Origin of the sequence: Acinetobacter suaedae (assembly GCF_008630915.1) — a bacterium.
Lineage (GTDB): Bacteria > Pseudomonadota > Gammaproteobacteria > Pseudomonadales > Moraxellaceae > Acinetobacter > Acinetobacter suaedae.
In genome coordinates this window covers 576715-634385 of sequence record NZ_CP043909.1, presented here as the reverse complement: position 1 = coordinate 634385, position 57671 = coordinate 576715, and the positions used below count along the sequence as shown (strand labels likewise).

At 39.4% G+C, this 57671-nt stretch carries 51 protein-coding genes, 1 tRNA gene and 1 riboswitch (2 of these 53 only partly in view); of the genes, 27 read left to right on the top strand and 25 right to left on the bottom strand.

Translation table 11 applies throughout. The features are described 5' to 3' along the window. The 5 genes from F2A31_RS03050 to F2A31_RS03030 all read right to left on the bottom strand — a co-directional run. On the bottom strand, window positions 1-206 hold the 5' end (the start) of the coding sequence (locus F2A31_RS03050; protein WP_150025113.1) for an HET-C-related protein. The gene continues 1021 nt to the left of window position 1, outside the view; 206 of the gene's 1227 nt are visible here — the first part of the coding sequence; its start codon is at window positions 204-206; the stop codon falls past the left edge of the window. 279 nt (window positions 207-485) lie between these two features. Beyond that, window positions 486-1004: a hypothetical protein gene (locus F2A31_RS03045; RefSeq protein ID WP_228715644.1), complete on the bottom strand. Its 519-nt coding sequence runs from the start codon at window positions 1002-1004 to the stop codon at window positions 486-488. 1 nt (window position 1005) lies between these two features. Continuing rightward, entirely contained in the window at window positions 1006-1800 is a 795-nt protein-coding gene (locus F2A31_RS03040; RefSeq protein WP_150025111.1) for a hypothetical protein, read from the bottom strand. A gap of 1 nt (window position 1801) precedes the next feature. Continuing rightward, window positions 1802-4531 (bottom strand): type VI secretion system Vgr family protein, encoded by a 2730-nt coding sequence (locus F2A31_RS03035; protein WP_150025110.1) that lies wholly within the window; start codon window positions 4529-4531, stop codon window positions 1802-1804. A 129-nt stretch (window positions 4532-4660) separates the two neighbouring features. Further along, a complete protein-coding gene (locus F2A31_RS03030; protein WP_150025109.1) occupies window positions 4661-5656 on the bottom strand; it encodes a DUF2804 domain-containing protein in 996 nt (331 codons plus the stop codon). Window positions 5657-5884: 228 nt separating this feature from the next. Here F2A31_RS03030 and F2A31_RS03025 point away from each other — a divergent pair, with 228 nt between their 5' ends. After that, entirely contained in the window at window positions 5885-7660 is a 1776-nt protein-coding gene (locus tag F2A31_RS03025) for a bifunctional metallophosphatase/5'-nucleotidase (RefSeq protein WP_150025108.1), read from the top strand. Between the two features lie 49 nt (window positions 7661-7709). Here F2A31_RS03025 and trpB read toward each other — a convergent pair whose 3' ends face one another. Together trpB and F2A31_RS03015 are read right to left on the bottom strand one after the other, a co-directional pair. After that, entirely contained in the window at window positions 7710-8954 is a 1245-nt protein-coding gene (gene trpB, locus F2A31_RS03020) for a tryptophan synthase subunit beta (protein ID WP_004640735.1), read from the bottom strand. After that, a complete protein-coding gene (locus F2A31_RS03015; protein ID WP_150025107.1) occupies window positions 8935-9594 on the bottom strand; it encodes a phosphoribosylanthranilate isomerase in 660 nt (219 codons plus the stop codon). The genes trpB and F2A31_RS03015 overlap by 20 nt, the downstream gene beginning before the upstream one ends. Before the next feature lie 119 nt (window positions 9595-9713). Continuing rightward, window positions 9714-9926: riboswitch (cobalamin riboswitch) on the top strand. Between the two features lie 35 nt (window positions 9927-9961). On the opposite strand from F2A31_RS03015, the gene F2A31_RS03010 reads away from it, so the two are divergent. From F2A31_RS03010 to F2A31_RS03000, 3 genes are all read left to right on the top strand, one after another. Next, the gene (locus F2A31_RS03010; RefSeq protein WP_150025106.1) at window positions 9962-11818 is read left to right on the top strand and encodes a TonB-dependent receptor plug domain-containing protein; all 1857 of its coding nucleotides are present in this window, start codon (window positions 9962-9964) and stop codon (window positions 11816-11818) included. Window positions 11819-11921: 103 nt separating this feature from the next. Next, complete coding sequence (locus tag F2A31_RS03005; RefSeq protein WP_150025105.1) at window positions 11922-12509, top strand: cob(I)yrinic acid a,c-diamide adenosyltransferase; 588 nt, start codon at window positions 11922-11924, stop codon at window positions 12507-12509. Window positions 12510-12531: 22 nt separating this feature from the next. Continuing rightward, a complete protein-coding gene (locus tag F2A31_RS03000; protein WP_150025104.1) occupies window positions 12532-13248 on the top strand; it encodes a glycerophosphodiester phosphodiesterase in 717 nt (238 codons plus the stop codon). A gap of 33 nt (window positions 13249-13281) precedes the next feature. On the opposite strand, the gene F2A31_RS02995 is transcribed toward F2A31_RS03000, so the two are convergent. Beyond that, window positions 13282-13809 carry an META domain-containing protein gene (locus tag F2A31_RS02995; RefSeq protein ID WP_150025103.1) on the bottom strand — a complete coding sequence of 176 codons (528 nt, stop codon included), beginning with the start codon at window positions 13807-13809 and terminating at the stop codon, window positions 13282-13284. 211 nt (window positions 13810-14020) lie between these two features. Here F2A31_RS02995 and F2A31_RS02990 point away from each other — a divergent pair, with 211 nt between their 5' ends. From F2A31_RS02990 to F2A31_RS02980, 3 genes are all read left to right on the top strand, one after another. Further along, entirely contained in the window at window positions 14021-15190 is a 1170-nt protein-coding gene (locus F2A31_RS02990) for an acyl-CoA desaturase (protein WP_150025102.1), read from the top strand. A gap of 139 nt (window positions 15191-15329) precedes the next feature. Continuing rightward, on the top strand, window positions 15330-16772 hold the full coding sequence (locus F2A31_RS02985) for a protein adenylyltransferase SelO (RefSeq protein WP_150025101.1): 1443 nt from the start codon (window positions 15330-15332) through the stop codon (window positions 16770-16772). Window positions 16773-16801: 29 nt separating this feature from the next. After that, window positions 16802-17398 carry a L,D-transpeptidase family protein gene (locus tag F2A31_RS02980; protein WP_042874462.1) on the top strand — a complete coding sequence of 199 codons (597 nt, stop codon included), beginning with the start codon at window positions 16802-16804 and terminating at the stop codon, window positions 17396-17398. A gap of 107 nt (window positions 17399-17505) precedes the next feature. Here the strand turns inward: F2A31_RS02980 and F2A31_RS02975 are convergent, their stop codons facing one another. After that, on the bottom strand, window positions 17506-18192 hold the full coding sequence (locus tag F2A31_RS02975) for a response regulator (RefSeq protein ID WP_004652437.1): 687 nt from the start codon (window positions 18190-18192) through the stop codon (window positions 17506-17508). Window positions 18193-18236: 44 nt separating this feature from the next. After that, window positions 18237-19913 (bottom strand): sensor histidine kinase efflux regulator BaeS, encoded by a 1677-nt coding sequence (baeS, locus tag F2A31_RS02970; RefSeq protein ID WP_150025100.1) that lies wholly within the window; start codon window positions 19911-19913, stop codon window positions 18237-18239. A 131-nt stretch (window positions 19914-20044) separates the two neighbouring features. Here baeS and F2A31_RS02965 point away from each other — a divergent pair, with 131 nt between their 5' ends. From F2A31_RS02965 to F2A31_RS02955, 3 genes are all read left to right on the top strand, one after another. After that, window positions 20045-20416: a heavy-metal resistance gene (locus tag F2A31_RS02965; protein WP_150025099.1), complete on the top strand. Its 372-nt coding sequence runs from the start codon at window positions 20045-20047 to the stop codon at window positions 20414-20416. Between the two features lie 326 nt (window positions 20417-20742). Next, complete coding sequence (locus F2A31_RS02960) at window positions 20743-22545, top strand: acyl-CoA dehydrogenase C-terminal domain-containing protein (RefSeq protein ID WP_150025098.1); 1803 nt, start codon at window positions 20743-20745, stop codon at window positions 22543-22545. A 160-nt stretch (window positions 22546-22705) separates the two neighbouring features. Beyond that, window positions 22706-24487 (top strand): acyl-CoA dehydrogenase C-terminal domain-containing protein, encoded by a 1782-nt coding sequence (locus F2A31_RS02955; RefSeq protein ID WP_150025097.1) that lies wholly within the window; start codon window positions 22706-22708, stop codon window positions 24485-24487. Between the two features lie 60 nt (window positions 24488-24547). On the opposite strand, the gene F2A31_RS02950 is transcribed toward F2A31_RS02955, so the two are convergent. Then, entirely contained in the window at window positions 24548-25444 is an 897-nt protein-coding gene (locus tag F2A31_RS02950; protein WP_150025096.1) for a LysR substrate-binding domain-containing protein, read from the bottom strand. 105 nt (window positions 25445-25549) lie between these two features. Between F2A31_RS02950 and F2A31_RS02945 the strand changes: the two genes are divergently transcribed. Together F2A31_RS02945 and F2A31_RS02940 are read left to right on the top strand one after the other, a co-directional pair. Then, complete coding sequence (locus tag F2A31_RS02945; protein WP_150025095.1) at window positions 25550-26260, top strand: glutathione S-transferase family protein; 711 nt, start codon at window positions 25550-25552, stop codon at window positions 26258-26260. A gap of 121 nt (window positions 26261-26381) precedes the next feature. Beyond that, window positions 26382-26882: a phosphate-starvation-inducible protein PsiE gene (locus tag F2A31_RS02940; RefSeq protein WP_150025094.1), complete on the top strand. Its 501-nt coding sequence runs from the start codon at window positions 26382-26384 to the stop codon at window positions 26880-26882. Window positions 26883-26921: 39 nt separating this feature from the next. On the opposite strand, the gene F2A31_RS02935 is transcribed toward F2A31_RS02940, so the two are convergent. Both F2A31_RS02935 and F2A31_RS02930 read right to left on the bottom strand, forming a co-directional pair. Beyond that, complete coding sequence (locus tag F2A31_RS02935; protein ID WP_150025093.1) at window positions 26922-27296, bottom strand: RcnB family protein; 375 nt, start codon at window positions 27294-27296, stop codon at window positions 26922-26924. A gap of 154 nt (window positions 27297-27450) precedes the next feature. Then, window positions 27451-27942 carry an RcnB family protein gene (locus F2A31_RS02930; RefSeq protein ID WP_150025092.1) on the bottom strand — a complete coding sequence of 164 codons (492 nt, stop codon included), beginning with the start codon at window positions 27940-27942 and terminating at the stop codon, window positions 27451-27453. Window positions 27943-28110: 168 nt separating this feature from the next. On the opposite strand from F2A31_RS02930, the gene F2A31_RS02925 reads away from it, so the two are divergent. Beyond that, a complete protein-coding gene (locus tag F2A31_RS02925; RefSeq protein WP_171490549.1) occupies window positions 28111-28557 on the top strand; it encodes a hypothetical protein in 447 nt (148 codons plus the stop codon). Between the two features lie 40 nt (window positions 28558-28597). Here the strand turns inward: F2A31_RS02925 and F2A31_RS02920 are convergent, their stop codons facing one another. Beyond that, window positions 28598-30061, bottom strand: coding sequence for a phospholipase D family protein (locus F2A31_RS02920; RefSeq protein WP_171490548.1), 1464 nt, complete (start codon window positions 30059-30061; stop codon window positions 28598-28600). Window positions 30062-30140: 79 nt separating this feature from the next. Continuing rightward, window positions 30141-32225 carry a zinc piracy TonB-dependent receptor ZnuD gene (gene znuD, locus F2A31_RS02915; protein WP_150025089.1) on the bottom strand — a complete coding sequence of 695 codons (2085 nt, stop codon included), beginning with the start codon at window positions 32223-32225 and terminating at the stop codon, window positions 30141-30143. A 135-nt stretch (window positions 32226-32360) separates the two neighbouring features. Between znuD and F2A31_RS02910 the strand changes: the two genes are divergently transcribed. The 5 genes from F2A31_RS02910 (at window position 32361) to F2A31_RS02890 (ending at window position 37148) form a co-directional block, all read left to right on the top strand. After that, a complete protein-coding gene (locus F2A31_RS02910) occupies window positions 32361-33125 on the top strand; it encodes a DUF4184 family protein (RefSeq protein WP_150025088.1) in 765 nt (254 codons plus the stop codon). A 137-nt stretch (window positions 33126-33262) separates the two neighbouring features. Next, the gene (aspS, locus tag F2A31_RS02905) at window positions 33263-35044 is read left to right on the top strand and encodes an aspartate--tRNA ligase (protein WP_150025087.1); all 1782 of its coding nucleotides are present in this window, start codon (window positions 33263-33265) and stop codon (window positions 35042-35044) included. A gap of 161 nt (window positions 35045-35205) precedes the next feature. Continuing rightward, window positions 35206-35427, top strand: a complete 222-nt coding sequence (locus F2A31_RS02900) for a hypothetical protein (protein WP_150025086.1) — start codon at window positions 35206-35208, stop codon at window positions 35425-35427. Window positions 35428-35432: 5 nt separating this feature from the next. Next, complete coding sequence (locus tag F2A31_RS02895) at window positions 35433-36299, top strand: lysophospholipid acyltransferase family protein (protein ID WP_150025085.1); 867 nt, start codon at window positions 35433-35435, stop codon at window positions 36297-36299. Between the two features lie 75 nt (window positions 36300-36374). Beyond that, entirely contained in the window at window positions 36375-37148 is a 774-nt protein-coding gene (locus F2A31_RS02890) for a glycosyltransferase family 32 protein (RefSeq protein WP_150025084.1), read from the top strand. Between the two features lie 54 nt (window positions 37149-37202). On the opposite strand, the gene F2A31_RS02885 is transcribed toward F2A31_RS02890, so the two are convergent. Further along, complete coding sequence (locus F2A31_RS02885; RefSeq protein WP_150025083.1) at window positions 37203-37922, bottom strand: putative nucleotide-diphospho-sugar transferase; 720 nt, start codon at window positions 37920-37922, stop codon at window positions 37203-37205. 101 nt (window positions 37923-38023) lie between these two features. After that, window positions 38024-38818 (bottom strand): glycosyltransferase family 25 protein, encoded by a 795-nt coding sequence (locus tag F2A31_RS02880; protein ID WP_150025082.1) that lies wholly within the window; start codon window positions 38816-38818, stop codon window positions 38024-38026. A gap of 373 nt (window positions 38819-39191) precedes the next feature. Here F2A31_RS02880 and F2A31_RS02875 point away from each other — a divergent pair, with 373 nt between their 5' ends. Next, window positions 39192-40097 carry a glycosyltransferase family protein gene (locus F2A31_RS02875; RefSeq protein ID WP_150025081.1) on the top strand — a complete coding sequence of 302 codons (906 nt, stop codon included), beginning with the start codon at window positions 39192-39194 and terminating at the stop codon, window positions 40095-40097. 96 nt (window positions 40098-40193) lie between these two features. Then, complete coding sequence (locus F2A31_RS02870) at window positions 40194-41087, top strand: lipopolysaccharide biosynthesis protein (protein ID WP_150025080.1); 894 nt, start codon at window positions 40194-40196, stop codon at window positions 41085-41087. 20 nt (window positions 41088-41107) lie between these two features. Here F2A31_RS02870 and F2A31_RS02865 read toward each other — a convergent pair whose 3' ends face one another. From F2A31_RS02865 to F2A31_RS02830, 8 genes are all read right to left on the bottom strand, one after another. Continuing rightward, entirely contained in the window at window positions 41108-42019 is a 912-nt protein-coding gene (locus F2A31_RS02865; RefSeq protein WP_150025079.1) for a glycosyltransferase family 32 protein, read from the bottom strand. A gap of 60 nt (window positions 42020-42079) precedes the next feature. Next, window positions 42080-42838, bottom strand: coding sequence for a glycosyltransferase family 25 protein (locus tag F2A31_RS02860; protein ID WP_150025078.1), 759 nt, complete (start codon window positions 42836-42838; stop codon window positions 42080-42082). Between the two features lie 15 nt (window positions 42839-42853). Continuing rightward, a complete protein-coding gene (locus F2A31_RS02855; protein WP_150025077.1) occupies window positions 42854-43849 on the bottom strand; it encodes a Stealth CR1 domain-containing protein in 996 nt (331 codons plus the stop codon). 31 nt (window positions 43850-43880) lie between these two features. Then, window positions 43881-44636, bottom strand: a complete 756-nt coding sequence (locus tag F2A31_RS02850; protein ID WP_042874730.1) for a hypothetical protein — start codon at window positions 44634-44636, stop codon at window positions 43881-43883. 162 nt (window positions 44637-44798) lie between these two features. Beyond that, window positions 44799-45959, bottom strand: coding sequence for a nucleotide sugar dehydrogenase (locus F2A31_RS02845; protein WP_005083356.1), 1161 nt, complete (start codon window positions 45957-45959; stop codon window positions 44799-44801). Window positions 45960-46100: 141 nt separating this feature from the next. Then, complete coding sequence (locus tag F2A31_RS02840) at window positions 46101-47027, bottom strand: branched-chain amino acid transaminase (protein ID WP_150025076.1); 927 nt, start codon at window positions 47025-47027, stop codon at window positions 46101-46103. Between the two features lie 28 nt (window positions 47028-47055). Further along, on the bottom strand, window positions 47056-49803 hold the full coding sequence (glnE, locus tag F2A31_RS02835; RefSeq protein ID WP_150025075.1) for a bifunctional [glutamate--ammonia ligase]-adenylyl-L-tyrosine phosphorylase/[glutamate--ammonia-ligase] adenylyltransferase: 2748 nt from the start codon (window positions 49801-49803) through the stop codon (window positions 47056-47058). An 87-nt stretch (window positions 49804-49890) separates the two neighbouring features. Next, window positions 49891-51162: a sensor histidine kinase gene (locus F2A31_RS02830; protein ID WP_150025074.1), complete on the bottom strand. Its 1272-nt coding sequence runs from the start codon at window positions 51160-51162 to the stop codon at window positions 49891-49893. Window positions 51163-51469: 307 nt separating this feature from the next. On the opposite strand from F2A31_RS02830, the gene F2A31_RS02825 reads away from it, so the two are divergent. The 7 genes from F2A31_RS02825 to secD form a co-directional block, all read left to right on the top strand. Beyond that, window positions 51470-51556, top strand: a tRNA-Leu gene (locus tag F2A31_RS02825). A gap of 64 nt (window positions 51557-51620) precedes the next feature. After that, complete coding sequence (gene queA, locus F2A31_RS02820; protein WP_150027639.1) at window positions 51621-52655, top strand: tRNA preQ1(34) S-adenosylmethionine ribosyltransferase-isomerase QueA; 1035 nt, start codon at window positions 51621-51623, stop codon at window positions 52653-52655. A gap of 160 nt (window positions 52656-52815) precedes the next feature. Continuing rightward, a complete protein-coding gene (locus tag F2A31_RS02815) occupies window positions 52816-53844 on the top strand; it encodes a hypothetical protein (protein WP_150025073.1) in 1029 nt (342 codons plus the stop codon). Between the two features lie 62 nt (window positions 53845-53906). Further along, entirely contained in the window at window positions 53907-54476 is a 570-nt protein-coding gene (locus F2A31_RS02810; protein WP_005089127.1) for a LemA family protein, read from the top strand. Window positions 54477-54572: 96 nt separating this feature from the next. Beyond that, entirely contained in the window at window positions 54573-55700 is a 1128-nt protein-coding gene (tgt, locus tag F2A31_RS02805) for a tRNA guanosine(34) transglycosylase Tgt (RefSeq protein WP_150025072.1), read from the top strand. Between the two features lie 99 nt (window positions 55701-55799). Next, the gene (gene yajC / locus F2A31_RS02800) at window positions 55800-56129 is read left to right on the top strand and encodes a preprotein translocase subunit YajC (RefSeq protein ID WP_004640804.1); all 330 of its coding nucleotides are present in this window, start codon (window positions 55800-55802) and stop codon (window positions 56127-56129) included. A gap of 51 nt (window positions 56130-56180) precedes the next feature. Then, window positions 56181-57671: the 5' portion of a protein translocase subunit SecD gene (gene secD, locus F2A31_RS02795; RefSeq protein ID WP_150025071.1), read on the top strand. It continues 411 nt past the right edge of the window; 1491 of the gene's 1902 nt are visible here — the first part of the coding sequence; it begins with the start codon at window positions 56181-56183; its stop codon lies off the right edge, out of view.

Sequence of the window (57671 nt, the reverse complement as noted above, 5' to 3'; positions counted from 1 at the left end):
CGGGGATCACCTACAGGACGACGCTCATCCTTTTCCATTTGAGGATTATCAATATGTTCTTGAGGACGATAAACTCCTACGATATGTTTTCCCTTATGGGGTTCAATCAACCACAAATCCGAAAACAACTGTAACGGCATCGCCGCATTAGATTTATATACGGCTAGAGCAATCGCTTTATAACAACATTGTTTGTCTTTAGGCAAGTTCTCAAAACGTTAGGCTGCCAACACTTCAGCTTTAAGCCAAACCATCATTGGTTGTAAGCGTCCCAAACTAATCCGTAAATTATTTCTGTCTTTTAACAATTCATGTGCAAAGTAGTCATCAAAAAATGGTCATAATCTAAAACAACCAAAATACGAGCAAGGAAATCTCGATTTGGATAAACCTCAGTCACTTTGCCATTAAAACGGATACAAATGAAACCATGATTTGAGAATTTCTAACACTAAACCTACAGGATTCGATTGCTCATCAGTAAATTAAAACTGATCTAAATACTTAAACATTCTCATATCATGCTGATCATCTTTAAATGTTTCTATATCTTGAAAAGAACTTTGGGTAATATTTTCAATGCTAGGAACTATCTCACTTGAAGATAGATATATAAACTCCTTAAACTGGTTTATAAAGATTTTTATATTTGTTGTATTCTGCCCCAATACTAAAGTATTGGTGTAAGTCATTTTTGCATACTTATCTTTATACCTCGCATAAATATAATAATCGCTATATTTATTTATTTTAGTTTTTTTGTAATTTTGCAAAGCACCATTCTTATATATTGGAAAAAATATATTTGTTTTTCCAATATATTTATCTGGTTCATACCCATCAAGTAAGTAGCCATGTGTATTGATTATGATTTTCAAATCTCCTTTATTAATTTTATCATTCAGTATAACATCTACCTCTGTATCATAAGTTTTCATGAACTTAGCAACTAACATAATAATTAAACCTATAAAAATAATACTAATCAGGATTTTATTTTTCAAATCAATTTTCCCTATGATCATTAAACTGACTTTGAAAGGCTCTCTCTAATAATATGCCATTCATAAATTTTTTCATTGGTAAAGCTGGAGGAGAAACCATTGGAATCCCCCGTGTCGCGGCTAAACCATCACCTCTTTTTGATGCAACCATATATGTGTGATTTACAGACCAACCAGTCCCCATATTTCTTAATACACTACTATCTCTTCTATCTGGATAAAATGAGGGTTTGGCAGGACCAGCTTGCCCCCAAACCTCTACACCTTTAAAATTCTCACACTCAGAAATATCTTTAGCAAAAACTCTAGCTCCTTTATTATCGGAAGCTGTATTACAACCAAACATTACAAAACGAGCTTTAGGAGCCCATTTTGCATCAATATTAGACCATCCATATAATCCCATTTGCTTTTCACTGACCGGATCAACAGTACAAGGAGCTGAGCCCGTTGGACCATCATACCAAGCATGAGAAAAAATACTAATTTCCTTTATTTCAACTTTCCCTACCCCACCTCTTCTGTGAATCGAGCTTGTGACTGTAGCAATAATTTCAGCCATATCTTGAATAGGTATATTAAAAACTAAATGTTCATCTTTCTTATACCATGAGGAATTCTGAATATTAAACCTCCTAGTCTTTGCAGAGAAATACATTAAATCATCGCCTCTGTGATTATCTGTAGTATAGAATAAAAGAAATAACTGTTTTTTTCTTGTAATCCGAATATGGTGTGTATTGTTTTCTTCAGAGGAAGTTCTAGCATTTGATATCTGTCTTGGTGGAATCCCCATTTTATTTTAGCTCCAAATGAATTTTCACATCTTTTTCTTCACTCGAAAAAAATGTAGATGAGTATCCTTGATCATCTGTCATACCTTTGATTTCAGCTCCATTAGGATAGATAGCAATATAAGGTGTATTTTTATAAGGCATTCCTTCATCATCCGTAAATAAATATCTTAAATTATATGTCGTCCCTTCTGGAAGGAATGGAATTTTTGTTTTTATCTTAGCCCCTCCCATAAATAAATGCTGCCCCGCCTTGACCTCAAACTTTCCACCTGTAGTCGGGAAAATACCTGAACCATTCAGCCTGACTTCAGAGGTATCTGCTTTCATGACGATTTCTTTCGGGCTGGTAATATAAATCGCATCCTCTGTCGAGATAATTTGTATTCCCGCTTTCGCCAATATATCTAAACCATCCCCTTGTGCCTGTATCTCAACCTTACCTTTGCCTGCAACTTGTTTGATTCCATTTTGTGCGGCAAATAAGCTGATCTTTTGACTGGCTTGGGCAATCAGGTTCTTCTGTGTGGTCAGGTTAATACTGTCCCCTGCAAATTGGTTTAGTTGTCCATCTGCGGATAGATGGATGTCCTCTGATGTACTGAGTCCAATCCCATTGGGTGAGCTGAGTAAAAGTACAGCCTCCTCAAAGCGAGCAATGTCTTGTTGTATCTGTTCAAAGAACCCTTTTAATTGCTCTACTGATTCCAACTCATCCGTTTGTTGGTTCTTTGCCACTTCACTCAGGGCTTTGGCATTGTTTTGGTTGCCTTCCAGTTGTTGTTTGGCTGTTTGTGCTTCGAGATGTTCACCTTCGGCTTGCGCTTGTGCATGGGTGGTGATCAGTAAGCCTTCCCCTGCTCGGATCGCACCCCATTGGTCTGTGCGTAGTTCAAAGCCTTCGCCTCGGTCTTCGCTTTCTGCTTGGGCTTTGGGATGGCTCAGCTTACCGAGATTGAGTTGGCTGGCTGCATGGCTGCTTTGTAGTTGTGCACTGATCTGTCCAGTAGTGTCATCAAAGCGCAGTTGGTTGTAGCCTGAACCTTGATATTCTTTGGATTTGATCCCTGCTAGTTTTTTGGTATCAGGTAATTTGCCTTGGTCATCGAATTTTGTTGGACTGCGTTGTGCTTCGTGGAGTCGTCCTGTGACAAAGGGACGGTCGATGTTGCCATCAAAGAAGTCGATGACGACGATTTCACCAATGCGGGGTAGGAAGCGTGCGCCATAGCCTTCGCCTGCCCACGGGGTTAGTACGTCCACCCAAGCTGAATCGGTATCGTTGTTGTTGCTGCCTGCGCCACCATCGTGGCTATGGTCGTCATTGCGGGTAAATAGGAAGCGAACTTTGATTCGTCCCCATTCATCCACATGGATTTCTTCGCCTTCGGGTCCCACTACTCTTGCACGTTGTGGGTGAGCAGTTGGACGGTGTTGCAGTGGGTGGTATTCGGGTACGGTTTTGATGTTACGGCGTTGTAGCGTCAGTTGGTTGGCTTGGCGTTCTTCACTCTTGCTTGAATGCTGCCATTGGCTTTGTTCTACTAATTGGTTGATTTGATCATTCAAATCTTTAGGAAGGTTGTTTTGATTAAACCAATCCTTTTTCGTGATTAAGAACTCCTGATCTGAAGATGAATGTTGATCAACTTCAGGGTGTTCGTTGAGTTTAAACCAATAACCCACTTGGGTGTCTCGTACGGTAGTATTGGCGATAAATTGTTTGGCTTGGGCATCGTGGTAGTGACTGAGGTGTTGGTTCAGTTTTTCGATTTGGGTGTTGCCTGAAGCGGTTGCACCATCTTCACCATTCAGGTCTTGCATCCATGCTGGAGTGAAGTGCCATACATCTTCGAGTCCTAGACTAGCGTTGTCGTATTGTTGGCTATGTTGGTGTTTGCTTTGGACGCTACCTGCCCCATCTTCTTGTTCTAAGGCATCAGCTTGCCAGCGTTGGATATGGACTGCGGTCGGTTGTAGCGAACGTTCTGCAATGAGGCTGGTCATGCTGTCGTATTGTTCGGTAGCACTGCTACGATGGTAGCGAATTGTTCTTCGTTCTAGGGCTTGGTATTGGCTGTTGTCATCGATCAAGCGCAGTTTTTGGGCTTGGATTGGACTGTTGCTGTTGGCAACAGTGAGCTGTGCTTCGTCGATCAGCCAGTTGATGCCTTCGCTTCGGAGCAGTCGGGTAATGAAGTCATAGTCGCTTTCATTGGCTTGCATCACAAAGGGACGGATGTCGTAGTCCTGGGTTAAACCACTTAAATCTAAAGTTAAACTCGATGCAAACAACTGGCTGCGTTGCTGCCATTCCTTAAACAATACTTGAAGGATGTCCACCACGGTTTTATTCATAAACACACGAGAATTTCGACGTTTATGCCACAGGGCGGTTGTATCTTGGAGTTTGAGTTTATAGAGTGTGAGACTACCGTCAGACTGTCCTTGTACGGCTTCTGTGATGATCCCTGTGGTTCTAAATAGAGCACCTGTGTCTGTTACGGAATCAACAGCCGCTTGAGAACCAATAAACTGTTTTAAGGGGATCGTTGCGTCCGTTGATAGGCAGATGAGTTCTGAGCTAACTCCGTCATTCAGACGATGCGTACCTTCAATACGCTGTAAAAACACCTGATTGGCTAAAGCAGGATTTGAAAATTGAATATGAATTGCACGTTTTTGTGCGGTTAGTCCTATTTTTTCTAATAAATTTAAAATATTAAAAATCATAATATTATATCAAATCATCCCTAATCAGCACTATATTTTATACGATCCAGAACATTCTGTATACAAAACATACTGTTGTGGAAAAAGAGGTAGTAAGTCAAATCATTACCATTAAAAAAACTGTTGTATTCACCACTTCGCATAATGCTGTTCTAACAAGCCATATTGCTGATCCAACTGCACCAATTCAATTTGTTCACGTTCTATCGTACCACTGACTTTGGCTTGCCATTGATTAAACTGACTGCCGATTAAACGTAGATTAATATTTTCAAAACGACACCAACCTGTTTCGACAACTAAGTTTAAACAGCCCCCCAAAGAACGAATTGACCATGTTTTTTCATTCTGCTGTTCAAACAAAACATCTGTGAGTGGATACAAACGCCCATCCACCCATAAGGCATTTTCATTGCCAAAACTTTCATTGACACCTGATGCAAGATTAAGCCCAATCCGGCGCCCCTGCGCATCACGAAATTGACAGGATAACCAAAACCAAGCCGTTTCTGGCCGTAAAAAACCACAGGTATCATCTAATGCAGCCAGACTTTGAGCATCGAACTCTATCCGTTGCTGATCAGGACTGATAAAAAATCCCTCAACCGCCAGCGTTGTTTGCTTTTGGGTATACGTCCAACCATTTATTCCTGTCGGGCTACACAAGCTTAGTGCATCTGTTCCAGCACAAAAAATACGCGCTTTCAGTTGTATCTCACCGTATTTCGTGACCTGAATATAGCGCACGCCATTGGCATGTTGTATGTCAAATTGATAGGCTGATTTTTTAAAATGACTTTGGCTAAATAAGGGTTGTTCATCAAGTTGTGTATTGATCGCCAAAGGTTGAATTGCATTCCACTCAATGACTTTGCCTGATAGATGATCATAAACATAGAAAAAGCCGTGTCCAGCCCACGATAAATCAACGATCGCAATTCCAATACTAAAATGCGCATGTTGCAAACCACAGAATTTGAATTTTTTATACTTAAGGTGCTTACGCCACCCTTTCAGCACCTGACCATAAGGTGTTTTATAAATATAGTCGTCGATATTAATTCGTGATGGTACTTGATCGAAACGCCCATAACGCGGCTGACCATTGGCTTGTATCAAATCCATTTTTCGTTCCTTGATTTTGCAGCTTCGTGTTGCTTAATCACATCCACGCCAATAATAGACGGTAAATTGTACAATTGACTATCATTTTTGCATCAATATTAATTCCTTGGATGTAACCCCCAATCGATGTACTACCTACGCACAGCTATCATCGCTCACTATTTCATCAAAGGTTCATACTGATCTTTTATCTTTAAAAACAATCTTATACCACTTGATCAAAAAATCATGAAAACACGTACTATTTTTAAGGTAAATGCATTGTGCGTCATGTTATTGGCACTCACTGCTTGTAATGACAATGATGATAAACAGTCACCGAAAGTTGAACGTAAAAATCAAACGATTAACGTGCTTGCTTTCAACGACTTCCATGGAAATTTAGAGCCACCGAAGCGGTTTATTGAAGCTGAAGATCCACATGATCATAGTCAAACAGTACGCATTCCCGTTGGTGGTGTCAGTTATTTTGCCGATGCAATTAAGAAACTTCGTGCCCAATATCCAAATAATGCGGTCGTTTCTGCTGGCGATTTGATTAGTGCCTCACCATTAATTTCATCACTATTTTTAGATGAACCTACCATTGAAGCAATGAATGATATTCAAATTGATTTCAATGCGGTTGGAAACCATGAGTTTGATCGTGGGACAGATGAACTTCGCCGCTTACAAAATGGTGGTTGCCAGCAATACACCACCACAAAACCTTGTCAAATTAATCCAAACTTCTCTGGGGCAAAGTTTGAATTTTTGGCAGCGAATGTTTCGATGAAAGCTGATCCCCAAAAGACCTTGTTCCCTGCCTATAAAGTCAAAACTTATGGTGGTATTCCAGTCGCCTTCATTGGTTTAACACTCGAAGCGACACCAAGTATTGTTTCTGCGGCAGGTATTACCGATGTAAATTTCCATGACGAAGCAGATACCGTCAATGCGTTGATTCCAGAATTAAAAAAACAAGGTATTGAAGCAATTGTGATGGTGGTACACGAAGGGGTGGCTCCTAGTACCAAGTTTAATCAAAAAACATGTGAAGGTCTGAGTGGGCCACTGATCGACGTGCTTGAACGTCTCGATCCAGCCGTAGATGTCGTTGTTTCTGGTCACACCCATCAATCCTATATATGTGATTATGCAACCAAAAATCCAGCCAAACCTTTTCTACTCACCTCAGCAGGTCAATACGGCACGATCATTACCAATATCCAACTTGAACTCGATGGAAAAACTGGTGATGTCATCAAAAAAGATGCTTCTCAAGTTCCTGTACAAAGTGAAAGCTATACCTCTGGTACAACGACAGTCAACCTCACAGATCTTTATCAAAAATTTAGCAAAACACCGAGCATTGAAGCAATTTTAGATAAATATCGCCCTGCGGTAGCGACCATTTCTTCACGTGTGGTCGGCTCAGCAACCAGTGTCATTGATCGCAATCGTACTGAAAGTGGTGAAACTGCGTTGGGTAATTTGATCGCAGATGCGCAACAAGCAGCTGCACTTGCAGCCAGCAACCAAGGGTCAGATTTTACCTTGATGAATTCAGGTGGCGTTCGCGCAGATTTATTGATTAATAACAACAATGAAATTACCTTCGGAGATGTATTCAGTGTCCAACCCTTTGGAAATTCGTTGGTCACGCTCAGCTTAACAGGCAAACAAATCCGTGAACTATTAGAACAACAATGGTCTGGGGCAAATGCAGGCACTCCTCGAATACTACAACCATCGAAAGAATTGAGTTATTCCTATAAACAAGATGCTTCAGTATCACCTCGTGCTAGCAATATTATGATTGCTGGACAAGCATTGGTCGATACCCAGACTTATCGCGTTACTGTGAACAGCTTTATTGCCGATGGTGGTGATAACTTCACGGTTTTAAAACAGGGTAAAAATCCTATTGGGGGAGGTCAAGATATTGACGTGTTAGAGCGTTATATCAGCCAGAACTCTCCACTGACCGCACCAAAGACAGATCGAATCAAACTAATCCCATAGCTCTACAAAAAATAGGGAGGCAAATGCCTCCCTATTTTTTCAGTGAGATTTACATCTCAACCATTTCAACACCATCAATACGTGCAACCGTCATCAAGTCTTTATCACCACGGCCTGAAACCGTTGCAATAATGATCTGATCCTTTGACATGGTTGGCGCAAGTTTGGTGACATAAGCCATCGCATGTGAGCTTTCTAGTGCAGGAATAATCCCTTCAATCTTAGTCAAATCACGGAAACCTTGTAAGGCCTCATCATCATTGATCGGTACATATTCCACACGGTTCATGTCTTTGAGGAAACTATGCTCCGGACCAACGCCCGGATAGTCCAGACCCGCAGAAATACTGTGTGTTTCAATGATCTGACCTTGCGCATCTGACATCAAATAAGTACGGTTACCGTGTAATACACCCACATGTCCTGCATTCAACGGCGCAGAGTGTTTACCCGTTTCAATGCCATAACCTGCGGCTTCAACACCATACATTTTCACATCTTGATCATTCAAGAATGGATAGAACAAGCCCATCGCATTTGAACCACCGCCTACACAAGCGACCAAAGCATCTGGCAAACGCCCTGCCTGTTCCTGGATTTGACGACGTGCTTCACGACCAATAATCGACTGGAAATCGCGAACAAGTTGCGGATATGGATGTGGCCCTGCAACCGTTCCAATCACATAATAGGTGCTATCAACATTGGTTACCCAGTCACGCATCGCTTCATTCATGGCATCTTTCAATGTTTTTGAACCACTTTGCACTGGAACTACGGTCGCACCCAACAAACGCATACGGTATACATTCATGGCTTGACGTTTTACGTCTTCAGCGCCCATATATACCACACATTCCATGCCCAACCGTGCGGCGATTGTAGCTGTCGCCACACCGTGTTGACCTGCACCTGTTTCCGCGATGATACGCTTCTTACCTGACAACTTTGCCAATAACGCTTGACCAATGGTGTTATTCACTTTGTGCGAACCTGTATGATTCAGGTCTTCACGTTTCAGGTAAATTTGCGCACCGCCGAGGTGCTGAGACCATCGCTCAGCATAATAAAGAGGACTAGGACGACCAACATAAAACGCAAGATCACGATCAAACTCTGCTAGAAACTGAGCATCATTTTTCATACGACCATAAAGACTTTCTAAGTCTTCAAGTGCAGCCATAAGCGTTTCTGACACAAAACGCCCACCATGAATACCAAAATGCCCTTGGGCATCTGGAAACTGGGTGTAGTCAATCGCCTGATTTTGTTGACTAAGGTTTTGCTGATCCACGTTGGACTCCTTGCATAAATTTTTCAATGAGTTGTTGGTCTTTTATACCTTTTGCGGACTCGACGCCTCCGCTGACATCTACAGCAAAAGCCGCTGTAGTATCAATAGCTTCACTCACATTTTCAGGGGTTAAGCCCCCTGCCAAGATTAGTGGAATTTCAATTTGAGGGAATTTATTCCAATCAAAGCAATGACCAGTGCCACCTTTTAATTCAGGATGCCATGCATCCAAGAGAACAGCACTAGCTCCGACAGCTTGATAACGTTGAATTTCGGTCAAAATATCTAAATCAGGTTTAACCTGAATCGCTTTGTACCAACGACGTTTACATTGCTGAGCAATCTGTTGGCACAGTTCAGGAGTTTCATCTCCATGCAGTTGTAATACATCCAAAGGAACTGAATCAAGCACTGTTTGTATTTCTTCTACGCTTGCATTTACAAATAAACCAACCAACTGAACATAAGCGGGTACTGCATTTGCCAATACTTTTGCTTGTTCGATGCTGACATGACGAGGGCTTGGCGGAAAAAATACAAAACCGATTGCATCCGCCCCTGCTTGTACTACAGCTTGAACATCTTGTAGTCGAGTAATACCACAAATTTTGGCGCGAGTTCGCAGTTGATGTTGGCGCATGCTCTATCCAATTTTAATTTGAATATTTTAAAACTTTCGCATTGTAAAGCAATTTGACCTGATTGGGGAAAAGTTGATTTCGAAATGCAATTGTTTAAAAAACGTTAACACTTTATACTTTGCGTAATCTTGCAACAAGTCTAAAGCAAATTCTTTTGCTTATAGGGAAGTTGGTGGAATTCTAACACTGCCCTCGCAACGGTAACACCGTATTATTAATCTTAGCTCTACGCCAAATCACTGCATCAGAATGATGTGGGAAGATGATTAATAGCATCATTCTTGTGATGATATAGTGAAGTCCGGAGACCTGCTTGTTGTTTATTTCCACATTATCATTCACGACGGGTGAATGTCTGGAGCATGCATGTCTACTGTCTTTCAACCAACTCGCCTCGTTGGTGCTATCGCTATTGCGATGGGGTTTTCCTCTACTACCTTTGCTCAAGATCAATCAACAAATAAAGTAACAACGCTTGATACGATTGTTGTCACGGCATCTCGTAGTGAACAAAAAATTAGTGAGGTTCCTGCACGTATCAATATTATTGAACCTAAAATTCTTGAACAATCTCCTATTGCTTCTTTACCGCAGCTACTTCAGACCGATGCTTCAATCAATATGGTACAGACTGGCGGTTACGGCCAAGCAGCATCAATTTTTACACGTGGTACAAACTCAACCCATACACTAATTCTACGTGACGGCGTCCGCTTAAATACAGGCTCTTCAGGAGCTGCTTCACTGCCATTTGTTGATACAACAGATATTAAACAGATTGAAGTATTAAAAGGCCCAGCCTCTGTTTTATATGGAACCGATGCAATTGGTGGTGTGGTACAACTAATTTCAAAAACACCTGAAAAAACTTCAGCATTTGTAACAGGTGAAATTGGTGAGAACAAAACGTATAAATCAGTCATTGGCGCAGATCTTGCTGAAAATGGTTTTTATGCTCAAATTCGTGGGCAACGCTTAGAAACTGATGGCACTCCAGTGACTGATGCAAAAGACAATAAAAAAGCGAGCTTTGATCAAAAAGGCTATAGTGCAAAATTTGGTGTTGAAAAAGAGCAATTTGCAGCGTCTGTCGACTATAGTGAAAACGAAGGCTATAGTGACTATGACAACTATGGCAACTTAGTTTCTCAAGACTTCAAAAATGAAGTGATTAACATAAAAGGTCGTGTAAATATTCTTGATAATGTAGCTATTCACGCTCGCTTATCTCAGTTCAAAGATGATTTGAACCAAAATAACTCACCAGACTACGTTTACAGCACTACACAAGAAGCTGAACTTTATACGAAATGGCAAATGACCCCTACTCAAAATATTTTAGTGGGTTCAACATACAAAGATATTAAAGGTGATGTGTACTCAAAAAATCTTTGGGGGGGAGAAGACGTTAAATACAAAGAATCTGTAGATACCGTCGGTTATTTTCTCCAGCATCAATATCAACAAAATGGTATAGAAACTCAAGTTGGTGTTCGTGTTGAAGATAACGAAAAGTTTGGCTCACATACCGTAGGTCAAGGTGCGATCAGATACCAAATATTACCACTTACAAGTGTTTATGCGAATATTGGTTCTGCATTCCGTGCTCCAACCACAAATGATTTATATGCAATGTCTTGGGGTGCTAATCCTGACCTAAAACCAGAAGAAAGTTTTTCTTATGAAATTGGTGTGGATCAAAAACTAAACTACGGTATTGATTTAGGTTTATCTGTTTACCGTAATAAAGTTGATAATTTAATTAGCCTCCAAGCAGGTAAGCTAATCAATATTAACAAGGCAACGTTCACAGGTGGCGAAGCGTCATTTAAATGGCAACAGGATGAATTGTTTTTAAATACAACATATGCCTACGTTCAAGCCAAAGATGACGAAACAAATAAAGAGTTAAATCGTCGCCCGAAACAAAGTTTGACTTTAACCACTGGTTGGGATGATGGAATCTACGGTATTTCAGCATCTATCGTTGCTAAATCTAAATCTAAAGATTTTGCAGACTGGCCTTCCACAACACCAACCACAACACCAGGTTATGTTACGACTAACGTAAATGCATATTGGCAGCCGACACCAATGATAAAAATCTTTACTAATATCGAAAATATCGGTGATGTAAACTACAAAACTGCTTATAACGGTAGTGATGTTTACTACATCAACGGTGGTCGTTTAGCTTCTGCCGGTGTCACATTCCGTTATTAATCGTGCTCTAAAATAATAAAAACATTTTCTTCACTCCAGTTTCGGGGTAATGTTCTGACCGACATTATCCCCTTTTTATTTTCAGGATCAGAGAAACAAAACTATGGGACATCGTTTAAGTAAAATCTATACACGTACAGGTGACTCAGGTACCACAGGTCTGGGAGATGGTTCCCGCGTTGCCAAAGATGATTTACGCATTGCTGCGCTCGGTGATGTCGATGAACTCAATGCAACCATTGGTGTACTTCGCGCACAAATCAGTGCCAGCCAAATTGAAAATAAAGCGGATTGGGATAAAAGTTTAAGCTTGATTCAACATTGGTTATTTGATTTAGGTGGTGAAGTTTGCATTCCAAACTATCATTTACTTCAACCTGTATGCATCGACTTTCTGGAACAAGAAATTGATCACATGAATGAGTCTTTACCGATGTTAAAAGACTTCATTTTGCCATCAGGAAGTTTGGCATGTAGCTATGCCCATCAAGCCCGTGCGGTATGTCGTCGTGCTGAACGTGCTTTATTGTCGGTACACAATCGTGACAAAAATATCCAAGCAACAGCCTTACAATTACTGAATCGTTTATCCGACTGGTTGTTTGTTGCCTCACGTGCCTTGCAACGTGCTGAAGGTGGTAGCGAAGTGTTGTGGCAAAAAAATATTAATGACAGTATCGATCCAGCATAACCATTGCCAAGGTGAATAAAAGATGCGAATTATTGGTCATCGTGGTGCGCGTGGTGAAGCACCTGAAAATACCTTAGGTGGATTCCACTATCTGCATGGGCTTGGCATTCGTGCAGTCGAGTTTGACGTTCGTCAGCTTAAAGATGACCAACTCATCGTAATTCATGATGATGATTTTGTTCGTACTGCTGGTCGCTTACAACATGTAGAAAGTTGTAATCTGCTAGAAGCCCAACAATTTGATCATCGCCATCAGTGGCAAGACTGGAAAACTGAGGAATTTACGCCGAGTTTAAAACAGGTTATGGATTGTTTAATCGACTTTGAGCATATCGAAGTTGAAGTAAAATCAGTCGTTGATGAGGCTGCGGCTGAACGGCTGATTATAAAACTACAGCAAGAACTACAAGGTTTTGAAAAAACAGCAACCATTACCAGCTTTGATATAAAAATTTTAGATGCATTACAACAACATCAAAGTCTTTTTAAACGAGGACTCTTGGTCGAAGCTCCGATCGGTGAATACGCAATCGAACTTGCACATCAATATCAATGTCATCAAATCGGTTGGAAAGATCAGCTCGCAACAGATGAAATCATTCAACTCACCCAACAAGCACGATTAGATATTAGTGTTTGGACAGTAAATGATGTTGAACGTGCAATTCATTTACAACAACTTGATATTCAAGGTTTGATTACGGATATTCCCCAAACAATGTTGCAGCATTTATCATAATAAAAAAGGTGGAGACCACTCCACCTTCTAACATTATTTCTTACGTTGTGCTTGTATTAAGCGTTGTCCTCTAGCATCCAATAGATAGAGGTTTGTTCCATCATATTGAAAACGCTCAACACGTTGAAGCGCATCCATCAAATCTGCTTCTTGTGCCAAGGCCTTATTACAACTGTAATGCCCCGCTCTTACATCAAAATCAAGTTTACGCTGAGCGAAATCATAGCGATAACGCCCATAGATATTATTACATCCCGTATGCCCAGATACACTTTTGCTCACAGAGTTTAAAGTAAAACTTGGATATTGGTTAAAGAATAACGCCCGCTTGTTTTGGATGGTGGTAATTTGCCAGTCTACATCTTGAACTCCATCACTACTCTTACGAACCTGCATCGGTGGAAGTGTATTAGCCGGTTTAGGTTGTAAGGTATTTTTTTGCACTTTTTGTGGTTGACTCTGACAAGCAGCCACCATCAAAACAGTAGAAAATATTAAAGTTTTGTGAACAAATGCCTTTATAGAGAAAATAGGATTTTTCACGATAATTTGCTCAGACATTGATTTATTTCACCTTTTAATAAATTAGCCAGTTCGGCAAACGAATTCTGTTACTGTTCTTTCGATACAACTGTAGAATAATACTAGTGCTTATTGATTTGAGCATGCTAATATCGGGGCTAAAATAGCAATATATCGTGAAGATTGGTCTTGCTATCTCGTTTAGTTTTATTATCTTGTGCAAACAAGGTCGTTAGGAGCGCTGCCGGATATGAATTCCGCCCCACTCAAAAAAGCACCCATTAACTGGACTGCTAGCATTACCTTAATTGGAACCCCAATTCTTGCTGCTATTTTAATTCCTTTATACGCTTATTTTTATGATTTTAGTGTAAGCGCATGGGTAAGTTTATTCTTTCTCTTAGCATTAAGTAGTCTAGGCATTACTGCGGGTTATCATCGCTTATGGGCACACCGTGCTTATGAGGCATCTTTACCCTTAAAAATTCTGTTGATGATTGGTGGAACTTTTGCCGTTCAAAATAGTATTTTGTTCTGGGCTTCTGGACACCGTACCCATCACCGTCATGTCGATGATGTAGATCAAGACCCATACTCGATCAAACGTGGTTTTTGGTACGCACATTTAGGTTGGATGATCCGCGATCATTCACCGTCTCAACCTGATTTCAAAAATGCACCAGATTTGCTCAATGACAAACTCGTGATGTTCCAACACAAGTACTATGTCCCGATGGTCATTGCGGTCCATGTTGGTTTATTGGGTGGTATTGGCTGGGCTGTTGGTGATGTTTGGGGCGTAGTTCTACTAGGTGGTCTGCTGCGCTTGATTATCAGTCATCATGTTACCTTCTTTATTAACTCCCTCTGTCATATGTGGGGCAAACGTCCTTATACTGATGAAAATACGGCACGAGACAACTTCGTCTTAGCGATTTTCACTTGGGGTGAGGGTTATCACAACTACCATCATATCTTCCAATACGACTATCGCAATGGTGTGAAATGGTGGCAATATGACCCAACAAAATGGTTAATTTGGACCAGCTCTAAATTAGGTCTAGCTAAAAATTTACGTCGTATTCCTAGCTTTAATATTCAAAAAGCTGAGTTGGCGATGAAGTTTAAATATGCTGAACAAGACTTGGCCATTTATGGGCATGATGTAAACACAGATATCGTGCAAATGAAGCAACGTATTGCTCAAGAATACGAAGCATTTACCCATACATTAAATGATTGGGCAAAGCTTAAAGAGCAAGAGCTACAAGCTAAGAAAGCAGCGATGGCAGAAAAGATTCATCAAATCGACCATAAATTAAAAGTTGATTTCCAATTACTTGAGCATCGTCTTACTCATCATCGTGAATGCTTAGAAACTTTGATGCGTAATATCAAAAAAGCACCTGTTTCTGAGTAAACATAAATGATAAAAAATGGTCTCTTTAAAGAGGCCATTTTTTATATCTATCGGGTGCAAATCCGCCCCTGCTTCTCATCGCTGCCGAGCTGAAAATTTGCTATAGTCATTCTTCGCTCATACTTTTAATGCTTCTCTTATGCAGTTTAATCCACGCTACTCCTCTCTCGATACAAAGCTTTTTCATCAACAGCAACCAAGCCCATTACGCGGTGCTAAAGCAGGTCATTTCAATGAAGCCTTAGCCGATGAATTACAATGGAGTGCAGAGGATAAAGCTAACTGGGTTGAGATTTGTAGTGGACAAAAAACCTTTGCTGAGTTTCCTCCTTTAGCTATGGTTTATGCAGGGCATCAATTCGGACAGTGGGCAGGTCAATTGGGTGATGGACGAGGATTGCTGATCGGACAAATCCTAGATCAGCATGGACAAACCATAGACCTACATCTAAAAGGAGCTGGCTCTACCCCCTACTCTCGTATGGGTGATGGAAGAGCTGTATTACGTTCCGTGATTCGTGAATATCTTGCAGGACATGCCTTAAATGCACTCGGTGTCGCATCGAGTCATGCTGTGGGTTTCACCACCTCATCCCAAGGCGTACAACGTGAAACATTAGAACTCGGTGCAATGCTATTGCGTACATCTGACTGCCATATTCGTTTCGGTCATTTCGAGTGGATTAACCAATACGCACCAGCACTTTTAGCTGATTTCACGCAGAAGTGTATCGAATGGCACTATCCAGAATGCTTAGATGCAGATAATCCAATTCTTGCTTTTGCCCAAAAAGTGATTGAGCGTACCGCTATCATGATCGCAAAATGGCAACTGGTTGGTTTTGCGCATGGGGTGATGAATACCGATAATTTAAATATTACAGGTTCAACTTTAGATTTTGGTCCTTATGGATTTATGGAACGCTTCCGTCCAAACTGGATCAATAACCATTCAGACTATCAAGGTCGATACACCTACCAAAATCAGCCAAGCATTGGCCATTGGAATCTTTGGACTTGGTTAAATAATCTGATCCCTCTCGCAACACCTGAAAATAAAGAACAGTTCAAACTAGATTTAGCAAAATGTCTGGAACAATTTGAGCCTATTTTCTTGGAGCATTACGGCCAAGGTTTATGTCAAAAGATGGGATTGCCTCATTTCCACAAAGATAGTCTGGATTGTAGTTTTGCATTCTTGAGAATTCTTCAAACAGAACAACTCGACTACACTCAAAGTTTTATTCGCTTACAAAATCAGGAATATAAAATACTACGCGATGATTGTTTGGATTTACGTCAATTTGATGCCTTCCTCCAACAATATCAAGAAATACGTAAACATCAGGATATCGACGCATTAGATCACGCTATGCAACAAGCAAATCCACACTATGTATTACGCAATCATATGGCGCAAAAAGCCATCGAGCTTGCAGAGCGTGGAGATTTTAGCGAAGTTGATCGTTTGTTTAAGCTACTGAATCTACCTTATAGCAAACAACCTGATCTAGAAACGGCTGAAGATATTGCTCCTTTGCCGAGTGACGTCCCTGAGATTTCTGTCAGTTGTTCATCCTAAAGGATCAAGATACAAAAGGAATAAAAACAATGAAACCTTGGATAGCAATATGTGCCAGTATCATTATTTTGCTGATTGGGATAGGGCTATATGTTTACAGAGCCTATATTCCAAGCACAATGATGCCGACAGGCTCTGTCATGCCACAATCATTATCCGACGAGGAAATCATATACATTAGAGACAACACCCCGATTACCAAGATTGAAGTGTTTAAGCATCAACGGATCTTACAACTCAAGCATCACAACGAGATTATTCGTGAGTATCCAATGCGCTTAGGGTTTAATCCTTTGGGTCATAAACAATTCGAGGGGGATGGAAAAACACCTGAAGGGACATATAGCATCGACTGGCGCAATCCCAATAGCGCCTATTATAAATCGTTGCATATTTCCTATCCAAATGAACAAGATGCCGCTTATGCTAAACAACAAGGACGATCAGCAGGTGGAGATATTATGATTCATGGTAGTGTGCCAAAGGAATATCTTAATTTACCAACCAGTATGACTTATTTTCCTCAGGGAGATTGGACACTCGGTTGTATTGCGGTTAGAAATATTGATATGGATGAAATCTGGCAATTGGTGGATAACAATACTCAAATCGTAATCCACCCTTAGTACGCTAAAAAATCTAGACCAACTGTAGATATAAGCAACATAAAATTAAAAAAATATCCACATTTTCTGTGGATAAACTTGTGGTTATCCACAGGATAAACATTTATTTATTCATCAGGATATTCAAAACGATAACCCACACCATAAACCGCTTGAATCCATTCATGGCGATTACCTGTATCCGCCGCTTCTGAGATCTTACGACGTAGGTTTTTAATATGACTATCAATCACTCGATCTGCCACATCAAAACTATCAGGATTAATATGATCTAATAATTGTGCACGTGAGTATACTTGCCCTAAGTGCTCTAAGAACAACTCCAGTAAACGAAACTCGGTTGGTGTCAAAGTCAGCGCTTTTTGTTGATACCAAATACGTTGCTGAGCCTTATCGATACGGAATAAGTCATTTTGCTCTGGTTCCGCCTTACGCTCTAAACGGCGTAGTACTGCTTGTACTCGTGCAACTAATTCTTTCGGACTAAATGGTTTACAAATATAGTCATCAGCACCCATGTTCAAACCTAAAACACGATCAATTTCTTCAGTTCGTGCTGTTACCATAATAATCGGTAAATCTGACTGCTCACGCACTTTACGGCAAATGGTCAAACCATCCATACGTGGCACCATTAAATCTAAAATCATGAGGCTTGGTTTGCGTTGTTGAAATTGAGTATATGCATCTTGACCATCATGAAACATACTGACTTCAAAACCAGCCGCTTCTAAGTAGTCCCGAACTAACTGAGCTAGTTCAACTTCATCTTCCACCAACATAATATGTTTCATGGTTTTCATCCTATTTTACGATCCTCAAATTGAGGACTACGACGTTATTTAATTTGTTTTGGGAAAGTCAGTACACAGCGTAATCCCCCTAAAGGAGAATGTTCAAACGTTAGTGCACCGCCTAATGCTTGTGCTAATTTTCTTGAGAGGGCTAAACCAAGACCAGTCCCCCCTGTACTTCGTGTACGAGAATCATCAACACGATAAAATCTCTCACCTAGGCGTGCCAACTGTTCATCACTTACCCCTAATGGGCTGTCATCTACATACAATATCCATTGTTGCTGATCTTGTTGAGTATGAATCTGTATTTTTCCACCTTTTTCGGTATAGCGAACACAGTTTCCAAGTAAGTTAACAATAATCTGTTTAAAGCGATCTCGATCCAGAGATAACAAAGCCTCTTCACCAGATAATTCAACCTCTAACTGATGTTGTTCAAAAGTCGATTTAAAATTATCGACCTCTTGTAACACAACATCCCAAGGATTAACTTCAGCAAAATAACATTTCAGTTGTTGTGCTTCCGCCTGTGCTAAATCAGCCAAATCCTGAGTCAATTTCTTTAAACTCGATACTTGACGCATCATCGCATCCAAATGTTCTGGTGTGGCTTTACGAATTCCGTCTTGCATCGCCTCAATTTGTGCCTGCAATACCGCTAATGGTGTTTTCAACTCATGTGAAGTATCTGCTACCCACTGACGGCGTGATTGCTCATGCTGATGTAAAATATCGGCTAAATGATTCAATTGATTTGATAGATCACCGAGTTCGTCGTTTCGCTTGATCATCACCTGATGTTGATAATTACCACGCGTTAACTCCAAAGTTGCTTGCAGCAAACGTTGAATTGGCTTTTTAAAATAAGTTGCCATTAACAAAGCAGCAACAAGGCTCGATAATAGTGTAAGTGCATAAACTAAAAGTAAATAGCGCTTTTGATTACTAAAGAAGTTGATACTCGATGCATCATCCTGATCTAGGACAGGCTTCAATCCCAGATAACCGACCACTTTGTCTCCCACAATAATTGGACGATAGGACAACTGATCAGAAGATGGTTCACCTACAATAAACTGATGATTTTCATTATATAGAGATAAACGAGAACTTAATCCTAAACGGTCAGGTATCGACACGAAACGTTTTTTGACTTGTTGATTTGCATTTGAAGTATTTAATTTATTTTCTCGCTCATCCTCTGCTCCTTCTTTTTTCAAACGAAATTGGCTTGGACTGAGTGGAAAACGTAACCCTTCAAAAGGTTGATATTCTGATGGTAAATTCTGTTTTAATACCTGTAATTCTTCTTCATTAAAGATCTGACGACTTCTGATCTCCGCATTATTTTGCGTCAATGTTGGTGATAAATTTAACAAAGTATGTTCATTAAAATATCGTTGCTGTAAGGCGATGTCATATTGTCTACGTAACCACCACTGTGAAAGACGATCATAATCATCTGGTGCAGCAGTACCTTCAATTTGCAGAATTTGAGCCTGAATCGCATTGCCCCAGTCATGATATATTCTGTACACATTTCCGAGGTTGGCAATCAAACGATCTAATTTCTGCATTTCAACATCTGCAACATAACGTGCAAAGTTTTTTTGCATCGTCCAATGCAGCACGCCTAAGCTAATCGTTGCGATTAGCAAAGTCGTTAGCAACACAGTGAGAAATAAGCGTAAAGCGATCGGAACACGACGAACATTCAAAATTTAAGTCTCAATATTGTTCTACTTATGAATTGTACCCAACATGCTTGAAAAAAACTCTCCATTGTTTCTTCATCTTTATTATCTAATCTTTATTCATCAAATCACAATCGATGATACTGGATAAAACAATGAACAAAACCAAACTTGTATTGATGACGGCACTCCTTGGGGCTGCAATGGGTTTAACAGCTTGCCAATCAACACCAACACAAAAACCATCGATGGAAGCGGATCAACATCATACACATCATAAACGCGAACTGACACCAGAACAACGCGCCGAATGGCAAGCCAAACGAGCACAACGCCTAGAACACCGTGAGCAAATGCGAGAAAAGCATAAAGCTGAACGGGCTAAAATAGAACAGGCTTGTCAAGGAAAACAGATTGGTGAGCGTGCCAATGTTCAGTTGAATAATCGTATAATTGAGGGAACATGTGAAATTCGCTTCACCCCTGATAAATCACAATTTAAACGACAAAGTAATGCAACAACTTAATTCAAATCACCGTTGATACAGGCGCATTAATGCGCCTTTTTTAGTGGTGGAATTTAGTATAAAAATCACATTTTTGCAGCTTTACACAGCTGCTTACGATTTTACCTATCGAATTTGAGTAAAAACTAAAAAAAACACATACAATCTCAGTGCTTAAACAGGCTGCATAACAATCTTTGACTTCACAGTCACTAAGAAATGACCTGTAACAGCTTGTACCGAACTATAACTTGTTGCACGATTAGCGGTACAAAATGGTGCCATTGGGCACATTTATCATTGACTAAGATTATAACTCTGGTTTCACCAGTATTGAGGAACCCGCTATGCCACAATACAAAGCACCCTTACGTGACATGCAGTTCGTATTGCACGAATTATTAAACGCTGAAGCACATTATGCGAAACTTCCTGCATTTCAAGGCACCGTAAGCCGTGAATTGGTTGATCAATATTTAGAAGCAGCGGCTGATTTCTGCGAGAATGAACTTTCTCCATTAAACCAAGTAGGCGACCGCGAAGGTTGTACTTGGAATGACGGTGTTGTTACTACGCCAACAGGCTTTAAAGAAGCATATCAAAAGTATATCGAACTCGGTTTTCCATCACTTTCTGCTGATGAAGAATTTGGTGGTCAGGCACTACCAAACTCATTAGGAATTACCATTTCTGAAATGGTAGGTACTGCAAACTGGTCATGGGGTATGTACCCAGGTCTTTCTCATGGTGCTGTACGTACTTTAGAACATCATGGTTCTGATGAACAAAAAGCAACTTACTTACCAAACCTTGTTTCAGGTGTTTGGACAGGTACCATGTGCTTAACTGAATCACATGCAGGTTCAGATCTTGGTATCATTCGTACCAAAGCAGAACCAAATGCTGATGGCAGCTATGCAATCTCTGGTGAGAAAATCTTTATCTCTGCTGGTGAACACGACATGGCTGAAAACATCATCCATATCGTACTCGCACGTTTACCAGGCGCACCAAAAGGTACTAAAGGTATTTCTTTATTCATCGTACCAAAATTCAACTTAAATGCAGATGGTTCTATTGGTGAACGTAATGCTGTTCGTTGTGGTTCGATTGAACATAAAATGGGTATCCATGGTAACGCGACATGTGTGATCAACTTTGATCAAGCAAAAGGTTACTTAATCGGACCTGAAAACCGTGGCTTAAACTGCATGTTCACATTTATGAACACTGCACGTATTGGTACGGCAGTTCAAGGCTTATCTGCTTCTGAATCTTCTTTCCAAGGTGCATTGGCTTATGCGAAAGATCGTTTAGCAATGCGTTCACTTTCTGGCCCTAAAGCACCAGAAAAAGAAGCTGATCCGATCATTGTTCACCCTGCTGTTCGCAACATGCTTTTAACTCAAAAGTCATTTGCTGAAGGTGGTCGTGCACTAGTTTACCTATTAGCGCAATATGCTGATATCGTTGAAAAAGGCGAAACAGAAGAAGAGCGTAAGTTTGCTGACAACATCTTATCGTTGTTAACACCAATTGCTAAAGCATTCTTAACTGAAACTGGTTCTGAATCTGCGAAGCACGGTGTACAAGTATTTGGTGGTCACGGCTTTATTTCTGAACATGGTATGGAGCAAATCGTACGTGATACACGTATCTCTTGCCTATATGAAGGTACAACTGAAATCCAAGCACTTGACTTGTTAGGTCGTAAAGTATTGCAAACTCAAGGTGCAATGCTAAAAGACTTCACCAAGATCATCCATAAATTTGTTGAAGCAAACAAAGACAATGCTGCTATGCAAGAATTCGTTGCACCATTGGCTGCTGCTAACAAAGAATGGGGCGACATCACCATGCAAATCGGTATGCGTGCAATGCAAAACCCTGATGAAGTAGGCGCAGCTGCGGTTGACTACCTATACTTCGCTGGTTATGTAACGCTTGCTTACTTATGGGCACGTATGGCACTTGTTGCACAAGAGAAATTGGCTGAAGGTTCGACTGAAGTTGACTTCTACAATGCGAAAATCACGACTGCGCGCTTCTACTTCAAGAAGATCTTGCCGCGTATTCGCTCTCACGTAGATGTTCTTTCAACAGGTGTTGAGCCATTGTTTGAACTTGATGCGGAACACTTTGCTTTCTAAACATAGTTTAGAATGAGATGCAACGTTCATCACAAAAAAAGGACTGGTCAGTTTTGACCGTCCTTTTTTTGTTTAATCAGTGCTAAATTTACACTATTCATTTATTTGTTCGTTTTATTAGATCACTTTGCACATAATCTGTGCGTAGAAGGGAACGATTATGCCAATTTACAATGCTCCTTTAGCAGACATGAAATTCATCTTAAATGATGTATTTAAAGCAGAACAATTTTGGCAGTCTAATGAGAAACTTGCTCATGTAGATGCTGCAACCGCAGAAGCAATTTTAGAAGAAATGGCAAAATTTGCCCAAAATGTCACTCATCCACTTAACCGTACAGGTGATGAAGAAGGCGCACGTTGGGAAAATGGTGATGTATTTACACCTGCTGGTTTTAAAGAAGCATTCCGTCAATATGCTGAAGGCGGTTGGATCGGTTTAGGTGCGGATGAGGAATGGGGCGGTCAAGGCATGCCAAAAATGCTCACCGTTCTTTCTGATGAAATGTTATTCGCAACCAACCCATCATTCATGCTCTACCCTCTTCTTTCTGTGGGTGCTGGTATGGCATTAAATAGCTATGCTTCACAAGAGCAAAAAGAAACCTATTTACCTAAAATTTACTCGGGTGAATGGTCTGGTACCATGTGCTTAACTGAGCCACATGCAGGTACAGATTTAGGGATTATCAAAACTAAAGCTGAACGTAACGAAGATGGTACTTATAACATCACTGGTACTAAAATCTTCATTACTGGCGGTGACAACGACCTAGCTGAGAACATCATTCACTTGGTACTTGCAAAAACCCCTGATGCGCCAGCTGGTTCACGTGGTATTTCTTTATTCATCGTACCAAAGTACCTTGTAAATGAGGATGGTTCTTTAGGTGAACGCAATCCAGTAGGTCCTGGTTCAATCGAACACAAAATGGGGATCAAAGCCTCTGCGACTTGTGTCATGAACTTTGACGGTGCAAAAGGCTACCTCGTTGGTAAAGAAAACGAAGGTCTTGCAGCGATGTTCGTGATGATGAACTACGAACGTTTATCGATGGGTATCCAAGGTCTTGGCGCTTCTGAATTTGCTTACCAAAATGCAGCACAGTATGCGACTGATCGTCTACAAGGCCGTAGCGCAGCTGGCGTTCAATCACCAAACAAACCGGCTGACAGCATCTTAGTCCACGGTGATGTACGTCGTATGTTGCTCAATGTTCGTGCCAACAACGAAGCATCTCGTGCATTTGCAGTTTACGTAGGTCAGCAACTCGACATCACCAAATTCTCAACTGATGCTGAAGCGGTTAAGAAAGCCAATGATCGTGTTGCGCTGTTAACACCAATCGCAAAAGCGTACCTCACAGATACTGCATTCCAAGCAACCTTAGATGCACAAATGGTATTTGGTGGTCACGGTTATATCCGTGAATGGGGCATGGAACAATGTATTCGTGATCTTCGTATTGCTCAAATCTACGAAGGTACAAACGGCGTCCAATCTCAAGATTTAATTGGTCGTAAAGTGATTAAAAATGGTGGTGCATTTATCACTGAATACATCACTGAAATCCGTGACTTTGCCAATACATTAGACGCAGATTTGAACTTCATCAAAGATGCAACTTTAGATGCAGCGACAGAAATTGAAGCGGTCACTCAGTTTATCATTGAACAAGCTGCTGAAAATGTAGAGTTCCCGAACTCAGCTGCGGTTGATTATTTACATGCTGTAGGCTTACTCAGCTTTGCCTATATGTTCGCAAAAATCGCTGCTGCTGCGAAAGACAAGTCTGGTGATTTCTACCAAAGCAAGCTTGCTTTAGCTCAATATTTCGTAACACGTATTTTACCTGAACTAGAATCACGTATTAAGAAAGTTGAAGCCGGTTCTGACTTAATCATGAGCTTTAGTGAAGACTATTTCACAAATCAAGCTTAATTGAAGTAAAAGAAAAACGCCTGAAGATTCAGGCGTTTTTTTTAAACCAATAAAATCATTTTATTTTTTCATTTTTTCCACTAAAAAATCTGCTGTAATATTTACACTCGGTAATAAACCACGCCTAGTTAACATCAACAAACTTGTTGTTACCCGACCTGCAGACCATTCTGGTAAGACATTGACCAAACTTCCATTTTTGAGTTCGTGAGTACAAAAGGTTTCAGGTAACAAAGTAATTCCTATTCCCCGCCTTGCAGCCCCTTTTAACACCTCAGATTCATTGGCTATAAAGCGAATATTCGGCTGTACCATGACTTTTTCACCAGTCATATGTTGGAAATGCCATGGTGCCATTTGCATATCAGCCCATAAGCCATCATGACTAACCAAATCGTTTGGCGTATTAATTGCTAGGGTTTTCTGTAAATAAGCAGGTGATGCAACTGCAATGATCTTTTCATTTGTAAGCACACGTTGAATCAACCCTGAATCGGGCAAAGGTTGAAAATGGCTTCGGATCACAATGTCAAAATTTTCACTCATCACATCAACATAACGATCAGTAATTTCTAGCTGTATCAATAACTTTGGGTGACGTTCTGCCAATTCAGGTAAGCAATCCGATAAAATATACTGTGCGACTGGTACCGAAGCACTCAACCGAACTACACCACTCGGTTCCTGCTGCTGCATTAATAAGCTTTCCTCAGCATAGCGAAACTCATCCACAGCATTTTTAGCATGCTGATAAAACAGCTTTCCAGCTTCACTTAATACAAAGCTTCGGGAACTACGATGAATCAAGGTGAGACCCAACTTATTTTCTAGTGCAGCAACACGTTTACTTATCGTTGATTTTGGCAAATTGAGTTGCTTGGCTGCAGCAGAAAATCCTTGATACTCTACGGCGACAACAAATAGAAAAACATCATTTAGATTTTGTCTGAGTAACATACACCAATGTCCATATATGTAGACAATAAGTTGCATCATACCTGACTATTCGAAACTTTCCTGTCGTTTTATGATGATTTTACATCGCATAAAAGAGTAATCATCATGTCAATTTTAACTTTATTCTATGGTATCCCTTCAGGCTGTTCATTTGGTTCAATCGTAGCATTGGAATGGTCAGGATTACCCTATCAACTCTGTAGAATCGAAATGCCAGCTCAGAGCCATACTGAAGCATATTATCGAATCAATCCACTAGGTGAAACGCCTGCACTTATTTACGATAATGGTAAAGTTGTGACCGAAACAATGGCTATCTTGAACCATATAACAGCAAAAAGCTCAAATACAGCTTTTCATTATCAACAAGGAACTGAAGCATTTAATCTGTTTAATCAAAAACTCGCATTTTTGAATACCACCTTATTCAATGCATTTGCCCCATTATGGTATCGCATTGAACACGCTCTATCAGAGGACTCAAAACAGGTACTACAAGATTATGGAAAAGAATTAGTTGAACAAGCATTTACCGCTTTAGAAGCCTCTTTGACAAACCAAACTTGGCTAATGGGAGAACAACTATCTTTTGTCGATGGCTACTATGCTGGCATCACAAGATGGCTAAAATATCACAACGTTATTGATATTCATCATTTTCCTAATTGTCACCGTCTTTATCAAGAACTGCAAAATCAAGCTGCCGTTCAATTTACACATGCGATTGAACAACAACACCTAGCAAAGAGTTCTGGTAACTTTTTAGGTCATATATCTCTTGAAGAAATATTCCAACAGTATCCACATCTCAAATAATCATTGCTTCTAATAACAGAACTGCCGAACTCATTTGATTTAGGCAGTTCTCTCTATTAACTGAAAAACAGCATAAAAATTGCATGATAGGCTTATCATCATGCTGAGAGTCACGACTCTAATGCCTACTCAAAAAGATAAAAAACTGGAAAATTTACAACGCTTATCTGATCGTTTTGGTCATTATGCGGTTGAGGCTTTTCATTATATTGCCTTATTCATCATTGGCTGCATGATCGCATGGTCAGCCGTGCATACTGTGATTGAGATGCTCACCATCAAACAATATGCAAGCATCGATGACATTCTTCTACTATTTATTTATCTTGAACTTGGGGCAATGGTTGGCATTTACTTCAAAACCAATCATATGCCTGTCCGCTTTTTAATTTATATTGCCATTACCGCTCTGACTCGCTTATTGATTGCCGACATTCAGCACCATCATAAAGCATCAATAGATCTTGTGATTATTACTGGTTCAATTCTCATTTTAGCTTTTGCAATTCTCGTGGTTCGTTTTGCATCATGGCATTATCCATCTGTGCTTCGCGGTAAAGACCAAGAACAATCCTTAGCAGCGAATAGAACCCCTAAACCCCAAGATGATGAGTTAGCATAAAAAAAGCAGGCCACAGCCTGCTTGAATTTTGTCTCTAGTTTATGCGACACGATACACGCGGTATTTAGAATCAACTAAGATATAACGACCTTGTATCTTCATCCATTGATAACCACGTGGTGGTTGATACAAACGATGTTGACGATAATTAGAGATCACATAACGGCTATTGCGGAACTGAGAAGGTACACGCTCACCACGTTTAAATGTAATACGTTGCCCATAATGATTCCCACGATCCGCATTTGACCAATGTGGTGGCTTACGTTGATCATGACGATGGTCATAACGGTCGTAACGATGATCATAACGATCTTTGTGATCATGTTTCCAACGGCTTGACGGCTCTGCAACTGCACATGCAGACATCCCAAGCATGATCGTTGAAATAAGTACTACTAATGTCTTTTTCATTCTTTGATCCTCTGTTCTTTGACCTGAACTCAGATTAAAAGAAACTCTGGGAGAAACCATGAACAAAACAAAGTACATTGCAAAACTTTGTAATCATATCCAAGAAATTATGGAGACTTCCTGAAGATATCAACATTTAGCATTGCAAAATTCATCAACGAATAATCTCAATCGTGTAATTATCATCCGTCACAAGAAAGTAACGACCATCGACCACAACCCAATGACGGCCTCGTGGTGGTTCTCGTAATGAATAATATCCCCAATCCCTTACCACATAGCGTTCATTTCTAAATTCAACGGGTAATGCATTTCCTACAACAAACGAATCACGGCGATAGCGATATTCTGTTTTTGCATCAGGATAATACTCTATTCGAACACGAGGCTGTTGATAATGAGGATATGGATGACTGTTTTGATAAGGTTGATAATAATACCCTTTGGGAGGAGCTGTTGGTGTATAACGCTGATTAGAGAATGCAAAAGGATCTTGTGCAGGTTGCTGATAAGAAGGTGTAGTTTGATGATAAGACCGACGTTCTACACCACTATAACCACCCCATGCATTATCAGCATAAGTCATCGCTGAAAAGCAGCTCAGCAAACTGATCATACCATGTCGATAATATTTTGATTGCAGCATTGCCCTATCCTCATAAGGACTATCATTACAATATTTTAGAACAAAAAATCTACAGAGACTGTTACATTGTTTGCCATTTCAATTTGATTTAGGATGAAATAAGGAGACACTTTTTAGCTGACTTTTAGAATGTGCTAAAATCTATTTTTGAGTTTTGAGTCAATAGCTGTGTCGGAAATGAACTTTGATCGCCTCTATCAATTTTTTTGTAAAGTTCCTAGCGTTCAAGAATCCCGTATTGTTGCGCATGGCTCAGATGGTCAACATACGTGGTGGTTTAAATTTAATATCGATGTAGAACATCCACTCGCATGGCAAACCGTTCAGGAACTCGGACATGTATTGAACTATTTATCGACCAACGAGCGTTTACCTACCCAATTTTTCCCAGTCTCTCCCCCACCGTATATGAATGGCGAGCCAAAAGATTTTTTGGCTTGGGTGATTCAATGTAATCATCCTGAATTTAATCCAGACGTGATTTGTGATTGGTTAGAAGCGCGTTTACCCAATCCAGTTGATGATGAAAGTCAGTGGAAAATTCAAACAGACCTAAGTGAATTAGAGCAACTTGCAGATAAAGATTTAGATCAGTTGATTCCGCCGAGTGCCTAAAGAAATATCCCCTCTTTATCAAAAAGGGGGGGTACAGGCATTAAAAAGTCGATAAACCAGACCACTCCATAAAGCGATACAACCAGTATTTTCCTTTCGATTCATCCGCATACTTTGCATAATCAACCGTGATTTGACGTGCATTCTGATTCTCCCACGATGAATCAAAATATTGCTGAGCATCTTTAAACACTGGCGCTTGTGCAGAACCCAACACTCGCATATTGGTTTCGAGATTATAATTTTTTAGATTACGTGCGGTTAAGTTTGCAGAGCCCAAAATCAATTCAGCATGTTGTTTATCGTATTTTAATAACATTTTACTATGACACTGCTCGCCACGGGTATCACACCAGCGTATCGGAATATCAACAGCATTCAATTCAGAAGCGACTTGTCGATTAGGCATGCCATTCTTCTGACGTCCGAAAGCATCTTTATTGGGATCAAGAATAATCCTAATCTTGGCGCCCCGTTGTTGTGCCTGTTTCAACGCATTGATAATTTTTCTTTCAGACAAATAAAACATTGCAACATCTAAATATTCATCTTTCTTAGTGCCTTCAATCATTTTCAGAACAGCAGTGTAAATTGCTTTTTCAGTCAGTACTTGAACTTGAGGGAGACTTTTATCTTCGGTTAGACCGCCCATAATCACGATCGGGCTTCCTCCTTGTGACATCTGTGCAACCGTTTGCTCTGTTTGCAGCATATCTATTGCTGTTGCGCCTTCCACGACCAATGCAACATTACTATGTCGAGAACTGCCATCATGTGGATTTGCCGAAGTGACTAAACTTTTCCAACCTGAATCTGTATCCACCACTAATGTTTTACGATGGTTAGCTTTAAAGTTAAACAAAGACAAATAACTACTCAAAGTTATTTTTTGCTCACCGAATGGATTGTTTAACCATCCTCGATTTGGGTTATTCCCTAAGTCCTGACAACAGATATACCAAAATCCAGACCATAATGGATTTGAGGTGCGCAAGGGTTTCAAGTCTGTTTCAATGACTTGGATACCCGCTTGGCGTAATTGAGCATAATGCTCTGGAGCAATTCCACCATAAACAGAGTTAATTGGATCCGTGATCAGCACCACTTGCATTTGTGGGTTTTCTTGACGTTTGGCAACCAAGGCATCTGTTAATTGTTGCATTAATGGGCGCTGCTGGACTTTTGACTTTCCGACTTCCTGATTAAAAAGAAACATATCCAGCACAATGGTGGTTTTAGCCTCGTTAATCAGTTGCAACATTTCATCAAAAATGTGTTGATCAACCTGTTGCTGTCCCTGCGTATCTAGATAGGTTTGATCCGCTAAAAATTTCACATTGGCATGGCGAATTTGTCCAGTAAAATCCAATCCTTTCGGAAGTGGTTTTACTGTGTGGTAAATTGCAGAAGCAAGATACCCAATCACCAAAATACTTAATATGACTGCCATGTAACGCCGACCTGACCAGTTTAATTTTTGATGGATTCGTTGGAAGATACGCATATAAAAAGAAAAAGCCCTAGCCTAATGGATTAAGGCTAGAGCTTATACTTTGATTTTTCAATAAGATTTAAGTGAAAAATTAGAAGTTAAAATTTACACCGACTGTAAAGTTACGCCCAACTTGAGGAACTGTTGATAAGAAAGACGCATGTTGATAAACCTTTTCATCTAACACGTTGTTCGCATTCAAAAATACGCGATAGTCAGCCGCTTTACTGTATTGACCAGAGTAAGCTACACCGAGATTAACCATATTGTAGCTTTGCGTATCGGTTTCATATGCAGCAATCTTATCCTGTTGGAATACATGATAATACTCTGCAGAACCACTAAATCCGTCGCCAAAGTTAGCCTTGACTTTAGTACCTAAACGACCGGCTGGTACACGAGGCGCGTTCTCATTGTCGATCTTGCCACGAACGTAATCACCAAATACGCTCACTTTATAGATTGGCGATACTTGATAGCCAGCCTCAGCTTCAGCACCATAGAAACGAGCTTTATCTTGAGTGTATTCAACCAAACGGAAGTCTTCATAACGATCTAATGTCTGTGCAAAGATATAATCGTCGAACCAGTTATGATAAACGTGAACATGGTAATCAAATGTATTGTCGTCATAATGGAAACCTAGTTCTACATTATTTGACGTCTCTTTCTTCAACTGATCATTGCCCAATTCATAGGTATTGGTCGCAAAATGCTTACCATTTGCATATAACTCTTGTGCAAGCGGTAAACGCTGTTGATGTGATGTCACAAATGAAAGTTTATAATTCGGAGCAAACTCCCAATTCGCAGCCCCTGACACAGAGAATGCAGTGCCATCGAAATCTTTCTTACTAGAATCTTCAATATCAATTTTTTGTTGATCCGCACGTGCAGCCAGTTCAACATGGACATCATTGAATTGCGCATGTTCTAAAGCAAATACACTCCATTTCTTCGTGGTATTCGGTGCCAAGAAAGCTTCTTCACCAGTTAAAGTCAACTTCTGTTGGCTATATTGGGTTCCAATTACCCCTTCCCATGCCCCAAGTGGATTATGAACCAGCTCAAAACGTCCATCATAACCCTTATTTTTGAATCGAGTCGTAATGGTATCCTCTTCGATTTCATCATGACGATAATCAGTGTAGCTTGCTTGAGCACGCATCTTTTTAAAGCCTGCGAACGGATCATCTAATTCTGTACGGAAATCATAACGTTCAGATTTTAGATCAATCCATGGCCCACCATGTGCATGCTCATGATCGTGGTCATCATGTCCATGGTCGTCATCATGATCATCATGTCCGTGGTCATGACCATGGTCTCCACAATGTAAATGTGGTCGACCAACTAAATGTGCATCACAACTTTCATACTCATGGCTGTGCCCAGGTAAACCATACTTATCTTGACGGTTACTATATGAAATTCCTGTAAAACCACGATCATAAATCCAAGATAATCCTACATTTACCGTTTGTCCTTCAGCAAAAGTATTATCTACACGACGCTCTTTTTCACCCTCATGGAAATAGTTCGGTGCAATATAATCATTAGCTTCTCGCTTTAAACCTTCAACACGTAATGCAAATTGATCTCCCAATCCTACAGTTACGCCAGCACTTGCTAATTTTTCGTCACTGCCTGTGTTGTAACGTAGCCCTACATTACCTTCATAGCCTTTTTCTGGCATTTTTGTTGGGAGTTTACTGTCATTTACATTGACCAAACCACCCACAGTACCCGCACCAAATAATAAGGTAGATGGTCCACGAATTACTTCTACTTGCGTTGCAAGCGCAGGATCAACCGTTACGACGTGGTCAGGTGACAAGGTAGAGACATCAATATTTTCTGAAGAGTTTTGAAGTACTTTAACACGCGCACCATCTTGTCCACGGATCACAGGACGGCTAGAACCCGCACCAAACTGATTTGAGTGAATCCCAACTTCGCTAGCAAGTGCATCCCCAATCGTAACAGCACCTTCAGTCAAAGTTTTTTGGTCAACCACTGTATCTGCAACCGCAAAATCTTGTGAAGTTTGCTCAAGTGGATGTGCTTTAATTCTGATCGTCTCTAACGTTTGGACTTTTTGATTTTCTGCTGCAAGTGCCGATACAGATACAGCAGCAAGTATAGATAAGGTTAAAATATTTTTTGAAAATGACATACCGTGTCTCGGATCAGCTCAAATATTGATTGTTATACTATAACATTTCATTTATTTTGCAATAAAAAACATAGTTGAAAAAAACATTTGCTACACTGTGGCTCCATGATTTTATAAAACTTGTTTTATAACAATATGCCTTTTACCTTGTCCCATGCTGTTCTTGCCCCTCCATTATCCAGACTCAGCAAAGGTCATTTACCGATTGCAGCATTGGCAATCGGCTGTATGACACCAGATTTATATCGTTTATTTACACCTGAAAATATTACTCTTACTCATCAATGGGCTGGTGTTTTATTTCCAAACCTACCGATTGGACTATTCTTTTGTTTACTTTGGTATTTAATTTATCGTCCGGTCCTTTATCGACTATTTACAATTCGAGATGATTTAAATATCCACTCATTTGACAGTTTTATTGCTTTTAGCTTAATGAGTTGCTTTGCGATTATCATTGGAACAGCAACACATTTGATTTGGGATGGACTAACCCACCTCGACTTTCGCACGTTTGCATTTAAAACTGTACTTGCTCAACAAATCTCATTGTTCGGCTTTACTTATCCATTGCATTTTATCTTACAAATTGGTTCCTCTATTGTCGCCCTCCCTTTTATTTTTTGGATGTGTTGGCATTACTATCAAAGTCATAAACAAAATAACTTTGTTCCTCAAAATATTAAAACTTTTGTGATTGTAAGCTGCATCATTTCAATCCTTGGCGGACTATTATCCATTTGGGATTATAGCCGTCATATTGCGTCTGAAATCTGGTTGAGTGAACCTTATTTTTTCATTGGAAAATCGATCAATGAATTTACACAGACCGGACTCATCTTGTTTACGGTTGCATGTCTCTTGTTATTATTTTTAGATCGTAAAGCTTATAAGGCTTAGTTTTCTCTCAAAGCATCTGTTTACATATATTAAGACTTGAGACAAGACGCTCAACAAGGCATAATCTCCCCTTCATTGGTGCTGCGCTGTTTACGCATTCACCTTCTAGCCAATATAGTTTGGATATATAATTCAATATGATGCGCACTCATTACTGTGGCTCTCTTACTGAAGCCCAAATCGATCAAACAGTTACTCTATGTGGATGGGTCCACCGTCGCCGTGACCATGGTGGTGTAATTTTCCTTGATATGCGTGACCGTGATGGTCTCGTACAAGTGGTTATCGACCCAGATACCCCAGAAGCATTTGAAACTGCTGATAAAGCGCGTTCTGAATTCGTTTTAAAAATTACAGGTCGTGTTCGCCGTCGTTATGCTGGTACTGAAAATGCCAACATGGTCAGTGGTCAAATCGAGGTTTTAGGTAAAGAAATCGAAGTACTTGCTGCTTCTGAAACACCTCCATTCCCATTGAATGATGAAAACACCAATATTTCTGAAGAAATTCGTTTGAAATATCGTTTCTTGGACATTCGTCGTCCAGAAATGCTAGAACGTTTACGCTTCCGTTCAAAAGTAACCAATTTGATCCGTAACTATTTTGAAGATCATGGTTTCTTAGACGTTGAAACACCAATTTTGACGCGTGCAACCCCTGAAGGCGCACGTGACTATTTGGTTCCAAGCCGTGTTTCAAATGGTAGCTTCTACGCACTTCCACAATCACCACAGTTGTTCAAACAATTGTTGATGGTTGGCGGTATTGATCGTTATTACCAAATCGCTAAATGTTTCCGTGACGAAGATTTACGTGCGGATCGCCAGCCTGAATTTACCCAAATCGACGTTGAAACATCGTTCATGAGTGACGATGACATCATGGATTTAATGGAAGGCTTAACGGTTAAAATGTTTGATGAATTGTTGAATGTAAAATTCGATAAATTTGAACGTATGACCTATGCGGACGCAATGCGTGACTATGCATCTGACAAACCGGATATGCGTATTCCATTGAAATTGGTTGACGTTGCAGACTTAATGCAAGACGTTGAGTTCAAAGTATTCGCTGGCCCTGCGAAAGATCCTAAAGGTCGTATTGTTGCGTTACGCGTTCCTGGTGCTGGTTCGCTACCACGTAGTGCGATTGACGAATACACCAAATTCGTCGGTATCTACGGCGCAAAAGGCTTGGCTTATATTAAAGTTAACGAGCTTGAAAAAGGCATCGAAGGTCTACAATCACCAATCGTTAAGTTCATCGAGCCAATCGTACTTGATCTATTAAAACGTGTTGGTGCTGAGAACGGCGACATCGTATTCTTTGGCGCGGATAAAGCCAAAGTCGTAAACGATGCAATGGGCGCACTTCGTGTCAAAATCGGCCATGATTTGAATCTTGCAACCTGTGAATGGGCACCACTTTGGGTGGTTGACTTCCCAATGTTTGAAGAAACAGATGATGGCAAATGGACCTCTGTTCACCATCCATTCACACTGCCAAAATCAAGTGTTGAAGAAGTGAAAAACAATCCAGGTGAAGCACTTTCTGTTGCATACGATATGGTATTGAACGGTACTGAAATCGGTGGTGGTTCACTTCGTATCTATACTTTAGAGATGCAAAAAGCAATTTTTGAGGCTCTAGGTATTGGTGAAGAAGAGGCTGAAGAGAAATTTAGCTTCCTACTCAATGCATTACGTTACGGTGCACCTCCGCACGGTGGTTTGGCATTTGGTCTTGATCGTTTGATCATGTTGATGACAGGCGCATCTTCTATTCGTGATGTGATTGCATTCCCGAAAACCAAGACAGCTGAATGTCCATTGACACAAGCACCTGCACCAGTTGAATCAAATCAATTGCGTGACCTAGGTATTCGTTTACGTGAAAAGCCAAAAGCTGAAGAAAAATAAACCTTGAGTTTATGATTCGATAAGAACCCTGCACTCTGCAGGGTTTTTTATATCGATATGATCGCTCTTCTTTTGGAAGCTATTAGGCAAGGTAATTTATACTTTGAGATCATGTTCGCTAGTGGCATAATAAGCCTGTTTTCTATTGAAGGTAACTGCCCATGGCTATGCGCCCAGATGTTCGTCGACATACCATTGTTATTATTGTGTTTTCTCTCGCACAATGGTTTCTCATGCGTTACATCTTGTCGAATGAACTCTTCAATATGACCACTTATCAACGCATCTTATATTTTTGTATCAGTAGCTTAGCTGGCGCCTTACTGATTTTTGCAGCACTGATTTATATGGTGCTCAAAGGGAATGCAGATAAGCAAGATTAATTCACATGTCATTTTATCGTACCTTGCTTCGGGTTTTACCTTTACCATTTTTACGCAGTATTGCAAAAGTGGCGGCATACTTTATCAATCAAAACCCCAACAAAAGTATGTTATGGAAAACTCGAGTCAATTTAGCTCTCGCCTACCCTGAGCTAACGGCTGAACAAAAAGAAAAAATGGCTCGAGAAAGTGTTATCAAACAATGTCTCAGTTATATCGAATCTGGAAAATGTTGGGCAATGCCTCCTGAGTGGAGCATCCAGCAAATTCATACTGTGCATAACTTAAAAGTCTTAACTGATGCACTCAACGATCCTAAAGGTGCTTTAATCATTACACCACACCTCGGAACTTGGGAAATGATGAATGCTTGGGTACACCAATACGGTATTCCAACCATCATGTACAAACCAATGAAAGATAGTGGCTTTAATGCTTTTGCTTTACATGCTCGACAGCGACTTAATGCAACGTTGGTTCCAACAGATGCCAATGGGGTAAAAGCCTTGTTTAAAAACCTAAAACAAGGCGGATTTAGTGTGATTCTGCCCGATCATGTACCCCAACCTTCAGGTGGTGTTGTGGTTCCTTTTTTTGGAATTCCCTGCCTCACGAGTACACTTGCGAGTAAAATGGCACAAAAAACTCAATGCCGTTTAGTGGGCTTAAGCTGTTTTCGTCGCGAAGATGATGAAGGTTTTGAAGTCTATTGTGATGATCTTAATGATCCTCAACTCTATGATCGAGATATTGAGGTTGCAACGACTGCACTGAATAAAGCAGTTGAACAGATGATCAACCGCTTTCCTACAGAATATATGTGGGGGTATAAACGGTTTAGAGGTGGATTAGAAAAAGATCATTATAAATAATCCGATATAAATAGCGCATTAAAATATCGATAATTTAATGTTATATTACGAATATTGTTCAATATCTTATTTAATATGATTCCTAAAATTATTCATTATTGCTGGTTCGGTGGAAAACCTATTCCTGAACAATTGCAACAATATATCAATAGCTGGAAAGAGAAATGTCCTGATTGGAAACTAGTTCTTTGGAATGAGGAAAGCTTTGATATCGATAGCCATATTTTCACGAGCACAGCTTACCAACAAAAAAAATATGCCTTTGTTTCTGATTATGTTCGTGCATGGGCATTATATGAGTTTGGGGGGGTATACTTAGACACAGATGTTGAACTGAAGCAACCAATCGATAATTTTTTGAAATATGAAGCTTTTAGTGGTTTTGAGTCAACTAATTTACCTTTTACTGCGGTATGGGGAGCAATTCCTAAACACAGTCTAACTAGAGATATTTTAGCGTATTACAAGAATAAGTCTTATTCTGATCAAGAACCACCTAATACATCATTTATTTCAGAAATCATTTCCACTAAATTCAACATTGATAAAACCAAGGATATAAATCAATCTGGATCTAATGGAGAAAATACACTACATATTTTTTCCTCCAATTATTTCTGTCTAGATCTTCCCCAAAATTATGCCACCCATCATTTTATAGGCTCATGGTTAGATGGCAGTAGCGGCAAGAAGCCATACAAAAAGCAGCTACATAATAAATATTATTTAAATCAAGTAGAAGATTGTTTTTTATTAGAAAAAAGACAGTTAAAAAATATAGCCCAGCAATTAAACTTAAGACAGCTCTTTATTATTCTTCGATATTTCATTCGCTCCAAATTTAAATAAAAATAAAAGGCTCTAATCATAATTAGAGCCTTTTATTTTTATCATCTTGAAATATTAAATTAAATCATCAATTGAAATCCGAACATCAATCCCTAATTTTTCGGCACGATTATTAACAACATTATGACGACTTACAATTTTACGTGTACTTTTTAGTAAATAAGGTATCCGCATTAACCACTGATGAAAGCGATTTCTGCTTCTGTATTTATCAATCCATCTTTTATCACGGCTAGCTTGTAGCTGCTCAATAATTGGCTCAACACTATCCCCATAAGTTCGTCGAGATGTGTCAAAAATAAATGTATAATTTGGTGGTAATTTATTCAAAGTTACCTTTTTTTCTTCCACCCATTCATCAATCAATTCTTGGAGTACAACTTGATCCCAACGCTCAGGTTGTTCTAATTGTCGACGCTCCCACTCATTAATTAATAATCTAGCATTTGGAGTATCATTAATCAGAATTGTACTACTAATTAATCGATTACCATTAATGTAATGTACTGCAATATCTTCTTGAATAGATTCAAAAAAAGGGCGAATATCTTTCAAAATAATTGCGTCAGCATCTACGAAAAGAATAGGCCCCTCAAGCTTTCGGCGCATTTGCGCAATAAAGACTGGCTTAAAAGCAATGATTTTTTGCCAATCGTCTTTCGAGAACTCGCTAAAGTGTACATTTATATCAAATTTTTCGGCTGAACGTTGCAAAATTTGGGCATGCTTTCTATACAAATTATCGTCTGTATGGAAGCCAAAAATTGTTAACATGAAAGCCCTACAATATATAAAACAAGAGATTAATCTTAAATATTCGCTAGTATTTAGTCAATCCAAATAATGTTTAAACTTGAAAAATCAGATAATTAGTTCTATTTGAATTTGACCTTAACTATAGCTTCAGCTTTTAACAGCCTTATGAACTGCGTAAAGAAACGTGTTAACTCTCTTGTAATTTTTTTATGTAAACTAGGTTTTTCTTCAATTTTAATACAGCTACCTTTTCTTGCTTTTCGATCTTCAGCTAAATAACTCGGCAAAGTTGTATTATTACGCATCAAAATAAAATCCTGAATACAAATAGCAGGCATCATTTGATATACCTTGTATTCACCTTTTACTAAATACTCTTTAAACATAATATGATCAATTGGAATTAATTTCTTATACTCTTTTATAAAAGCAAGTAATGCTTTCGCTCCTGAGTTTGATAATATATAACCACCTGTTCCCATATGCTTAGATTTAAGGGCCACTAGTTTTCGATTAGAAGTTGGTATAAATGAAGAACGTATTGATGCTAGAACCTTAGGATAAAAAGCTTCTACCTTTATAATATGTGCATTATCAGGAATCCAATTAGTATTGGATAATATCTTATTAGCCTGTTCACCTAAATGAATATCATCTTCAAAGATTCCAATATAATCTAGATTATCATCTATAGCTTTCTGCCATAAAACAACATGGCTTAACAGACAAGCAATCTCACTATTTCTCAAATCTGAATTTACAATATCTAGCCCAAGGTCTTTTGCTACAGAAGAAATTAAATCTGGTGTAATTGCATCAAAAAAACTAAATTTTATCGCATGTTTACTAAATTCTGAGGTGATATGTTCACGACGTTCATTTGCAGATACAAGACTAATAACATAATTTTTCATAGTATTAATTCAACAAATAAAACTGTGATAGTTGAGCTAGGCGGCGCATAGGATACTTGTTTTTTATCTTGATGTATACATGATTTAAGATATTGTTATCCTTAAACAAAAAAAATTTCTCAATAATAATCATACATCTACAAAACACACCATATTATCTGTAAAATTCATTCTAAAAAGTATTATATTTACTTATACTTAGTTGCCACCTCTCTTGAATTTATCTGTTTCTTAAGATATACGATTCCTTAATACACTAGCTAAGTTTAAGCGCTATAATTACAATATGAAATAAAACTCGGCATGCAATCCATCAAAGATAAATGATCTCCTTTGTTGCATTAATTCTTAATTTGTAAAAGTGTTGTGAACTATGAATAATGAAGTGATAAAAGTTTTTGTAGGTTGTGATCCCAATAACTGCGACCTAGAACAAATGATGGTTCTAGACTATAGCCTCCATAAACATACTCAACATCAAGTCCAAATTACATGGATGCAGCTTAGCCATGATCCAAAGAGCCCATGGTATACTAATCAAGATAGCAAGGAAGGTTGGCGTACAGAGAAATGGGCGACTCCTTTTTCAGGTTTTCGATGGGCAATTCCAGAATCATGTAACTATCAAGGCCGCGCGATTTATATGGACGCAGATGTCGTTGTTCTATGTGATATTGCAGAGTTATGGGCACACCCTAAAACAGATGAAGCTATTGTAATTGCAAAAGGAGGCAAGAATTCAGCTCGTTTATGTACCTGTGTTTGGGATTGTGAAAAGGCAAAACACTATTTACCCCCATTAAAAGATATCCAAGCAGACCCCGATGCTCACAAAAAACTAATGCAGTTGTTGAAAGATAAACCTGAATTAGTTCAATCTTATCAAAGTTCTTATAATAATATTGATGGTGAAGATCTTCCTATCGAACAAATAAAAATTTTACATTACTCTGATATGGGAACACAGTTTAGTCACAAATATTCACTTCCCCGACTTGAAGCTTCTGGCCAAAAACATTGGTTTGATGGAAAAATCATGCCTCATCCAAGACAAGACTTAACTGAATTATTTGACCAATATTATCAAGAAGCTTTATCTGCTGGTTATCGCCCTGAAAACTATATCATTCAACCATTTGGAGATTTTTCTAAAGCTACTCAGATAAATTACCATGGTAATAAAGTGACTCGACCTGCGGATGATAAAAACTGGTTCACACGCTCTATTGAAAATCTAAAATCGAAATTTAGAAAAAAAAGATTCTCATTAGATGATTAAGCTAAGTTAATGGTGATGGTTGTCGTTATTTAATGATAACCATCATCTTAAAATAATAGTGCAAGCAATTCCCTCTACTGTAGTTTGAGTTTTTACATGTTTCATTCTTTTTCTAGTCAACTTTTAAGAAATATCTATAAATTCGTTTATAAGATTCTCTTTCCTAAAGAATATAAACATAATCGTCGTTTTTGGCCACTTTATCGGGCACAACGTAATGCACAAGGCCGTTTAGAAAAAATTTTTTTTAAGAAACAACTCATTTCAGATAATTTAGGACCAGTAGAAACTAAAAACAAAAAATGCATGTTGATTGCGACAGGACCATCTATACATCAAATTAGCTCAGATACATTACAAAGACAGGATATTGATTATATTGGAGTAAATGGCGCTATTTCTTTACAAAACATTCATTTCTCACACTATATTATTATTGATCATAATTTTATTGAATGTCGCTTCGATTTAGTAAAAAAGGTTCTGATGACAAATTGTACTTTTTATACCACTCCTCGTTGCCTCGATATGATCTTAAGACAAATCGAATTTCATGATCTCAAATGTAAAATCAAAACGATAGAAACAATTACGCGAGATATGGTTGAAGTATTCTTATCAAAGAAAACCTTTGTAGATAAACACAATAAAAACTTTTACATCCAAAATAATTTCGGTTTTTCTAAAGACATTTTCGAAGGAACTTTTGATTATTTTACAGTTGCTTATGTTGCTTTACAGGTTATAAATTCATTAAATTATAAAGAAATTTACATTGCGGGCTTAGATATGAATAATTTTAATAGTCCTCGCTTTTATGAAACCTTAGATGATAAACAACCAACATTATTGGACCTTCACGCAACAACTGTCTTGAGTGCCTTTGACACCGCCGCATTATTTTTTAAAGAAAATGGAATTGAAGTTTTCAATCTATCCAAAGATAGTGCTGTTGAATCATTCCAAAAAATTGACCCAAATACAGTTTAGTTTTAGATCAATTTAAATGGTTAAATATCTAATAATGAACCTTTAAAGTACATTCCTTTTTCGTAATAACGACTTAAAATCCCTCTTTCCTTGCCTGCTAGTTTAATGAGTTTAGGTGGTCTAGAGGGAGCTATATGAATTGCCATATCAATTAACACCTTTTCTTTTACCCACTGATTTTTTACCTGATAAAAAAAAGCATTTTTATCACAATTAACCAATGTCATGCTTGGTAAATGTTCTCTCATAATCTTTTGACAAGCGACATATGCCACTAAATATTCAAGACGTCCTATTTCTTGAAAAATATCCCCTGCATTAGTATCCGTACTTTTAATCTGTTGAATATAAGTTTTTGGGCCTAACTCAATTGCCTTAAATAACTCATCAAACCACTTTCTAAAGAAAATATTTTTAGGGGGACTTGCTAACAGCCAATTTTCTAAAACTGGAAAATTTGGACAAGTGGTATTTTTCTTGCGGTAGTAAGCAAAACTATTCGTTTGATTTTCGACAACTAGTTTTTGTATCCAATCAAGATTTTCATAAACAATAGTACTCGCATCAAGCCAAATCCCACCGTACTGATAAATCAGTTCAAAACGGATGAGATCAGCTTTTTGCTGAGGAGTCGCATGTTCTAAACGATGATAGTCAATATCACAATATGTTTTAACATTGTCAGGAGTCAAAAAATTAACCACATAGTCAGAGTTTTTTCTTCTAATATTTTCGACACACTTCTCAACAAACTGTGGTAATTTCCCTTCCCAATACATCCAAATAATTTTTGGGATAGTTGTATCCACTTCTGTTGGATTGAGAACAATAATATCGGCATAATTATCTATATCATCATTGATCCTACGTGTTTCATTCGAATACATCGTGTAGAATTTCAAGATATAAAATAGCTTCTTAAAGATTTTCATCCAAACACTCAATTGAAAGTGAATACAATAATAGAATTTTTAGTCACTTCAATCACAATCTTAAGAGAGTAAATGTCGAATTGCGTAAAAACGGTCACGCCACATTCTTTTCTGCTTCTTAAAACCATGTGAAGCACTTCTATTTTCCAGTGCTTTGCGCTTAATACCCTGTGTTGCCACAGTGCCTAAAATATCACTATCAATCCCAGCAGGCTGAACAAAAGGCTGCCACACCCCCAATCCTTTGCCATTTTTACTTAACCAGCTTTGAAAAAAGATATCGACAGGAACTTGCATGGTTTTACCAAGCTCAACAAATGCCTCAGCACCTGCTCTTGACCATACTAATCCTACACCACGGATGGGAAAGTAATAAGCATGCCAGATTGTATAACCATCAATCTGAACAATGTCTTTTGCCAATTTCTTCTTTTTTGCAGCAAGATTAACCACATACCATTCGAGTTCTTTATGCTGATCAAGATAATTTATTAATGAATTAAGATTTTGTTTAAAGTTCGGCAACACTTGAATATCATCTTCAAGAACAACAAGATAATCCGCATCCGTTTCTAAAAATTTTTTAGCACAACCATAATGGCTGAGATAGCACCCCAACTCAGAGCTAATTAAACTACGACCTAATATTTTTTGGGCCGCAACATCGTCATAATCTTCAAACTCCGATAAAGCTTTGCCACGTCCATCATAAGCAGGGAAACGAGAAAATGCCCAACCCGCTTGTTGCAACTGAGCTGTCGCATTTGCTAAACGCTGATCACTACCCTCTAGATTTATGAGATAAGTAACAACTTTCATCCGATCTTCCTTTGCTTATCCTGCTATCGTCGCTTGGATCTGACTAGGCAAAACATCTTTAAATTTATGAATAAGTGCATGGCGTATATGCTGTTCATCATTGTGTTGCAGTTGGTCCAAACTTTGGATACAACCAAATTTAATATCAGGATTTGATAGAGCCTGAGTAAACGACTCTAAATCACGATGATCTTTTAAATAAGCGATTTCAACATCATCGTTGAGAATTGCTTGGTCATTTTTAATCGCTAGGTGATTAGATAAACCTACAGGTAATATCTGATCGATATTCCTAAATTTAAAGCTAATTTGCTTCTGTAATTGTTGCATATTTTTTTCAAAATAATTGCATAGAAGTATCCGACTCAAGATATGCGGACGATGGTGAATCTCAAAATATTGAGACATGCCAACACAATCTGCACTTAACATTTGCGCCATTGTATATGAGGGTTGTGCCAGTTTTCCAAATTTATTTTGCACAAACTTTCTAACAATATATTTGATTTTTTTTACTAGATTACTTTCCCAATGCCCATACATCACCATTTGACTATCAATTAAAAAGTCTTGTGGATCAGAGGGTTGATTAAAGAAGAAATCATCATTTAAATAAATAAAATAATCTGAAATACTCGGGATATTCCAAAGCATCGTTTCAATACTTAAAGAATTAAACGTCGGCAATGCAAATTCGTATCCTCTAAACAACTCCGTGTGGTCGACCACTCTAATCTTGCCTTTCTCACAGAGATTCTGCTGCTCAAACTGATCCAGCCATTGGGGTGTTTGTTGATCAGTGACTACATAAATTTTCCCACAATACGGTACAAATTTGAGTATGGAGGCAATACAGAAATAAATTTCATCATTACTCGCAAAACGCGTTGCGTCTAAAGCATTTGACGGTGCAGTTTGATTTATAAATTGTTGACGCTTGTTTTTTAACTTAGGATCATTTCCATCCACCCAAGCAATTACGATATCAATAGGTTGTATTGTATCTTTCATAAATCAAACTCTTGTAATGATGTCGTCTTGCTTACTGCCAAGACTCTTTGATCCAATCAGAAGGCAATACATAGCGATACCACTTACCACCACCACCAGAAACTGCGTCAGGTGGGTTAATCTCACCATGGAAAATAATAATTTTTGCACCTTTCGGCTTGATTGGCGGTTGGAAATACGCAAATGGTACTTTTCTTAAACAGTGGTATTTGTAACTCTTACACCAATCTTTATCCCAATAACTCAGCTTCCCCTCTTTGTGTACAAACCAAGAGAGATATTCTTGTTCATTGCGGAATTTTTCACGGATTTCATCAAAATTTTCACGGAAATAAGGCAAAATCCCAGAAAACTCGCCGAGTTTAAAGCGATACACGGAACTATTACCCGTGACACGCCACGGGCGTTTCCAATCGTGGATAATTAAAAACTCACCTGGTGCCTGAAAGAAACCATCGATGTTGTCGACAATCACCACGTCTAAATCGAGAAAAAGTGCATTGCCTTTTAAACCATAAAGATCAGGTTCAAAAGTAGATAATTTATTCCAGCCACGCTCTGGTGCACCTTCAGGTAAATCTAAAGATGGAATCGGAAAACATTGGACATTAGGGTCAATACCTTCAGTACGATCCGTCAAACATACCATTTTAAATGGCAATGTAAGATGGCGCTTCACCATGTTATACAAACGATTGACGTATTCAGCACCGTATTTGGTTCCCCACTTCATACACAAAATAATATTTTCTTCGTGTGTTTCTGAATTTTGTTGAATATCGACCATTTGATAACCTTGAATGCCTGAAATCGTATTATTGCTTGGCACATCCAAATCGCAAGCTTTAAATAATATGCACCGAATATCAACTATCTTAGCATAGGCATGATTAAATTGATTATTATAAATTCGTCAAACAACAAGTATCACCCTAGGTTTGTTTTTAAACTAATTCACCCCAAACAAATCACGTGTATAGATTTTTTCCATCACATCCCCAAACATTGGCACCATTCGGTTCACGATGATCAAGTCCGACTGGTTTTTAAACTTTTGCAAACTAAACTCAATCGGATGACCTAAATATTCCTTCACATCCAGCGTCGGTTCATAAATCACGATTTTGATCCCATGATCAGCGAGACCTTGAAGTACATCATGCACCGCAGACTCTCTAAAATTATCTGAATCAGCTTTCATGGTTAATCGATAAATCCCAACACATGCAACATTTCGGCTTAAAATATCTTCAATAATCGCTTGTTTGCGTGTTTGGTTGGATCGAATAATTGCTGAGATCAGTTCTTGTGGTGTTTCGTGATAATTGGCGAGCAACTGTTTGGTGTCTTTCGGTAAGCAATAACCACCATACCCAAAAGACGGATTATTGTAGTGATCGCCAATTCGCTGATCCAACCCTACACCTTTAATAATATCTAGCGCGCTTAATTTATTTTTTATGCAATAGGTGTCCAACTCATTAAAGAAAGCAACGCGCATCGCCAAATAGGTGTTAGAAAATAATTTAATTGCTTCAGCTTCTGTGGACTCTACGCACAGCAATACTGCATCTTTTTTAATCGTTGCTTTTAGATACAGCTTAGCAATTTTCTCCGCACGCTTCGATTTCTCACCAACAATAATACGAGCAGGATAGAGATTATCTTGCAAAGCTTGCCCTTCCCGTAAAAACTCAGGGGAGAAAATCAGATTTTTTAATTTGAGTCTTTTCGAGATTTCTTGGGTATAACCGACAGGAACTGTTGATTTGATTAACATCAACGCTTTGGGATTGACAGCCTGCACATCATTAATCACGGCTTCGATACTTGAAGTATCGAAATAATTCGTTTCAGGATTATAGTTGGTGGGTGTTGCGATGATAATCAGCTTAGCATCTTGATAAGCCAAAGTCTTATCGCAAGTCGCCTCAACGTGAGATTCAGATAAATAATTTTGAATACAGGTATCACTGATCGGAGATACTTTCTGATTGATTTGCTTCACTCGAGCCTTATCAATATCTAAGATCATCACATCGTGTTGTTTGGAAAATAATAAGGCATTCGATAAGCCCACATACCCAGCACCAACCACCGTAATTTTCATTGTTACTCTATTTTTTAATTTTGCTTATAGATTAAGCTAATTGAGTTAAATGAAAGATTGATGATCGTTTGGTTGCAATCTATTGACAGTTTTAGCATAAAAAAAGCGAAGTCTAAGCTTCGCTTTAATCATAGATTAAACTTATTTGATATAAGTTAGCCAATGTGCATACTTGTCGTTACGACCTTGTACGGCATCAAAGAATGTCTTTTGAATTGCAGTGGTGATCGGACCACGTGAACCACAACCGATTTGACGGTCATCATATTCACGAATTGGCGTGACTTCAGCAGCAGTACCCGTAAAGAAAGCTTCATCTGCGATATAGAATTCATCACGCGTGATACGGCGTTCAACGATTTCATAACCCAAGTCTTTCGCAATGGTCATCACGGTTTGACGAGTAATCCCTTCCAATGCACCACCAGCCAAATCTGGTGTATGTAACACACCATCTTTGATCAAGAATACGTTCTCACCCGCGCCTTGGCATACAAAGCCCTGAGGATCAAGCAACATTGCTTCGTCATAACCTGCACGCGCCACTTCTTGATGCGCCAAGATTGAAACAGTGTAGTTACCACATGCTTTTGCTTTACACATGGTCACGTTTGGATGATGGTGTGTAAATGAAGAGGTTTTTACACGAATACCGTGCGCCATTGCTTCTTCACCAAGATATGCACCCCACCCCCACGCAGCAACCGCAGCATGAATCGTATTTTCAGTCGCAGCAATACCTAACTTCTCTGAACCAATCCAAATAAGCGGACGCAAATAGCAAGATGCCAATTTATTTTCGCGAACAACATCAATTTGTGCTTGTTCTAATGTCGCTTGATCAAATGGCACATTCATTTGATAAATTTTTGCTGAATTTAATAAACGCTTAGTGTGATCTTGCAAACGGAAGATGGCTGTTCCATTTGGTGTTTCATAAGCACGAACACCTTCAAAGACACCCATACTATAATGCAGTGTATGCGTTAAGACGTGAATTTTTGCATCACGCCAATCAACTAATTTTCCATCTTGCCAAATAAAACCATCACGATCAGCCAAACTCATCGCACATACTCCATTTTTTTCTACACAATTATTCACTTTCCAATGCTATTGCAGTTGGATCAACTAATCTTTGCCATAACTTGCAAACGATCTCACGGGTATCGTGCCAATCCGCAGCATTGACTTGCATAGATTGATTTGCAAGCGCTAGACGGTGACTCTCAGCTCGTTCACGGAGATAAGCGTGGATTAATGCTGTGGCATCTTCACTGGATAAGCAGCCTGCTTTAGCAGCATCTTCTAGAATTCTTACATTATCGGAATAATGGGCGAGATCTGGATTCGTCCCACTCCATGCAAGTACCGCATACTGTGCCATAAATTCAATGTCAACGATACCACCTGAGTCCTGTTTTAAATGAAAAATCCCATGTTTTTTTTGTTCAGAAGATGAACCTAAATGATCTTTCATTTTTTGGCGCATTTTGATCACTTCTTCACGTACCATATTTTCATCACGGACTTGGGTTAGGATCTGACAACGCACCTTTTCGAACTGCTGACATAATGCCTTCTCACCAGCGATAGATCGCGCACGAACCAGTGCCTGATGCTCCCACAGCCATGCATTTTTTTGTTGATATTGCTCAAAAGCCTTGAGGCTTGTCACCAACATTCCTGCTTCACCTGAAGGCCGCAAACGTGTATCAATTTCATAGACACGACCATCCAATGTCTGCGTAGTCATCAAAGACATGAACTTCTGTGCAACACGGATTGCAAATTCAGCGCCACTAATTGACTTACGTCCATCCGTTTCACTTTGCTCTTCAAAGGTATGAATAAACACTAAATCAAGATCAGAACCATAACCAAGTTCAATGCCACCCAATTTTCCATAACCGATCACAGCAAAGCCTTTGGCATCTAAACTACAACGTGCGCCCGTATTACTGAGTGGATAACCATGACGCTGTGCAACTGCTTCATAAGCTAAATTCAATGTGGCCTGTACACTAACTTCTGCAATATCAGTTAAGGCATCAGATACTTTCATTAGCGGACTTTCTGCCAATACATCACTGGCAGCAACCGTTAAGACATTACTCTTTTTAAAGAGTCGCAACACTCGCATCTGATCTTCAACTTGATCAATTTCAATGCGCAATAACTGTTGGCGTAACGAATCTTCCAAATCTTGACGCTGTGGCAAACCAAAATCCATCGACAAAAATTCATCTAACAACACCGGATATTGTGCCAGTTCCTCGCAAATCCACGGACTCACTGTTGCCATTTTTACGAGTCGCTGCAAAGCGCCACGACTTTCCATCAACATCACTAAATACACAGTGCGGCGTAACACCGACTCCACCAATGGCATTAAACGTAATAATGCCACTTGAGGCTGATCTGACTGTAAAATTGCTTCTATCAAATGTGGCCAGAACTTCTTTAATCGTTCTAGCGCACTGGCTGGAATCTTGCGTAATGCTTGTCCATGCCAAAAATTCTGAATCAAATTTTGCGCATCAGGATCTAGCACTGCATTCAATTGCTGTTCCAGTTGGATAAAATCATCAATCGGCGCAGAGAATTCTTTTTCCTGAATCAACTGTTTAAACTGAACTTTAACTTTGTCTCGCTTCTGATTGAGCTCAGCTAAAAAAGCGGACCAATCGGCAAAGCCCAATGTATCCAGCATCCGCTGTCTCAGATCTAGCTCTGTTGGTAAAGACTGGGTTTGTTGATCGTTCAGTGCCTGAATGGCATGCTCAACTCGTCTTAGAAATAAATAAGCATCTTCTAAATCAATAACCGCTTGCTCATCCAGCAACTCAGCTTGTCCGAGGTGTTGCAAATTCACCAAACATTGACGATCTTGTAACTCACGTCTCGAACCACCATAAATCAACTGAAAAACTTGAACAATAAACTCGATTTCGCGAATCCCACCTGCACCCAACTTGATATCATCTTCAATATTACGGCGCATGACTTCACGTTCGATCATGGCTTTCATTTCACGCATTGCAGCAAATGCGGAATAATCCACATAACGGCGAAATACAAATGGACGTGACATTTCCATCAGATCATCGCCAGCTTGCCCCCCTATGATGACCCGTGCCTTAATCCATGCATAACGTTCCCACTCTCGTCCGTGCTGGCTTAAATATTTCTCTAAACCACTGTGACTAATGGCTAATGCCGAGCCATCCCCCCATGGACGCAAGCGCATATCGACACGAAAAACAAAGCCATCAGCAGTGATATGATCCAGCAAATAAATCAGTTTCTGCCCCCACAGAATACAGAATTGCTGTACATCGATACATTTTCGGCCATTGCTTTCACCTTGTTCGTCAAAAGCAAAAATCAAATCAATGTCACTGGATAAATTCAGCTCTTGTGCGCCTAATTTCCCCATACCAATCACAATCAAATCCTGAAACTGACCTGAATATCCAATCGGCTCACCATGTTTGGCAATCAAAGGAGGCAATGCAAATGCCTTTGCCGCACAAATACTAGCATCAGCAAAGTCTGATAACTCTCGAGTTAATGTCACAACATCTGTAAGTTGATTGGCATCCTGCCAAATCCAGCGGAACATCAATCTAGCACGTAAGATACGTAAGGCTTTCATCCAAGCCTGTTCATCACTTATATCCGCAACAGCACGTTGAACCTTGTCAAAAATATTTTCCGTCGAGAGTGGGCGAAGAAATTGATCTTCTGCATAATCTTGTTCTAATTGTAATGTGTATAAATTTAAAACTTGTTCTGCATATTGACTTGCGACTAAGGTTTTTTCTAACTGTTCCACATTCATATAAAAAAAGCTCAACTGATGCCATCGTAATAAGATCTATAACACCATTGTAGTTATATCAGTTACTGACCAAGGATTAAAATCTGTTTAGACTAATTTTTCCTGACTTTTATTTTGCTCAACGCACAAATCTACATGCTCTCGCGCAACAGGCAACACCACTTTAAACAAAGTCCCTTCTCCTTCTTTTGAACTAGCACTAATCTTCCCATGATTCATTTCTACAAAACGCTTACACAGCGCCAACCCCAGCCCTGCACCTTTCTCTCCTGCAGTCCCTTTTAAACTAATTGTAATACGCGGTTGAAACAAATCTTTAAGCTGATCAGGAGTCATACCTAAACCCGTATCTTTAACGTAAATCTCCACAACCTCACCATGAGCTTTTGCTTGAATATAAACTTTACCCGAACCATCCACATCGGTGAACTTCAATGCATTTGAAACCAGATTTTGGATGACAGAAGTAATCATATTCATGTCAGCATAAACTTTAAGGTTTTCATCCACCTCATTCACCAGTTCAATATGCTTTTTCAAAGCCAAGGTTTTTAAAATATCGGTCACAATATTGGTTATTTGCCGTAACTTGAAATTAATTGGGTGATAAACAAAACGTCCTCCTTCAGCCATCGCCCAATTGAGTAAACTTTCTAATAAATTATAAGTTGATTGTGAAGTATCATGCAGATAATCTGCGATGTTTTGAATACTCGACTCGTCTAGGGTTTCACGCTCTTTTGCAAGAATCTCTGAAAATCCTAATAGACCATGAAATGGTGCTCTTAAATCATGGGAAATAATCGAGAAAAACTTAGTTTTACTGACATTGAGTGCGGCTTCTTGCTCATACAGTTCTTTTAATTCGTCATGATTAAATTTCAACTCAAGCTGCTGCATAAAGTTACAACAATGGGCTTGCAGTAACTCTTTTTGCAGTTCTGTAAAAGCTTCAGCCTCTTCATCAAATAAAATCACATACCCCAGCGATGTCTGGTCAGGATGTCTTAGATGTAATGCAACAGCACGTTGTACCTTCTTCTTGAAAACATTGAGAAAAGCAATCAAACGTGGGTAGCGTGGATGAGCACTGTCAATCAGGTCATCATTGACAAACAAGGTATTTAAACTTTTTGCAATTTTTGCAGAATCAATTGCTTGTAGTTTTTCTGGGCAACGATGCCACAAATAGGGTTCTTGGTGGAATGCGAGCAATGCGGTACTTGCCTGCATCAATTTACGATTAAATTGCAGGAATTGTTCAATCAAGTTTTGCTCTGAGTTAAGACCCAATGAAAGTGAAATTTTACAAGCACTTAGCTTATCGGCTTGATGTAATTCTAATAATTGAATAGCCATGCCCGCCTCTCGAATATTATCATTATTTGGTTATTTACGTTTTATTAAGAAAAATGTGAAAACCATCACTTATAACTAACAAACTTTTACATAAAAGGCAATTGCTGCTCCCGACAATTTCGCAACAAAACGTGAAATTTCAACAATAATTTATTTCATTTTTATAAAAATAGTAATTTTTGAACAATTCTTATAAAAAAACCTAAAAAAACGATAAATTGCTCTAAAATTCAGCAACTGTTAAATCTGCATGATTGACAAGTGATTTAAACAAGGTATTATACGCAACACAAAGCATCGCACTCTTCCCGAGGTGGTGAAATTGGTAGACGCGGCGGACTCAAAATCCGCTGTCAGAGATGACGTGTCGGTTCGAGTCCGACCCTCGGGACCAAAATTTCGAAACCCCAAACTAGCACTAAAAGTTTGGGGTTTTTTCATATGTGGTAAAGAAAAATATGCAACTCTCCGACTTCTCTTTTGATCTCCCAGATGACCTTATCGCTCGCTACCCATTAGAAAGCCGCAGCGCGTCACGCCTACTCCATATCGATGCTCAAGGTCAGTATCACGACCATGCTTTCACCGATATTCTCGATCTACTTGAAGAAGGTGATTTACTGGTACTCAATGACACGAAGGTCATGAAAGCCCGCTTAAAAGGCAAACGTGCTACAGGTGGAGCAATCGAGATTTTGGTTGAACGAATGCTCGACACGCATACAGCACATTGCCATATCAAATCAAGTAACTCACCGAAAGCAGGTGCTGAACTCTATGTGGGTAAAGATGCAGTACCAGTAACTGTACAAGGTCGTCATGAGAACTTGTTTGTGGTCGAATTTTCACAGCCAATTTTATCTGTACTGGATCAATATGGTCAGTTACCAATTCCACCTTATTTCAATCGTGAAGCCGAAGAAATTGATACGGAACGTTATCAAACCGTTTTTCACAATCCTGAAAAAATTGCCAGCGTCGCTGCCCCTACAGCAAGTCTACACTTTGACCAAGATTTATTAGAAAAATTGGCAGCAAAAGGCATTCAAAAAACTTTTGTCACTTTACATGTCGGTGCAGGGACATTTATGCCTGTTCGTACAACGGATATTACCAATCACATTATGCATAGTGAATGGTGTGATGTACCGCAAGCGACGATTGACCTGATTTTGGAAACCAAAGCACGTGGTAATAAAGTTATTGCAGTAGGCACTACGGCGACCCGTGCGCTGGAAAGTGCAGCACAAGCAAATGATGGCAAAATCGCAGCATGGACAGGCGACACTCAGATTTTCATTTATCCAGGTTATCAGTTCTGTATCGTGGATCGTTTGATTACCAACTTCCATTTACCTGAATCGACCTTATTGATGCTGGTTTCAGCGTTGTCGAATCGAGATAACATATTGGCTGCGTATAAACATGCCGTGGAGCAACGCTATCGCTTCTTTAGTTATGGCGATGCTATGTTGATTGATAAACTTGCTTAAATATATCTCCATAGGCTAAATCATGGTTTAGCCTATTTTTATCCAATAAAACCAACTCAAATAAAAAAGCCAATAGATTTTACATCTGCACTTCTTAGTTTCTGAAATTTAAAGCATAATCCACTCATCATCGACCTATTATAATGAACTGATCCTTTCCATGCCGATCGATACTGTACAACAAGCGCTTCATATAAGACGTAAAAAAAATGCTCAGGTTTTCCGTAATATCGCTCGGCTTTGGGATATTGGAAACAAATCAACCAATGATCAAGAGTTACTCGACAAGCTACATCCGTGGGGTGAAGCACATGATCTACATTTTTTTAATGTACTCCCCTTGCTTCTCACCATCTTTAGTGTCTGTTGCTTAGTGTTTGGCTACTTTATTCATCCGCATATTCAGTTCATTTGGAGTTTTTTAGCTGCATTTTTGGCAGGATTTTTAGCCTATCTTCTCTATGAGTCGAAACAACCTTTAATTCAGGTGACCGAGTTTCTCGAACAACGCATGATGACGCTACGTTATCAGTTAAATTTCCAGCAACTCCCAACCTATCTCCCAATCCAAGCACAACCCAGCTTAGTCATCAGCCGACTACGACAACTCTTTCCATTGTTTTATCGTGGTACTGAATCCAATCAAATTACCCAATATGCATCTACGACGTGGCATGATGGAACAACTGAGCATCAAGTTCTCATATTTCAATATCACTATGTCAGTGAAATGCCGATCCTACAAGATAAAACGAGTGATAAAAAAATCGTCAAGGAAATTCACAAAGATTTGTGGGGGGCTTTCATATTTCAAATGCCCAACTTAGGTATCGCTGTCAGCAATCAACGCACTCGTTTTTTTGAACCTTATGGTAGTGTTTGGGAAAGTAGTGATATTTCGGTGAATCGTAATCTAAAAATTTTTGGCTGTAGTCAACATGAACTGGCTAAAAGCATTAGTCCGAGTATGACCTTAAAATTACATGATTTTTTTCAACATTTTAAAGGTGATTTAATTTATCATCATCAAGAGCAAATACTTTGCTATGTTGGGGAACAAAACCTATTACAAACAACCAGTAAGCGCGATCAAATCAATGATATTCCTGCATTACGTGGACATTTACGCACCATGACCATGCCTCAATATCAAAGGTTTCAAGAATTGATGCTTAACTTAATTCGATAAAATTTCCCTCAACGGCTCATACATAGCATAAGTCGAAAGGGACAAAATAAAGGGGTATGGCGATGACAGGCTTAATTATTTTCTTAGGCATTTTCGTTGTCTTAATTGTTTGGGGAATTCATATCCGCAATACGATTGTGCGATATTTCAATGCAACCAAACGTGCGTGGGCAGAAGTTGCCAATTTCGAACGCCAGAAAGTCAAAACCTTAGAGGCTTTAGAAGATACGCTCAGTAAATACACTGTGTTTGAAAAATCAACTCTAGAGCAAGTTACGGCTTTACGTCAGCAAATCATGAATTTGAATGTAAATGACACCGATATTGCTAAATTGCAGCAGATTGAAAAATTAAATACCGATTTGATGCGTAGTCTAAATGTCGTTGTAGAAAACTATCCAGAACTAAAAGCTGACACGCTATACAGCAAAATGATGGATGATATCCAAGAACAAAATGAAAATGTCGGTGCAGCAATCACCATATTTAACCGTAATGTCGAGTTATTTAATAATCACATTCAGATTTTTCCAAACAACTTAGTCAATACCATGACCTTAGCAAAGAAAGCGATTCGTCCTTTTCGCGATCCAGTGATTGACCGTAATTTTGACTACAAACCAAATTTTTAACGCTAGCTACATTTAGTAGTAGAACTACACGCCATAATCAAGGAAAATACTCGCTTTTGATCAGCGAACTGTTTTTTCGCCTTGATGGATAGTGTCATGAAATTTGAAAAATTAGGCCAGTCGGGGCGCGCCCGTCGTGGTCGACTTACCTTAGAACATGGTGTTGTTGAAACACCTGTATTTATGCCTGTCGGTACCTATGGTACGGTAAAAGGCATGTTGCCTCGTGATATTGAAGAAATTCAGGCACAGATTATTTTAGGTAACACCTTCCATTTATATTTACGCCCAGGCTTAGAAGTTATTAAAGAGCACGGTGGTCTACATGAGTTTATCCAATGGGATAAGCCGATTTTGACTGACTCTGGCGGCTTCCAAGTATTTAGCTTGGGCGCAATGCGTAAGATCAAAGAAGAAGGTGTGACTTTCCGCTCACCGATCGACGGTTCAAAAGTGTTCTTATCTCCAGAAATTTCAATGGAGATTCAACATGTGCTTAACTCTGACATCGTGATGATCTTTGATGAGTGCACACCTTACCCTGCCACTCGTGAAGAAGCACAAAAATCACTACAGCTTTCATTGCGCTGGGCAAAACGTTGTAAAACGCACCATCACGATGAACTCAAAAATAAAAATGCATTATTCGGCATTATTCAAGGTGGAATGTACGAAGACCTGCGCGATGAATCACTCAAAGGTTTACTAGAAATCGATTTCGATGGTTATGCCATTGGGGGTTTATCCGTAGGTGAACCTAAAGAAGAAATGATCAAGGTATTGGATTACCTTCCAAACAAAATGCCAGAAGACAAACCACGTTATCTAATGGGTGTAGGAAAACCAGAAGATATCGTTGAAGCTGTTCGTCGTGGTGTCGACATGTTTGACTGTGTTATGCCAACACGAAACGCACGTAATGGTCACTATTTTGTCACCGATGGGCTTGTAAGAATTCGCAACAGTAAATATCGTCATGATAAAGGGCCATTAGACCCACATTGTGATTGTTACACTTGTAAAAACTTTACTCGTGCCTATTTATATCATTTAGAGAAGTGTGGTGAGATGCTGGCATCCATGCTAGGCACAATCCATAACTTACGCTACTACCAACGCTTAACTCAAGGCATGCGTGATGCCTTGGATAATGGCACATTTGATGCCTATGTTGAGGACTTTTATGCACGTCGTGGTTTAGATGTGCCACCTTGTCCAAATTAACCCATCAGGATTTGCACGCAACGCCAAGACAAGGTACATTGCAAAACGAATTGGAACTTAATGTCAATTTTTTGACCTTTTAAACTTTAGGAAATTAAAATGAGCTTTTTCATTTCTACTGCCCATGCTGCTGATGCAGCTGCCCAAGGCCCAAGCTTGATGGCAAACTTATTGATGATCGCTGTATTTGTTGCGATCTTCTATTTCTTGATCTGGCGTCCACAAGCAAAACGTGCCAAAGAGCATCGTAGCTTGGTTGAAAGCTTAGGTGTTGGTAGTGAAATCGTATTTGCTGGCGGCTTAATGGGCAAGATCATTCGTTTGGATGGCGACTTTGCAACAGTTGAACTCAGCCGCGGTGTAGAAGTAAAAATCCAACGTGCAAGTGTTATTTCAGTCTTACCTGAAGGCACACTCAATAACCTTTAATCATAAGATAGTCGTGCCTAAGCACGACTTTTTCATTTAAGAAGAAAGCGAATGCGTTACCCTGCATGGAAATATTTACTGATCCTTGTTGTCTTTGTGATCAGTACGTTATATGCACTTCCAAGCCTGTATCCTGATGAACCTGCAGTCCAGATTTCGGGCGCCAAAGCAGGTACTCAAATTGATCAGAGCGTAGTGCAAAGAGCTGAGCAGATTTTAAAAACGGCCAATATTAGCAGTCATGATGGTAGTTTCTCCAATAATGCGGCTTTACTCCGTTTAAGCTCATCTGAAGAACAGCTCAAAGCAAAAGCCATCCTCAGTCGTGATTTAGGCGACGACTATGTGATTGCACTCAACCTTGCACCAACAACACCAGTATGGTTGCAAAAGATTGGGGCGAAACCGATGAAACTCGGTTTGGACTTACGTGGTGGTGTACACTTCTTACTCGAAGTTGATATGGATAAGGCAATTAGTCAGCGTATGGAAACATCCGCAACTGATTTACGCCGTCAATTCCGTGACAACAAAATTAAGTTCAATAACCTCGCTTTAAACAATAATACAATTACCATCCAATTTGCCAGCAATGCAGATCGTGATGCAGCGGCTGATTTCTTACGTCGTAATGGTAATGAGTTTAATCAGCAATCCATTGCCACAGCGACTGGTGCAACATTAAGATTGAATTATACTGATGCTCGTCGTCAGGAAATCCAATCCTATGCTGTCAACCAAAACTTAACGACTCTACGCAACCGTATCAATGAATTAGGGGTTGCTGAAGCCTTGGTTCAAACTCAAGGTAGCAACCGTATTGTGGTTGAGTTACCGGGTATCCAAGATACAGCTGAAGCAAAACGTGTCCTCGGTCGTACAGCCAACCTAGAGTTCCGTTTGGTTGCAGATAGTAACGATCAATATATCGATCCTTATACACGTAAATACAATGGACAACCTGTGCCTCCAGGAACAGAAGTTTTTGCTTTTGAATCTCTAGACAGTGGCCGTGACTTATTGCTTAACCGCAATCGTATTTTAACGGGTGAACGTGTACAAAATGCGAGCTCTGGTTTTAGCCAAGATACAGGTGGTGCTGAGGTAAATATTACCTTGGACAGTGCGGGTGGCAAGCTCATGGCAGATGGCACACGTAATGCAGTTGGAAAACGTATGGCGGTCTTGTTTATCGAAAATAAACAACGCATTAGCTACGTCACTGATCCTGAAACAGGGGCACAAACCGAAGTTCGTACACCTTACACTGAATCAGTTGTCATCAATGCAGCAACGATTCAAGCGGTGTTGGGTTCACAGTTCCGTATTACAGGTCTAGATTCACCTCAAGAAGCTGCTGAACTTGCACTGATGTTGCGTGCGGGAGCGCTTGCTGCGCCAATGTATTTCGTTGAAGAACGTGTGGTTGGTCCTAGCTTAGGTAAAGAAAATATCGAAAAAGGGGTTCAGTCAACCATTATTGGCTTTATCTTAGTCGCAATTTGGATGGTAGTGTTCTTCCGTCTATTTGGTTTGATTGCA

Excerpts from the sequence above, each read along its gene's own strand:
- F2A31_RS03040 (WP_150025111.1), bottom strand. The coding sequence starts at position 1,800 with ATGGGGATTCCACCAAGACAGATATCAAATGCTAGAACTTCCTCTGAA.
- F2A31_RS03035 (WP_150025110.1), bottom strand. The coding sequence starts at position 4,531 with ATGATTTTTAATATTTTAAATTTATTAGAAAAAATAGGACTAACCGCA.
- F2A31_RS03030 (WP_150025109.1), bottom strand. The coding sequence starts at position 5,656 with ATGGATTTGATACAAGCCAATGGTCAGCCGCGTTATGGGCGTTTCGAT.
- F2A31_RS03025 (WP_150025108.1), top strand. The coding sequence starts at position 5,885 with ATGAAAACACGTACTATTTTTAAGGTAAATGCATTGTGCGTCATGTTA.
- F2A31_RS03015 (WP_150025107.1), bottom strand. The coding sequence starts at position 9,594 with ATGCGCCAACATCAACTGCGAACTCGCGCCAAAATTTGTGGTATTACT.
- F2A31_RS03010 (WP_150025106.1), top strand. The coding sequence starts at position 9,962 with ATGTCTACTGTCTTTCAACCAACTCGCCTCGTTGGTGCTATCGCTATT.
- F2A31_RS03005 (WP_150025105.1), top strand. The coding sequence starts at position 11,922 with ATGGGACATCGTTTAAGTAAAATCTATACACGTACAGGTGACTCAGGT.
- F2A31_RS03000 (WP_150025104.1), top strand. The coding sequence starts at position 12,532 with ATGCGAATTATTGGTCATCGTGGTGCGCGTGGTGAAGCACCTGAAAAT.
- F2A31_RS02995 (WP_150025103.1), bottom strand. The coding sequence starts at position 13,809 with ATGTCTGAGCAAATTATCGTGAAAAATCCTATTTTCTCTATAAAGGCA.
- F2A31_RS02990 (WP_150025102.1), top strand. The coding sequence starts at position 14,021 with ATGAATTCCGCCCCACTCAAAAAAGCACCCATTAACTGGACTGCTAGC.
- F2A31_RS02985 (WP_150025101.1), top strand. The coding sequence starts at position 15,330 with ATGCAGTTTAATCCACGCTACTCCTCTCTCGATACAAAGCTTTTTCAT.
- F2A31_RS02980 (WP_042874462.1), top strand. The coding sequence starts at position 16,802 with ATGAAACCTTGGATAGCAATATGTGCCAGTATCATTATTTTGCTGATT.
- F2A31_RS02975 (WP_004652437.1), bottom strand. The coding sequence starts at position 18,192 with ATGAAACATATTATGTTGGTGGAAGATGAAGTTGAACTAGCTCAGTTA.
- F2A31_RS02965 (WP_150025099.1), top strand. The coding sequence starts at position 20,045 with ATGAACAAAACCAAACTTGTATTGATGACGGCACTCCTTGGGGCTGCA.
- F2A31_RS02960 (WP_150025098.1), top strand. The coding sequence starts at position 20,743 with ATGCCACAATACAAAGCACCCTTACGTGACATGCAGTTCGTATTGCAC.
- F2A31_RS02955 (WP_150025097.1), top strand. The coding sequence starts at position 22,706 with ATGCCAATTTACAATGCTCCTTTAGCAGACATGAAATTCATCTTAAAT.
- F2A31_RS02950 (WP_150025096.1), bottom strand. The coding sequence starts at position 25,444 with ATGTTACTCAGACAAAATCTAAATGATGTTTTTCTATTTGTTGTCGCC.
- F2A31_RS02945 (WP_150025095.1), top strand. The coding sequence starts at position 25,550 with ATGTCAATTTTAACTTTATTCTATGGTATCCCTTCAGGCTGTTCATTT.
- F2A31_RS02940 (WP_150025094.1), top strand. The coding sequence starts at position 26,382 with ATGCCTACTCAAAAAGATAAAAAACTGGAAAATTTACAACGCTTATCT.
- F2A31_RS02935 (WP_150025093.1), bottom strand. The coding sequence starts at position 27,296 with ATGAAAAAGACATTAGTAGTACTTATTTCAACGATCATGCTTGGGATG.
- F2A31_RS02930 (WP_150025092.1), bottom strand. The coding sequence starts at position 27,942 with ATGCTGCAATCAAAATATTATCGACATGGTATGATCAGTTTGCTGAGC.
- F2A31_RS02920 (WP_171490548.1), bottom strand. The coding sequence starts at position 30,061 with ATGCGTATCTTCCAACGAATCCATCAAAAATTAAACTGGTCAGGTCGG.
- znuD (WP_150025089.1), bottom strand. The coding sequence starts at position 32,225 with ATGTCATTTTCAAAAAATATTTTAACCTTATCTATACTTGCTGCTGTA.
- F2A31_RS02910 (WP_150025088.1), top strand. The coding sequence starts at position 32,361 with ATGCCTTTTACCTTGTCCCATGCTGTTCTTGCCCCTCCATTATCCAGA.
- aspS (WP_150025087.1), top strand. The coding sequence starts at position 33,263 with ATGATGCGCACTCATTACTGTGGCTCTCTTACTGAAGCCCAAATCGAT.
- F2A31_RS02900 (WP_150025086.1), top strand. The coding sequence starts at position 35,206 with ATGGCTATGCGCCCAGATGTTCGTCGACATACCATTGTTATTATTGTG.
- F2A31_RS02895 (WP_150025085.1), top strand. The coding sequence starts at position 35,433 with ATGTCATTTTATCGTACCTTGCTTCGGGTTTTACCTTTACCATTTTTA.
- F2A31_RS02890 (WP_150025084.1), top strand. The coding sequence starts at position 36,375 with ATGATTCCTAAAATTATTCATTATTGCTGGTTCGGTGGAAAACCTATT.
- F2A31_RS02885 (WP_150025083.1), bottom strand. The coding sequence starts at position 37,922 with ATGTTAACAATTTTTGGCTTCCATACAGACGATAATTTGTATAGAAAG.
- F2A31_RS02880 (WP_150025082.1), bottom strand. The coding sequence starts at position 38,818 with ATGAAAAATTATGTTATTAGTCTTGTATCTGCAAATGAACGTCGTGAA.
- F2A31_RS02875 (WP_150025081.1), top strand. The coding sequence starts at position 39,192 with ATGAATAATGAAGTGATAAAAGTTTTTGTAGGTTGTGATCCCAATAAC.
- F2A31_RS02870 (WP_150025080.1), top strand. The coding sequence starts at position 40,194 with ATGTTTCATTCTTTTTCTAGTCAACTTTTAAGAAATATCTATAAATTC.
- F2A31_RS02865 (WP_150025079.1), bottom strand. The coding sequence starts at position 42,019 with ATGAAAATCTTTAAGAAGCTATTTTATATCTTGAAATTCTACACGATG.
- F2A31_RS02860 (WP_150025078.1), bottom strand. The coding sequence starts at position 42,838 with ATGAAAGTTGTTACTTATCTCATAAATCTAGAGGGTAGTGATCAGCGT.
- F2A31_RS02855 (WP_150025077.1), bottom strand. The coding sequence starts at position 43,849 with ATGAAAGATACAATACAACCTATTGATATCGTAATTGCTTGGGTGGAT.
- F2A31_RS02850 (WP_042874730.1), bottom strand. The coding sequence starts at position 44,636 with ATGGTCGATATTCAACAAAATTCAGAAACACACGAAGAAAATATTATT.
- F2A31_RS02845 (WP_005083356.1), bottom strand. The coding sequence starts at position 45,959 with ATGAAAATTACGGTGGTTGGTGCTGGGTATGTGGGCTTATCGAATGCC.
- F2A31_RS02840 (WP_150025076.1), bottom strand. The coding sequence starts at position 47,027 with ATGAGTTTGGCTGATCGTGATGGTTTTATTTGGCAAGATGGAAAATTA.
- glnE (WP_150025075.1), bottom strand. The coding sequence starts at position 49,803 with ATGAATGTGGAACAGTTAGAAAAAACCTTAGTCGCAAGTCAATATGCA.
- F2A31_RS02830 (WP_150025074.1), bottom strand. The coding sequence starts at position 51,162 with ATGGCTATTCAATTATTAGAATTACATCAAGCCGATAAGCTAAGTGCT.
- queA (WP_150027639.1), top strand. The coding sequence starts at position 51,621 with ATGCAACTCTCCGACTTCTCTTTTGATCTCCCAGATGACCTTATCGCT.
- F2A31_RS02815 (WP_150025073.1), top strand. The coding sequence starts at position 52,816 with ATGCCGATCGATACTGTACAACAAGCGCTTCATATAAGACGTAAAAAA.
- F2A31_RS02810 (WP_005089127.1), top strand. The coding sequence starts at position 53,907 with ATGACAGGCTTAATTATTTTCTTAGGCATTTTCGTTGTCTTAATTGTT.
- tgt (WP_150025072.1), top strand. The coding sequence starts at position 54,573 with ATGAAATTTGAAAAATTAGGCCAGTCGGGGCGCGCCCGTCGTGGTCGA.
- yajC (WP_004640804.1), top strand. The coding sequence starts at position 55,800 with ATGAGCTTTTTCATTTCTACTGCCCATGCTGCTGATGCAGCTGCCCAA.